Source organism: Streptomyces sp. ADI95-17 (assembly GCF_003846175.1).
GTDB lineage: Bacteria > Actinomycetota > Actinomycetes > Streptomycetales > Streptomycetaceae > Streptomyces > Streptomyces sanglieri.
Genome location: NZ_ML123045.1, coordinates 530,239 through 587,033, shown reverse-complemented (window position 1 = coordinate 587,033; position 56,795 = coordinate 530,239). Strand labels below are relative to the sequence as shown.

General features: G+C 70.8%; 52 protein-coding genes, 1 tRNA gene and 1 pseudogene (1 of these 54 running past the window's edge). 28 read left to right on the top strand and 26 right to left on the bottom strand.

The genetic code is table 11. The features are described 5' to 3' along the window. From EES42_RS10725 to EES42_RS10700, 6 genes are all read left to right on the top strand, one after another. Positions 1 to 479 carry the 3' portion of an SCO2322 family protein gene (locus tag EES42_RS10725; protein WP_124717895.1) on the top strand. The gene continues 229 nt to the left of window position 1, outside the view, so the window shows 479 of its 708 coding nt (coding positions 230-708); the start codon falls outside the window, past its left edge; its stop codon occupies positions 477 to 479. Beyond that, complete coding sequence (locus EES42_RS10720) at positions 476 to 1,732, top strand: energy-coupling factor transporter transmembrane component T (protein WP_241196352.1); 1,257 nt, start codon at positions 476 to 478, stop codon at positions 1,730 to 1,732. The genes EES42_RS10725 and EES42_RS10720 overlap by 4 nt, the downstream gene beginning before the upstream one ends. Beyond that, positions 1,729 to 3,441, top strand: a complete 1,713-nt coding sequence (locus EES42_RS10715; RefSeq protein WP_124717894.1) for an ABC transporter ATP-binding protein — start codon at positions 1,729 to 1,731, stop codon at positions 3,439 to 3,441. The genes EES42_RS10720 and EES42_RS10715 overlap by 4 nt, the downstream gene beginning before the upstream one ends. After that, entirely contained in the window at positions 3,393 to 4,256 is an 864-nt protein-coding gene (locus tag EES42_RS10710) for an ECF transporter S component (protein WP_124717893.1), read from the top strand. The genes EES42_RS10715 and EES42_RS10710 overlap by 49 nt, the downstream gene beginning before the upstream one ends. A gap of 321 nt (positions 4,257 to 4,577) precedes the next feature. Continuing rightward, positions 4,578 to 5,018 carry an aggregation-promoting factor C-terminal-like domain-containing protein gene (locus EES42_RS10705; RefSeq protein WP_124717892.1) on the top strand — a complete coding sequence of 147 codons (441 nt, stop codon included), beginning with the start codon at positions 4,578 to 4,580 and terminating at the stop codon, positions 5,016 to 5,018. 298 nt (positions 5,019 to 5,316) lie between these two features. Further along, positions 5,317 to 6,024, top strand: a complete 708-nt coding sequence (locus EES42_RS10700) for a hypothetical protein (protein WP_124717891.1) — start codon at positions 5,317 to 5,319, stop codon at positions 6,022 to 6,024. Positions 6,025 to 6,104: 80 nt separating this feature from the next. Here the strand turns inward: EES42_RS10700 and EES42_RS10695 are convergent, their stop codons facing one another. Both EES42_RS10695 and EES42_RS10690 read right to left on the bottom strand, forming a co-directional pair. Continuing rightward, positions 6,105 to 7,442, bottom strand: coding sequence for an alpha/beta fold hydrolase (locus tag EES42_RS10695; RefSeq protein WP_124717890.1), 1,338 nt, complete (start codon positions 7,440 to 7,442; stop codon positions 6,105 to 6,107). A 121-nt stretch (positions 7,443 to 7,563) separates the two neighbouring features. Next, positions 7,564 to 8,733, bottom strand: coding sequence for a steroid 3-ketoacyl-CoA thiolase (locus EES42_RS10690; RefSeq protein ID WP_124717889.1), 1,170 nt, complete (start codon positions 8,731 to 8,733; stop codon positions 7,564 to 7,566). A 281-nt stretch (positions 8,734 to 9,014) separates the two neighbouring features. On the opposite strand from EES42_RS10690, the gene EES42_RS10685 reads away from it, so the two are divergent. Together EES42_RS10685 and EES42_RS10680 are read left to right on the top strand one after the other, a co-directional pair. After that, positions 9,015 to 10,310: a cytochrome P450 gene (locus EES42_RS10685; RefSeq protein ID WP_124717888.1), complete on the top strand. Its 1,296-nt coding sequence runs from the start codon at positions 9,015 to 9,017 to the stop codon at positions 10,308 to 10,310. Between the two features lie 106 nt (positions 10,311 to 10,416). Continuing rightward, positions 10,417 to 11,424: an AEC family transporter gene (locus EES42_RS10680; RefSeq protein ID WP_241196351.1), complete on the top strand. Its 1,008-nt coding sequence runs from the start codon at positions 10,417 to 10,419 to the stop codon at positions 11,422 to 11,424. Between the two features lie 163 nt (positions 11,425 to 11,587). On the opposite strand, the gene EES42_RS10675 is transcribed toward EES42_RS10680, so the two are convergent. Beyond that, positions 11,588 to 13,597, bottom strand: a complete 2,010-nt coding sequence (locus EES42_RS10675) for a bifunctional glycosyltransferase 87/phosphatase PAP2 family protein (RefSeq protein WP_124718495.1) — start codon at positions 13,595 to 13,597, stop codon at positions 11,588 to 11,590. Positions 13,598 to 14,026: 429 nt separating this feature from the next. On the opposite strand from EES42_RS10675, the gene EES42_RS10670 reads away from it, so the two are divergent. Both EES42_RS10670 and EES42_RS10665 read left to right on the top strand, forming a co-directional pair. Continuing rightward, entirely contained in the window at positions 14,027 to 15,103 is a 1,077-nt protein-coding gene (locus EES42_RS10670) for a DUF2330 domain-containing protein (protein WP_124718494.1), read from the top strand. Positions 15,104 to 15,230: 127 nt separating this feature from the next. Further along, entirely contained in the window at positions 15,231 to 15,764 is a 534-nt protein-coding gene (locus EES42_RS10665) for a GNAT family N-acetyltransferase (RefSeq protein ID WP_124717886.1), read from the top strand. A gap of 39 nt (positions 15,765 to 15,803) precedes the next feature. Here EES42_RS10665 and EES42_RS10660 read toward each other — a convergent pair whose 3' ends face one another. Beyond that, the gene (locus EES42_RS10660; RefSeq protein ID WP_124717885.1) at positions 15,804 to 17,852 is read right to left on the bottom strand and encodes an MFS transporter; all 2,049 of its coding nucleotides are present in this window, start codon (positions 17,850 to 17,852) and stop codon (positions 15,804 to 15,806) included. Between the two features lie 298 nt (positions 17,853 to 18,150). Here EES42_RS10660 and EES42_RS10655 point away from each other — a divergent pair, with 298 nt between their 5' ends. Both EES42_RS10655 and EES42_RS10650 read left to right on the top strand, forming a co-directional pair. Next, positions 18,151 to 19,137: a peptidoglycan-binding domain-containing protein gene (locus EES42_RS10655; protein ID WP_241196350.1), complete on the top strand. Its 987-nt coding sequence runs from the start codon at positions 18,151 to 18,153 to the stop codon at positions 19,135 to 19,137. A gap of 193 nt (positions 19,138 to 19,330) precedes the next feature. Then, the gene (locus EES42_RS10650) at positions 19,331 to 19,993 is read left to right on the top strand and encodes an HAD-IA family hydrolase (RefSeq protein WP_124717883.1); all 663 of its coding nucleotides are present in this window, start codon (positions 19,331 to 19,333) and stop codon (positions 19,991 to 19,993) included. 81 nt (positions 19,994 to 20,074) lie between these two features. Here the strand turns inward: EES42_RS10650 and EES42_RS10645 are convergent, their stop codons facing one another. Continuing rightward, a complete protein-coding gene (locus EES42_RS10645; RefSeq protein ID WP_124717882.1) occupies positions 20,075 to 20,809 on the bottom strand; it encodes an ABC transporter permease in 735 nt (244 codons plus the stop codon). A 417-nt stretch (positions 20,810 to 21,226) separates the two neighbouring features. Between EES42_RS10645 and EES42_RS10640 the strand changes: the two genes are divergently transcribed. From EES42_RS10640 to EES42_RS10630, 4 genes are all read left to right on the top strand, one after another. Beyond that, the gene (locus tag EES42_RS10640) at positions 21,227 to 21,871 is read left to right on the top strand and encodes an HNH endonuclease family protein (protein ID WP_124717881.1); all 645 of its coding nucleotides are present in this window, start codon (positions 21,227 to 21,229) and stop codon (positions 21,869 to 21,871) included. Positions 21,872 to 22,029: 158 nt separating this feature from the next. Then, entirely contained in the window at positions 22,030 to 22,161 is a 132-nt protein-coding gene (locus EES42_RS47260; RefSeq protein WP_266494085.1) for a hypothetical protein, read from the top strand. A gap of 603 nt (positions 22,162 to 22,764) precedes the next feature. Next, positions 22,765 to 23,217: a DoxX family protein gene (locus EES42_RS10635; protein WP_124717880.1), complete on the top strand. Its 453-nt coding sequence runs from the start codon at positions 22,765 to 22,767 to the stop codon at positions 23,215 to 23,217. A gap of 272 nt (positions 23,218 to 23,489) precedes the next feature. After that, entirely contained in the window at positions 23,490 to 24,161 is a 672-nt protein-coding gene (locus EES42_RS10630; RefSeq protein WP_124717879.1) for a DedA family protein, read from the top strand. Here the strand turns inward: EES42_RS10630 and EES42_RS10625 are convergent. From EES42_RS10625 to EES42_RS10600, 6 genes are all read right to left on the bottom strand, one after another. After that, complete coding sequence (locus EES42_RS10625; RefSeq protein WP_124717878.1) at positions 24,148 to 24,372, bottom strand: DUF2277 domain-containing protein; 225 nt, start codon at positions 24,370 to 24,372, stop codon at positions 24,148 to 24,150. The genes EES42_RS10630 and EES42_RS10625 overlap by 14 nt on opposite strands. 74 nt (positions 24,373 to 24,446) lie before the next feature. Then, positions 24,447 to 25,790, bottom strand: a complete 1,344-nt coding sequence (locus EES42_RS10620; protein ID WP_241196349.1) for a DUF1254 domain-containing protein — start codon at positions 25,788 to 25,790, stop codon at positions 24,447 to 24,449. A gap of 29 nt (positions 25,791 to 25,819) precedes the next feature. Beyond that, the gene (locus tag EES42_RS10615) at positions 25,820 to 26,254 is read right to left on the bottom strand and encodes a DUF7144 family membrane protein (protein WP_124717877.1); all 435 of its coding nucleotides are present in this window, start codon (positions 26,252 to 26,254) and stop codon (positions 25,820 to 25,822) included. Between the two features lie 120 nt (positions 26,255 to 26,374). Beyond that, the gene (locus EES42_RS10610; protein WP_124717876.1) at positions 26,375 to 27,046 is read right to left on the bottom strand and encodes a hypothetical protein; all 672 of its coding nucleotides are present in this window, start codon (positions 27,044 to 27,046) and stop codon (positions 26,375 to 26,377) included. Between the two features lie 368 nt (positions 27,047 to 27,414). After that, complete coding sequence (locus EES42_RS10605; RefSeq protein ID WP_124717875.1) at positions 27,415 to 27,861, bottom strand: hypothetical protein; 447 nt, start codon at positions 27,859 to 27,861, stop codon at positions 27,415 to 27,417. Between the two features lie 498 nt (positions 27,862 to 28,359). Beyond that, positions 28,360 to 28,434 (bottom strand) — tRNA-Val (locus EES42_RS10600). A gap of 250 nt (positions 28,435 to 28,684) precedes the next feature. Between EES42_RS10600 and EES42_RS10595 the strand changes: the two genes are divergently transcribed. The 4 genes from EES42_RS10595 to EES42_RS10580 all read left to right on the top strand — a co-directional run bounded on the left by EES42_RS10595 (position 28,685) and on the right by EES42_RS10580 (position 31,862). Next, on the top strand, positions 28,685 to 29,401 hold the full coding sequence (locus EES42_RS10595) for a DUF4097 family beta strand repeat-containing protein (protein ID WP_124718492.1): 717 nt from the start codon (positions 28,685 to 28,687) through the stop codon (positions 29,399 to 29,401). A 71-nt stretch (positions 29,402 to 29,472) separates the two neighbouring features. Further along, on the top strand, positions 29,473 to 30,840 hold the full coding sequence (locus EES42_RS10590; protein ID WP_124717874.1) for a hypothetical protein: 1,368 nt from the start codon (positions 29,473 to 29,475) through the stop codon (positions 30,838 to 30,840). A 167-nt stretch (positions 30,841 to 31,007) separates the two neighbouring features. Next, positions 31,008 to 31,598 carry a DUF4383 domain-containing protein gene (locus tag EES42_RS10585; RefSeq protein WP_124717873.1) on the top strand — a complete coding sequence of 197 codons (591 nt, stop codon included), beginning with the start codon at positions 31,008 to 31,010 and terminating at the stop codon, positions 31,596 to 31,598. Between the two features lie 27 nt (positions 31,599 to 31,625). After that, positions 31,626 to 31,862, top strand: coding sequence for an FmdB family zinc ribbon protein (locus EES42_RS10580; RefSeq protein WP_124717872.1), 237 nt, complete (start codon positions 31,626 to 31,628; stop codon positions 31,860 to 31,862). A gap of 153 nt (positions 31,863 to 32,015) precedes the next feature. Here EES42_RS10580 and EES42_RS10575 read toward each other — a convergent pair whose 3' ends face one another. From EES42_RS10575 to EES42_RS10560, 4 genes are all read right to left on the bottom strand, one after another. Beyond that, positions 32,016 to 32,675 (bottom strand): O-methyltransferase, encoded by a 660-nt coding sequence (locus EES42_RS10575; RefSeq protein ID WP_124717871.1) that lies wholly within the window; start codon positions 32,673 to 32,675, stop codon positions 32,016 to 32,018. Between the two features lie 55 nt (positions 32,676 to 32,730). Next, positions 32,731 to 33,588, bottom strand: coding sequence for an HAD family hydrolase (locus tag EES42_RS10570; protein WP_124717870.1), 858 nt, complete (start codon positions 33,586 to 33,588; stop codon positions 32,731 to 32,733). Next, positions 33,585 to 36,080 carry a phosphoribosyltransferase gene (locus EES42_RS10565; RefSeq protein WP_241196348.1) on the bottom strand — a complete coding sequence of 832 codons (2,496 nt, stop codon included), beginning with the start codon at positions 36,078 to 36,080 and terminating at the stop codon, positions 33,585 to 33,587. The genes EES42_RS10570 and EES42_RS10565 overlap by 4 nt, the downstream gene beginning before the upstream one ends. A 129-nt stretch (positions 36,081 to 36,209) precedes the next feature. Beyond that, on the bottom strand, positions 36,210 to 37,373 hold the full coding sequence (locus EES42_RS10560; RefSeq protein ID WP_124717869.1) for an HpcH/HpaI aldolase/citrate lyase family protein: 1,164 nt from the start codon (positions 37,371 to 37,373) through the stop codon (positions 36,210 to 36,212). A 220-nt stretch (positions 37,374 to 37,593) separates the two neighbouring features. Here EES42_RS10560 and EES42_RS10555 point away from each other — a divergent pair, with 220 nt between their 5' ends. Next, positions 37,594 to 38,445, top strand: coding sequence for a TerD family protein (locus tag EES42_RS10555; RefSeq protein ID WP_124717868.1), 852 nt, complete (start codon positions 37,594 to 37,596; stop codon positions 38,443 to 38,445). A 78-nt stretch (positions 38,446 to 38,523) separates the two neighbouring features. Here the strand turns inward: EES42_RS10555 and EES42_RS10550 are convergent, their stop codons facing one another. The 6 genes from EES42_RS10550 to EES42_RS10525 all read right to left on the bottom strand — a co-directional run bounded on the left by EES42_RS10550 (position 38,524) and on the right by EES42_RS10525 (position 43,184). After that, entirely contained in the window at positions 38,524 to 39,258 is a 735-nt protein-coding gene (locus EES42_RS10550; RefSeq protein ID WP_124717867.1) for a TerD family protein, read from the bottom strand. A 172-nt stretch (positions 39,259 to 39,430) separates the two neighbouring features. Next, positions 39,431 to 40,573, bottom strand: a complete 1,143-nt coding sequence (locus EES42_RS10545; RefSeq protein ID WP_124717866.1) for a DUF475 domain-containing protein — start codon at positions 40,571 to 40,573, stop codon at positions 39,431 to 39,433. Between the two features lie 70 nt (positions 40,574 to 40,643). Further along, positions 40,644 to 41,219, bottom strand: coding sequence for a TerD family protein (locus EES42_RS10540; protein WP_093542977.1), 576 nt, complete (start codon positions 41,217 to 41,219; stop codon positions 40,644 to 40,646). Between the two features lie 169 nt (positions 41,220 to 41,388). Further along, positions 41,389 to 41,964, bottom strand: a complete 576-nt coding sequence (locus EES42_RS10535) for a TerD family protein (protein WP_037696943.1) — start codon at positions 41,962 to 41,964, stop codon at positions 41,389 to 41,391. Positions 41,965 to 42,110: 146 nt separating this feature from the next. Beyond that, positions 42,111 to 42,569 (bottom strand): peroxiredoxin, encoded by a 459-nt coding sequence (locus EES42_RS10530; RefSeq protein ID WP_124717865.1) that lies wholly within the window; start codon positions 42,567 to 42,569, stop codon positions 42,111 to 42,113. 192 nt (positions 42,570 to 42,761) lie between these two features. Continuing rightward, positions 42,762 to 43,184, bottom strand: coding sequence for a DUF3052 domain-containing protein (locus EES42_RS10525; protein ID WP_124717864.1), 423 nt, complete (start codon positions 43,182 to 43,184; stop codon positions 42,762 to 42,764). Positions 43,185 to 43,655: 471 nt separating this feature from the next. Here EES42_RS10525 and aceE point away from each other — a divergent pair, with 471 nt between their 5' ends. Beyond that, positions 43,656 to 46,397 carry a pyruvate dehydrogenase (acetyl-transferring), homodimeric type gene (aceE, locus tag EES42_RS10520; RefSeq protein ID WP_124717863.1) on the top strand — a complete coding sequence of 914 codons (2,742 nt, stop codon included), beginning with the start codon at positions 43,656 to 43,658 and terminating at the stop codon, positions 46,395 to 46,397. An 84-nt stretch (positions 46,398 to 46,481) separates the two neighbouring features. On the opposite strand, the gene EES42_RS10515 is transcribed toward aceE, so the two are convergent. Continuing rightward, positions 46,482 to 46,859 carry a peptidase inhibitor family I36 protein gene (locus EES42_RS10515; protein ID WP_124717862.1) on the bottom strand — a complete coding sequence of 126 codons (378 nt, stop codon included), beginning with the start codon at positions 46,857 to 46,859 and terminating at the stop codon, positions 46,482 to 46,484. 188 nt (positions 46,860 to 47,047) lie between these two features. Further along, on the bottom strand, positions 47,048 to 48,658 hold the full coding sequence (locus tag EES42_RS10510) for an MFS transporter (protein ID WP_124717861.1): 1,611 nt from the start codon (positions 48,656 to 48,658) through the stop codon (positions 47,048 to 47,050). A 117-nt stretch (positions 48,659 to 48,775) separates the two neighbouring features. On the opposite strand from EES42_RS10510, the gene EES42_RS10505 reads away from it, so the two are divergent. The 5 genes from EES42_RS10505 to EES42_RS10485 all read left to right on the top strand — a co-directional run bounded on the left by EES42_RS10505 (position 48,776) and on the right by EES42_RS10485 (position 54,113). After that, the gene (locus tag EES42_RS10505; protein ID WP_124717860.1) at positions 48,776 to 49,447 is read left to right on the top strand and encodes a TetR family transcriptional regulator; all 672 of its coding nucleotides are present in this window, start codon (positions 48,776 to 48,778) and stop codon (positions 49,445 to 49,447) included. A 251-nt stretch (positions 49,448 to 49,698) separates the two neighbouring features. Beyond that, entirely contained in the window at positions 49,699 to 50,910 is a 1,212-nt protein-coding gene (locus EES42_RS10500) for an alpha/beta hydrolase (protein WP_124717859.1), read from the top strand. 85 nt (positions 50,911 to 50,995) lie between these two features. After that, the gene (locus EES42_RS10495; RefSeq protein ID WP_124717858.1) at positions 50,996 to 51,970 is read left to right on the top strand and encodes a DUF4429 domain-containing protein; all 975 of its coding nucleotides are present in this window, start codon (positions 50,996 to 50,998) and stop codon (positions 51,968 to 51,970) included. A gap of 116 nt (positions 51,971 to 52,086) precedes the next feature. Next, the gene (locus tag EES42_RS10490; RefSeq protein ID WP_124717857.1) at positions 52,087 to 53,433 is read left to right on the top strand and encodes a sensor histidine kinase; all 1,347 of its coding nucleotides are present in this window, start codon (positions 52,087 to 52,089) and stop codon (positions 53,431 to 53,433) included. Further along, a complete protein-coding gene (locus EES42_RS10485; RefSeq protein WP_124717856.1) occupies positions 53,430 to 54,113 on the top strand; it encodes a response regulator in 684 nt (227 codons plus the stop codon). Before EES42_RS10490 ends, EES42_RS10485 begins: the two co-directional genes overlap by 4 nt. Positions 54,114 to 54,131: 18 nt before the next feature. Here the strand turns inward: EES42_RS10485 and EES42_RS10480 are convergent, their stop codons facing one another. The 3 genes and pseudogenes from EES42_RS10480 to EES42_RS10470 all read right to left on the bottom strand — a co-directional run bounded on the left by EES42_RS10480 (position 54,132) and on the right by EES42_RS10470 (position 56,036). Next, a complete protein-coding gene (locus tag EES42_RS10480; RefSeq protein ID WP_241196347.1) occupies positions 54,132 to 54,386 on the bottom strand; it encodes a hypothetical protein in 255 nt (84 codons plus the stop codon). A 173-nt stretch (positions 54,387 to 54,559) separates the two neighbouring features. Beyond that, positions 54,560 to 55,576: an aldo/keto reductase gene (locus tag EES42_RS10475; RefSeq protein WP_124717854.1), complete on the bottom strand. Its 1,017-nt coding sequence runs from the start codon at positions 55,574 to 55,576 to the stop codon at positions 54,560 to 54,562. Beyond that, positions 55,576 to 56,036, bottom strand: a pseudogene (locus EES42_RS10470) (MerR family transcriptional regulator). The gene EES42_RS10475 and the pseudogene EES42_RS10470 overlap by 1 nt, the downstream one beginning before the upstream one ends. 507 nt (positions 56,037 to 56,543) lie before the next feature. Here EES42_RS10470 and EES42_RS45585 point away from each other — a divergent pair. Then, positions 56,544 to 56,795 (top strand): helix-turn-helix domain-containing protein (locus EES42_RS45585; RefSeq protein WP_241196346.1); only part of this gene is annotated, 252 nt, incomplete at its 3' end.

The following is a 56,795-nucleotide window of genomic DNA, read 5'->3' as shown; positions in this document are numbered from 1 at the left end:
AGCCGCGCCGCGCCCCGGAGTTCACGAAGATCTGCGCGGACACCCCGGCCAAGGACGGCACCAAGCGGATCGCGCTCGTCATCGACCCGGGCACGGCGGCGGACGCCCCGGCCGGTGAGACACCGCCCGCGCCGCGCACCGCGTGCGCACGGGTCGGACCGGACGCGAGCGCCGCGGAGGCGCTCGCCTCGGTGGCGAAGCCGCTGCGTTACAGCAGCGACGCGATGCTCTGCGCCATCGCCGGCTACCCGGGCTCGGGCTGCGGCGAACAGGTCTCCGGCGACGGGAGCGGGAGCGGGAACGGCAATGGCACGCCCGGCGCTTCCGCCTCCGTTTCCGCGTCACCGGCCGGGTCCGCGGCCTCCAGCGCCTCGGGCGGTTCCGGCGGCGGCCCGTCCGCCGGGGTGCTCGTCGGGGTCGGCGCCGTGCTCCTCCTCGGCATCGCCGCGGTCGTGCAGGCCCGCCGCCGCCGCGGATGACCGCCTCGACCAGCGCTCCGGCCGGCCGCACGCCCCTGGCTCGCCGCCGTGCGCTGCGCGCGCCCGCGGCGAGCCGGAGCAACGCCCTGCCCGCCGGAGCCTGGTGGCTGTGGGCGCTCGGCCTGGCCACCGCCGCGTCCCGGACCACCAATCCGCTGCTGCTCGGGCTGCTGGTGGGGGTGGCCGGTTACGTCGTGGCCGCGCGCCGTACGGACGCGCCGTGGGCCCGTTCGTACGGGGCGTTCATCCGGATCGGGCTGTTCGTCGTCGCTGTGCGGCTGGTCTTCTCCGTCTTCCTCGGTTCGCCGATCCCCGGTACGCACACGGTGTTCACGCTCCCCGAGGTGCCGCTGCCCGACTGGGCGAAGGGGGTCAGGCTCGGTGGCCGGGTCACCGCCGAGCAGTTGGTCTTCGCGCTGTACGACGGGGCGAAGCTGGCCACCCTGCTGATCTGTATCGGTGCGGCGAACTCGCTCGCCAACCCGGCCCGGCTACTCAAGTCGCTGCCCGGCGCGCTGTACGAGGCGGGCGTCGCGGTCGTCGTCGCGATGACGTTCGCGCCGAACATGGTCGCCGATGTGATGCGGCTGCGCACCGCACGGCGGCTGCGGGGCCGTCCGACCGGTGGCATCAAGGCGGTCCTCCAGATCGGGCTGCCGGTCCTGGAGGGCGCGTTGGAGCGTTCGGTCGCGGTGGCCGCGTCGATGGACGCGCGCGGCTACGGGCGCACCGCCCAGGTCCCGCCCGCGGTCCGCCGCACCACGAACGTCCTCACGCTCGGCGGGCTGCTGGGGGTGTGCGCCGGTACGTACGGGCTGCTGGCCGCGCAGGGCGCGGTGTACGGGGTGCCGGTGCTGATCGCCGGGCTCGTCGCCGCCATGGCCGGGCTGCGGCTCGGCGGGGCCCGCTCGGTCCGTACCCGCTACCGGCCCGACCGGTGGGGTGTGCGGGCCTGGCTGGTGGCGGGTTCGGGCGTCGCGGTGGCGGTGGCGATGATCTGGGCGGGCGGTGCCTACGGGGAGGCGCTGCACCCGGGGGTCGTGCCGCTGACCGCGCCGGTGCTTCCGCTGTGGCCCGCGGCGGCGGTGCTGATCGGGCTGCTGCCCGCGGTGGTGGCGCCGGTGCCGCCGCCGGTGGGTACGCCGGCGAATGCCGCGCCGGTGGGTGCCGCGCCGGTGGGTGCCGCGCCGGTGGGTGCCGCGCCGGTGGGTGCCGCGCCGGTGGGTGCGCCGAATTCCAAGGAGATCCAGTGATCCGGTTCGAGCAGGTCTCGGTGCGTTACGAGGGGGCCGAGCGCCCCACCCTGTCGGGGGTCGATCTGACCGTCCCCGAGGGCGAGTTGGTGCTGCTCGTCGGCCCGTCCGGGGTCGGCAAGTCGACACTGCTGGGTGCCGTTTCCGGTCTGGTGCCGCATTTCACCGGCGGCACGCTGAGCGGCCGGGTCACGGTCGACGGCCGCGACACCCGTACCCACAAGCCGCGCGAACTCGCCGATCTGGTCGGCACGGTGGGCCAGGACCCGCTCTCCCACTTCGTCACCGACACGGTCGAGGACGAGCTGGCGTACGGCATGGAGTCGCTGGGACTGGCCCCCGACGTGATGCGGCGGCGGGTCGAGGAGACCCTGGACCTGCTGGGACTGGCCGAGCTGCGCGACCGGCCGATCGCCACGCTCTCCGGCGGCCAGCAGCAGCGGGTCGCGATCGGTTCCGTCCTCACCCCGCACCCGAAGGTCCTGGTCCTCGACGAGCCGACGTCCGCCCTGGACCCGGCGGCGGCCGAGGACGTCCTCGCCGTGCTGCAACGGCTGGTGCACGACCTGGGTACGACGGTCCTGATGGCGGAGCACCGGCTGGAGCGGGTGGTGCAGTACGCGGACCGGGTCGTCCTGCTGCCGTCGCCGGGCGCCGCCCCGGTCATGGGCGCGCCCGCGGACATCATGGCCGTCTCCCCGGTCCGCCCGCCGGTCGTCGCGCTGGGCCGGCTGGCGGGGTGGGAACCGCTGCCGCTCTCGGTCCGCGATGCCCGGCGCCGGGCGGCGGACCTGCGTGAACGGCTCGCCTCCGTGCAGCCGCCCGCCCCGGAGCCGCTGACCGCTCCCCCGCTCGCACCCGTCGCCCCCTCCCCCGTGCGGCGCGGCGTCCTGGACCGGCTGCTGGGCCGCGGCGCTCGGACCGCCGCCGAGCCCGAACCGGCCGCCGATGCCACGGCCCGGGTCGAGCGGCTCGGCGTACGGCGCGGGCGCGTCGAGGCGCTGCGCCGGGTGACGCTGACCGTCGCCCCGGGCGAGACCGTCGCCCTGATGGGCCGCAACGGCGCGGGCAAGTCCACCCTGCTGGCCACCCTCGTCGGCATGGTCGAGCCCACCTCCGGCACCGTCCTCGTCGGCGGCCGGACCCCGCACCGCACCCAGCCGCGCGAGATGGTGCGCCGGGTCGGGCTCGTACCGCAGGAACCGCGCGATCTGCTGTACGCGGACAGCGTCGCCGCCGAGTGCGCCGCGGCGGACAGCGACGCGGGCGCCGCCCCCGGCAGCTGCCGGGCCCTGGTCTCCGAGCTGCTGCCCGATGTGCCGGACGACACCCATCCGCGCGATCTCTCCGAGGGCCAGCGCCTCGCCCTCGCCCTGGCGGTCGTGCTCACCGCGCGGCCCCCGCTGCTGCTCCTGGACGAGCCGACCCGCGGCCTGGACTACGCGGCGAAGGCCCGGCTGGTCACGGTGCTCGGCGGCCTCGCGGCCCGGGGGCATGCGATCGTCCTGGCCACGCACGATGTGGAACTCGCGGCGGAACTGGCGCACCGGGTGGTGATCCTCGCCGACGGGGAGGTCGTCGCGGACGGCGAGACCCGGCAGGTGGTGGTCTCGTCCCCGGCGTTCGCCCCGCAGACCTCGAAGATCCTCGCCCCGCAGAAATGGCTGACCGTGGCGCAGGTGCGCGCCGCGCTGGGAGACCCGTCGTGAGCGGGCGCCGGGTGCGGGCGGTACGGCTCGGGCCGCGGGCGATCGCCGCGCTCGTCCTCATCAGCGTGATCGGGGTGGCCGCGTTCGGCTGGCCGCTGCTGGCCGGTCCCGGCTCCGGTCTGGCGCACTCCCAGGACGCACCGTGGCTGTTCGCCACGCTGCTGCCGCTGCTGGTCGGGGTGGTCGTGGCGACGATCGCGGACGACGGCCTCGACGCGAAGGCGGTCGCCATGCTGGGGGTGCTGGCCGCGGTCGGTGCCGCGCTGCGGCCGCTGGGGGCGGGTACGGCGGGGCTGGAGCCGATGTTCTTCCTGATGGTGCTGAGCGGCCGGGTGCTCGGGCCCGGCTTCGGCTTCGTGCTCGGCTCGGTGACCATGTTCGCATCCGCACTGCTCACCGGCGGGGTCGGGCCGTGGATGCCGTTCCAGATGCTGTCGATGGGCTGGTTCGCGATGGGCGCGGGCCTGCTGCCGGGCCCTGACCGGCTGCGCGGGCGGGCCGAGTCGCTGATGCTCGCGGGCTACGGGTTCGTGGCGTCGTTCGCGTACGGCACGGTGATGAACCTGTACGGGTGGACGATCGTGCCCCCGGCCGGCTCGGGGGTCTCCTTCCACGCGGGCGATCCGCTGACGGACAACCTGGTCCGCTTCCTCGCCTACTGTCTGGCCACCTCGCTCGGCTGGGACCTGGGCCGGGCGGTGCTCACCGCGGTGCTGACCCTGGCCGTCGGTCCGGCGCTGCTGAAGGCGCTGCGCCGGGCCACCCGCCGCGCCGCCTTCGAGGCCCAGGTCACATTCGACGCTCCTCGCGAGTGAGGGCTCCCACAGGACCTTGGTCCTCCACGACGCGGGATAGTAGCCGCGCTCCCGGGCGTACGGCCCGCTGAGCGGCGCCGCGGAGCTGCGGCGACGCGGCGGGGTCGGCCGGGGCGGTCCGGGTCCTCCGGCTCCGGGTACGAGGCGGGCTCGTACCAGGGGTCGTTGCCATGGCTGAACGCCGCCGCTATCACTGGATGAGTCGCCGAGCACCGCTGGGTCCGCCGAACCGGACCGCGGTCGACGAAGCCCGGTCCACCCGCACGACCGCACCATCCGGACCGGCAGGCGACTCCCCCGTACCCGACGTTAGGTCTGTCTGTGTCGTTCGCCCGTAACATCCTCGCCAAGCCCCGCACCGCCCGCCGCAAGTCCGCCGTCGCCGGCGCCGCCGTGCTCCTCGGCGCCACCGGCCTGGGCCTCGGCGTCACCCCGGCCATGGCCGCACCGGCCGCAGCGCCGACGTCCGTCGCGGGGAGCGCGCAGGCCACGGCGAAGTCGATGATCGGCGACGCCGCGCAGTTCCAGTGCTTCAGCAACATCGTCCAGCACGAGAGCGGCTGGAACCACACCGCGACCAACGCCTCCTCCGGCGCCTACGGTCTCGTGCAGGCCCTGCCCGGCTCGAAGATGGCCTCGGCCGGCGCCGACTGGAAGACCAACCCCTCCACCCAGATCAAGTGGGGCATGGACTACATGAACTCCCGCTACGGCAGCCCGTGCGGCGCCTGGTCCTTCTGGCAGGCCAACCACTGGTACTGAGCCGGCCTCCGGCCCCGAGCCGGCCATCGGCACTGCGCCGAGCGCTCGTACGCAGGATCACGCGAAGGCCCCGGCCACCGGTCGGGGCCTTCGCCGCGCCCGGCCCCGTCACCTCCCCGTGTGAACAGGCACTTGATACGACTTGGCCGGTTCGTTCCCCCGTTAGTCCATCTAGGCGCATTTGGCTCGTCCATCCGTTCCCAGCGGCCACCGGCGCGTTGTCACTTCCGTGGAACCAAGAGAATTCTGGGAGCGGAACACCGTTCTAGCGGAAGCTTTCTGCGCCAGCGACGAACGCATGCGCCGGGCACAGGCGCTGCTGGACGAGACACAGGCGGAGCGAAGCCGAACGCTGGCCGCTTTCGCCGTCACGGTCGGCGACGACGGCTCGATCGCGGATCTGATGGGCCTCAACGAACGCGAGGTGCGATTAGCTCGACGCACCGTCGGCCGCAGTGACGCGCGGTCCCTCGCCGAACAGCTCCTCAACCGGACCCCGCCGGCGGGCGATTCGGCGGGGCCGCCCGCCGCCGCGCCGGAACACCCCCGGCCGCACCCGGCCGACGAGACCCCCGCCCCGCCGCCGGACGCGCCGAAGCCCGTCCCGGCGCAGTCACCGGCCGTGACCGTACCCCCGGCTCCGCCCCAGCCTCCCGCCCTGGCCACGTCCATGACCCTGGCCACAGCCACGACCACGGCCATGATCCCGTCACCGTCCCCGCCGGCCCAGGTGGACAACACCGTCGTCTGGTCGCCGAGCATGGACTCCGTACTGCTGTGGAGCTGGGAATCCGGCCTCGATCTGCAGACGGTGGCCGCCGAACTCGGCCTGGAGGTACGGGCACTGCTGATGCGCGTACAGGAACTCGCCAACGACGGGCTGCTCACGCTCGCGACCCCGGTCGCGGACGTCGGCCGGTCCGGGCGGCACCGCCGCCACCACGAAGAGGGATACGCGGCGCTGTTCAGCCCCACCGCCACCTTCCCCACCCACGTGCCGTACTGAGCACGCACGCACCCCGTCGCTGCGGCGACGCGGCCCCGGCCGGACGACCGGCCGGGGTCCCCCTGCCGTCCGGACTCCGCTCAACGCCGCGCGGCCACTGTGTCGAACCAGCGGACGATCTCCGGACCCGACTTCATGTACGTCGTGTTGTGGTCGGCCGGCCCCTGGTCGACGACAGGGGCGTCGACTCCCCGGCCGGCCAGATCGGCGGCGCAGTGAAGGGCGTTGGCGATCGGCACGTCGGTGTCACCGGACGAGGAGTACAGCCGTACCGGAACGTCCGGTTTCCAGGCGCAGTTGCCGTCCTGGGCGCGCGCCGCGTCCAGCAGACCGCCGCTGAGGTGCTGGAGCCGGCGGTAGTAGTCGTCGGTGAGCAGCTCCTTGAGCGTCGCGGGCAGCGCCGGGATGATCTCCTCCTCGGTGTGTTCGCTGTCGAAGAGGCCGTCGACGATGTCCGCGTACGGCTTCCGGAACGCCTCGGAGGGGTCCTTGTAGAGCGGGTGCAGTCTGCTCTGCGCGGTGAGGTAGTACGACATGTAGAAGACGGCGCTGATGTCGTTGACCCGGCCGTCGAACAGGGCGGGCGTCTCCGCGTGTTCGATGTCGTAGGGGCCCGACACTGGGGCGAGCGCCCGGAGTTCGAAGTGCCGGTCCGCACCGTCGCCGAGTGCCTTGCCCAGGGCCATCGCGACCTGGCCGCCCTGGGAGAAGCCACTGGCGTACACATCGCCGGTGAGCGGCCGGCCCAGGCGCTGCGCGGCGGTACGCGCGGCCCGCAGCATGTCGAGGGAGGCGGTGACGGAGGACTTGGTGTCCATGTACGGGTGGCGCCCGGGCCCCTTGCCGAGGCCCAGGTAGTCGGGCGCGGCGACGGCGCGGCCGGCCGAGGCATGGAGGTAGGGGGCGAAGCGGCCGAAGTCCTCACCGGCGGAGGGTGCGTAGTCGCGGTGGGCCATGGTGCCGTGGGTGTCGGAGACCAGGTCGAGACGGTGCGGGCCGCCCTTGGGCAGGGCGAGGAGGCCGGTCGCGGTGGTGGGTGCACCCTGCGGGGTGACGGTGCGGTAGGTGAGGCGGTAGCCGCACAGTCCGTGGCGGACGGTGGCGGTGTCCATGCCGCCCGAGGCGAGGAACCGGGCGACTTCCGCGCGGTCGAGGTCGGCCACGGGGGTGATGCTCAGCAGGGTTCCTCTGCCGTGCGCGGTGCGCAGGTCCGGCGTCCGGGCGGGCTGTTGTGCCGCCGGCTGCCGGCCGGTGGGCTGTTGGGCGGCAGACTGCCGGGTGGTGGGCTGCTGGGCCACGGCCGGTGCGACGCCGAGGGCGGCGAGGACCATCGCCGCGGCGGCCGCCGTCGTCCGGCGGGCGATGCGCCGCCGCCTGCCCGAAGTCGCGTATCCCGTACGGCTGTTGTCGTTGCTCATGGCCGTGACGCTATGCGGCGGCGCGGCGCCGTGACATCGGCGTGGGCCCCCGGCCCGGGGTGCACCTGGCGACACCCCGGGCCGGGGGCCCGCCCTCCGGAGCCCCGGTGCGACGCCCGTTTCAGAGCCGCTGGATGATCGTCCCGGTCGCCAGCGCACCGCCGGCGCACATCGTGATGAGCGCGAACTCCTTGTCCCGGCGCTCCAGTTCGTGCAGCGCCGTGGTGATCAGCCGGGCCCCGGTGGAGCCCACCGGGTGGCCGAGCGCGATGGCGCCGCCGTTGACGTTGACCTTCTCCAGGTCCTGCTCGAAGACCTGGGCCCAGCTGAGCACCACGGACGCGAAGGCCTCGTTGATCTCGACGATGTCGATGTCCTTGAGCGACATCCCGGCCTTCCCGAGTACCGCGCGGGTCGCGTCGATCGGCCCGTCCAGGTGGAAGTGCGGGTCGGAGCCGACCAGGGCCTGGGCGACGATCCGGGCACGCGGCTTGAGCTTGAGGGCGCGCGCCATCCGCTTGGAGGCCCACATGATCGCGCAGGCGCCGTCGGATATCTGCGAGGAGTTGCCCGCGGTGTGGATGGCGGTGGGCATGACCGGCTTGAGCCGGCCGAGCCCCTCCATGGTGGTGTCGCGCAGCCCTTCGTCCCGGTCGACCAGGCGCCACATGCCCTGCCCGGCCGCCTGCTCCTCCTCGGTGGTCGGCACCTGGACGGCGTACGTCTCCCGTTTGAACCGTTCCTCGGCCCAGGCGACGGCGGCCCGTTCCTGCGAGATCAGCCCGAGCGAGTCGACGTTCTCCCGGGTCAGTCCGCGCTTGCGGGCGATGCGCTCGGCGGCCTCGAACTGGTTGGGCAGGTCCACGTTCCACTCGTCGGGCCAGGGCTTGCCCGGTCCGTGCTTGGAACCGCTGCCCAGCGGCACCCGTGACATGGCCTCGACGCCGCAGCTGATGCCGACGTCGATGACTCCGGCCGCGATCATGTTGGCCACCATGTGGGAGGCCTGCTGCGAGGAACCGCACTGGCAGTCCACGGTGGTGGCGGCGGTCTCGTACGGCAGGCCCACGGCGAGCCAGGCGTTGCGGGCCGGGTTCATGGACTGTTCGCCGGCGTGGGTGACGGTGCCGCCGACGATCTGTTCGACGCAGTCGGCGTGGATGCCGGTGCGGCCGAGGAGTTCTCGGTAGGTCTCGCCCAGCAGGTAGCCGGGATGCAGATTGGCGAGCGCGCCTGAGCGCTTGCCGATGGGGGTGCGTACGGCTTCGACGATGACGGGTTCCGCGGCCATGAGCTCGTCCTCTCCTCGCACATCCGCAGGGGCGTCCCGGCGCCCACGGATGGAACTAGTACGCGTTCTAGTTCTGCAAGCAGTCTTATGAGCCTTACCCCCGGTACGCAAGAGTGCTGCACGCACCTTGCGCCCGCTTCATACCGACCCCACCCACTCTTCACGCAACAGAACGGACCGCCTCTCTTGCCAGTTGTAGAACTCGTTACTACCTTTCCGTCAACTTCTGATGGGTCGTCAGGCAACGTCCGGGCGGCCCTCGGACCGACCTGGAGCTGCCGATGTCCTGCCCCCATCTGCCCGAAGGGTTCGACTTCACCGATCCCGATCTGCTCCAAGCCCGCATTCCACACCCGGAGTTCGCTCGGATGCGGCAGACCGCACCGGTCTGGTGGTGTGCCCAGCCGGCCGGCATCTCCGGTTTCGACGACGAGGGCTACTGGGTCGTCACCCGGCATGCGGACGTCAAGTACGTCTCCACCCACCCCGAACTGTTCTCCTCCAACACCAACACCGCGGTCATCCGCTTCAACGAGTCGATCAGCCGGGACCAGATCGAGGTCCAGAAACTGATCATGCTGAACATGGACCCGCCCGAGCACACCCGGGTCCGCCAGATCGTCCAGCGGGGCTTCACTCCCCGGGCGGTGCGCTCCCTGGAGCAGGCGCTGCGCGGCCGCGCCCGTTCGATCGTCGAGACCGCGCTCGCCTCCGCCGACGAGAACGGATCGTTCGACTTCGTCACCAACATCGCCGTCGAACTGCCGCTCCAGGCCATCGCGGAGCTCATCGGCGTACCGCAGGAGGACCGGTCCAAGCTCTTCGACTGGTCCAACAAGATGGCCGCGTACGACGATCCCGAGTACGCGATCACCGAGGAGGTCGGCACCGAGGCGGCCATGGAGATCGTCTCGTACTCGATGAATCTGGCGGCCGCCCGCAAGGAGTGCCCGGCCCAGGACATCGTCTCCCAGCTGGTCGCCGCGGAGGGCCGGGGGAACCTCAACTCCGACGAGTTCGGCTTCTTCGTGATCCTGCTGGCGGTGGCCGGCAACGAGACCACCCGCAACGCCATCAGTCACGGCATGCACGCCTTCCTCAGCCACCCCGACCAGTGGGAGCTCTACAAGCGCGAGCGCCCGGAGACGACCGCCGAGGAGATCGTCCGCTGGGCGACACCCGTGGTCTCCTTCCAGCGGACCGCCACCCAGGACACCGAACTGGGCGGGCAGCGGATCAGGAAGGGCGACCGGGTCGGGCTGTTCTACTCGTCGGCCAATAACGACCCGGAGGTCTTCGACCGCCCGGAGACCTTCGACATCACCCGCGATCCCAACCCGCACCTGGGATTCGGCGGCGGGGGTCCGCACTTCTGCCTCGGCAAGTCGCTCGCCGTGATGGAGATCAACCTGATCTTCAACGCGATCGCGGACGTGCTGCCCGATCTGCGGCTGGTCGAGGATCCGCGGCGACTGCGTTCGGCGTGGCTCAACGGGATCAAGCAGCTTCAGGTCAGCAGCGCGGGTGCTTCCGGGGCTCCTGGGGCCTCCGGATCCGGGGCCGCTGCCGGGAGCTGACCTTCTGCCGTCCGTGCGCTGACCCGCTGTCGTCCGTGCTCAGCGGCGCGCCTCCCGCCGAACCCCCGCGCGGGAGGCGCACAACGGCGCGAGGATCATGGCGGGCATGCACGCCCTGCTCTCCGCCTTCGCGCCCATCTGGATGCTCACCGCGATCGGATACGTGGTCGGCCGCAGCGGTCTGCTCGGCGCGCAGGCGGAGGCCGTGCTCGGCCGGTTCGTCTTCCATGTGGCCATGCCCGCCGCCCTGTTCACCATGGTCTCCGGGGCGCGGCTGAACACCTTCGCCAACTCCTCGATGGTGGCCTTCGCCGCGGGTACCGCGCTGGTCTGCGGGCTCGGGTTCCTGGTGTCCGGCCGGCTCTTCGGCCGGGGCACGGCGGACCGGGCGATCGGCAGCATGGCGTCGGGCTACGTCAACTCCGCCAATCTCGGCATCCCGGTGGCGGTCCAGGTGCTCGGTGACGCGTCGTTCGTCGCCCAGATCATCCTGTTCCAGGTCCTGTTGGTCTCCCCGGTGATCCTCGCGCTGCTGGACTCGGGGACGGGCACGGGGACCGTGACGGGGGCGGGGGCGGGGACAAAGCCCGTCTCCGGGAGGGCCGTCGTGTTCCGGCGGATGCTGACCATGCCGGTCCGCAATCCCATCATCATGGCCTCGTTGCTCGGGGTGGCTGTCTCCGCGCTCGGACTGCGGCTGCCGCACGCGCTCGCCCACTCCTGCGATCTGCTCGGCGCAGCCGCCGTACCGACGGCGCTGATCACGCTGGGGCTGTCCCTGAACGCCCGCCCGGCCGCCTCCGATTCGCCGGAGCTCCCGCGGAGGACGGCCCGTCCGGTGCGCGCCGAGGTCGTCGTGGCGGTGGCGCTCAAGACGCTGGTCCAGCCCCTGATCGCGCTGGCCGTCGGCGGCCCGCTGCTGCATCTGCCGGAGCACCAACTGCTCGCCGTGGTGCTCTGCTCGGCGCTGCCGACCGCTCAGAATGCCTTCATCTACGCCCAGCAGTACGGCCTGGACACCCGGGTGGCCCGCAATGCGGTGGTGGCCTCGACGGTGGTCTCCATGGCCACGCTCTCCGTTGCCACCTGGGCCCTGGGAACGACCGGCTCCTGAGCCGTTCGAGTGGCGGACCCGGGCCGATGGGCGGATGCTGGTCAGGCGGCGATCCACGCCGAAGGGGTGCCAGGACGATGTGTTCGTCCCGGCACCCCTTCGGCCCCTTCGCGGCCTTCCCGGGCCTTTCGCCGCCTTCCCGGACCTTTCGCGAGCCCGTGGGTCAGTGCCGCTTGCTCCCCACCACGTCGTCCGTCGCGTCGCCCGTGGCTTCGTCCGTCGACCTCGGAACGGGCACCGGAACCGACCGCTCCAGGTCGTCCCGCGGCTTCGCCGCCGCCGGTACGGTCCCCGGCCGCAGCGCCCGCGGCCCCGCCAGCACGTACGCGAGCCCGAAGCCGAGCACGACCACGGCCGCCCCGCCCACCGCGTCCAGCACCCAGTGATTGGCGGTGGCGACGATCGCGGAGACCGTGAACAGCGGGTGCAGCAGCCCCAGCACCTTCATCCACGTCTTCGGGGCCAGCATGACGACGACCACACCGCACCAGAGCGACCAGCCGAAGTGCAGCGAAGGCATCGCCGCGTACTGGTTGGTCATCGCGGTCAGGCTCCCGTAGTCCGGCTTCGCGAAGTCCTGGACGCCGTGGACCGTGTCGATGAAGCCGAGCCCCGGCATCAGACGCGGCGGGGCCAGCGGGTAGAGCCAGAAACCGACCAGCGCGAACAGCGTGGCGAAACCGATGGTGCTGCGGGCCCAGCGGTAGTCGGCGGGGCGTCGTACGTAGAGCACACCGAGGATCGTCAGCGGCACGATGAAGTGGAACGTCGTGTAGTAGTGGTCGAAGAAGCCCCGCAGCCGGCCGACGTTCACGACCGCGTGGTTGGCCCAGTGCTCGATGTCGATGTGCAGCCACTGCTCGATGGAGTGGATCTGGCGGCCGTGCCGCTCGGCGGTGGCGCGGCCGGCCGTCGCCGCCAGCCTGACATGGGCGTACGCGGAGTACACGACCCTGATCAGGAGCAGTTCCAGCAGCAGGTTGGGCCGGCTCAGCACCCGCCGCCAGAACGGCAGCAGCGGGATACGGCTCCAGCGGGCCGGGACCGGGGCGGCGTGGTCCGTGGGGATCGGGTGCTGCCAGTACTCCGAGGTGCGCGGCAGGAACGGCACGGCGCAGGCGGCGGCGAGCGCGACGATCAGCAGCACGTTGTCGCGCACGGGGAAGAGGACCGCCATGTTCGGCAGCAGCATCGTCCCCGGCAGCGTGATGACCAGGACCACGGCCACGGGCCAGACCGGCCGGTCGGAGGCCCGCCTCCCGACCCGGCCGACCACGGCGAGCAGCACCCACAGCAGCTGGTGCTGCCAGGCCGTCGGCGAGACGGCGACGGCGACGCAGCCGGTCACCGCGACGGCGAGGAGCAACTGCCCGTCGGCCGCGTACCGGGCGGCGCGGCGCAGCCCGAGGAAGCAGACGGCGGCCGCCAGCACCACGAACAGCGCGATCTCCAGCGGTCCGGCGAGCCCGGCCCGGAGCAGCGCGCCGTGCAGGGACTGGTTGGCGAGGCTGTCCGCGTTGCCGCCGAGCCCGGTGCCCGCGACATGGTGTACCCAGTACGTCCACGAGTCGCCCGGCATCGCCGCCCAGGCCGACGCCGTGCAGGCGGCGAACGCGGCGCCGCCGGTCAGCGCGGCCCGTCGGCGTCCGGTCAGCCACAGCAGTACGGCGAAGAGCAGCACGGTCGGCTGGAGCGCGGCCGCCAAGCCGATCAGGACACCCGAGGCGCGTTCTCCGCGTGCCGCGAAACAGCCCAGCAGCACCAGCAGGACCGGCAGGATGCTGGTCTGCCCCAGGTGCAGCGCGTTGCGGACCGGCAGCGAGAGCATCAGCAGGCTGATCGCGACGGGCGCGGCCAGCAGCGCGGTGCGGCGGGACACCGGTCCGGGCAGCGCACGGGCGGCGACGATGCCCAGCGCGGCGACGAGCAGCAGCGTGCCGAAGGTCCAGGCGACGCCCAGGCTCTGTTCCGCCATGCGGGTCAGCGGTTTCAGCACCAGCCCGGCGAACGGGGTGCCGGTGAAACGGTCGCTGTCGTACAGCGACCCCGTCACATGCAGGACGCCGTTCTCGCCGATCCAGGTCTCCAGATCGGTGAGCCGTTCCCCCGGCGGCTGCCGCAGCACCACCGCCATCTGCCGTACGGCCAGGGCGGCCACGACCAGCCAGAGCAGGGCACGGGCGGCCCCGGTCCTCGCCCCCGTCGCCGTGTCTCCGCGCACACTGTGTTCCGCGTTCGCCACGCTGCGCCGACCCTCCCGCCGTTCCGGTGCCCGTCCCTCGATCCGGGCATGCTTCTGAAACCATCGCATTACGCAACGAGATAGACCCAATCCACCCCATCGCCGCCCGATCGCCATCCCGCTTTTCATCCGAAAAGATGCTCAGCCGGACATTCGCCTCCCCTGGAGCCCCGGCTACCTGTCCGAACCGTGAACCGGAACCGGATTCACGGGCCGTACGTCCTCACCCGTGTTGTCGATCACGCTGTCGTTCACGGGGGAGTCGGACGAAACATGCGGTGCACAGGGGTGAAGCGGAGTGCGCGGGGAGTCCGGGGCGAGGGGCGCGGGTGGTTGGCGCGCGCCCTGTCGCTGCTGCTGATGCTGGTGTCGCTGCAAGTGGGGTCGCTGATCAGCCCGGCGTACGCCTGCGGCTGCGGGGCGATGGTCCCGAGCAAGGACTCCCAGGTCGCGGTCGGCCGGGAGACCTCGGTGGTGGACTGGGACGGCCGGACCGAGCAGATCGTCATGCGCCTCACGGTGCGCGGGAACGCCCCCGAGGCGGCCTGGATCATGCCGGTGCCGCACCGTGCGAGCGTGGAGCTCGGTGATTCCGGCCTCTTCTCCGAACTGTCCGTCCTCACCGCACCGGAACATGTGACCAGGCATTACTTCTGGCCCCGCTCCCACGACTGGCCGTTCTCCGGCTCCGGCAATGCCGGGGACGGCGCCGCGGCTCCGGCGGCCGGGGCACCGTCCGTCGAGGTGGTCGGCCGGGAGCGGCTCGGCCCCTTCGATGTGGCGCGGCTGGCCGCGACCGACCCCGAGGCGCTCCAGCAGTGGCTGGAGGACAACGGCTTCGACCTGCCCGACCGGCTGGCGACCGCGCTGAAGCCCTACGTCGACCAGAAGTGGGAGTACGTCGCGATCCGCCTCGCCCCGCAGGAGAGCGGCACTCCGCTGACCGGCACCCTCGACCCGCTGCGGCTGCGCTTCGCCAGCGACCGGCTGGTCTACCCGATGCGGCTGTCGAAGCTCGCCTCGACACCGCAGCAGCTCGGCCTGTACGTCCTCGCCCCGCACCGGATGGAGCCGCGCGGCTCGATCGGCGGCGATGCGCCGGAGGTGACGTACGCGGGCAGGATCGATCCCCGGTCGGCGGTGGGCGAGACGAGGGCGCTCCGGGAGCTGACGGGTGAGAAGCCGGTGTTCCTCACCGCGATCGAGCAGTCCTTCCCGCACCCGGAGCGGATCGACGGCGATCACCAGCTGCGCGCGTCCGCCGCCGACACCCCGTACCGGACCAAGGTGTACGAGAACCAGCTGCTGACCCTGGGCGGCATTCCCGTCTGGGTGCTGTCGCTGCTCGCGGCCGTGCTGGTGGCGGCCGCCACGGTGCTGCTGGTCCTGCGGGCCCGGCGACGGGGTGCGCTGCCGCCTCCCGTACCGGTGGGTTGAGCGTCGGGGATCCGAACACTTGCGTACGGGGTGAGGGGCGGCGCCGGCCGGCGCCCGCGCACGGGTGATGGCCGGCGCCCGTCAAACCGTTGGCCCCTTTGATCGTGTCCGGGTCAGAATGACCGGCATGACCTGGATGCTGGCCCCCGAACCGTTCGACTCCCCCGACGCCTCGCGGCTGCGCCGCGACTACTACGACGAGGTCGCCAGCCGCTACTGGGGACGGCCCGCCACCGCCGAGGAGATCGACGAGGGGCTCACCGACGACGGGGCCGACCGGCTCGTCCCGCCCACCGGTGAGTTCGTCGTCGGCCGCTTCGACGGGAAACCCGCGGCCTGCGCCGGACTGCTGGTGGTGGACGCGGACACCGCGGAGGTGACCCGGGTCTTCGTACGTCCCGAACACCGCGGCACGGGCGGCGGCGGACTGCTCCTGGCGGCCGTCGAGAACGCCGCCCGCGCCTTCGGCATACGCACGCTCCGGCTCGACACCCGCAACGACCTGGTCGAGGCGCGGGGGCTGTACGCCAAGCACGGCTACCGGGAGGTCCCGGCGTTCCACCGGCGGCAGTTCGCGGAGCACTGGTTCGCGAAGGAGCTGAGCGCGGAGCCGAGCACGGAGACGAGTGCGGAGACGAGTGCGGAGCCGTACGGCTCGTAGGGGTGTGGGTGCGGGGTTGTGGGTGCGGGGTGCGCGGGCTCAGGCCGCGTGGTCCCGCTTCGGTTCGGGGCTGTGCGGCCGTTCCTTGCTCGACCCGTTCGTCTCCGCGGTCAGCTCCTCCACGAGCCTGACCAGATCGGTCGGACGGTCCGGCCCCCACCAGTCGCCCAGCAGCTCGGCCATGGAAGCCTCGCGGGCCTCCGCGAGCTTCACCACCGCTTCCGAGCCGGCCTCGCTGAGCACCAGTTGCACGCCCTCGCGCCGGACCAGCCCGCGTTCCTCAAGCTGCCGGGCCGCCTCGCTGATCACCCGCAGCGGCACCGGGACGATGTCGGCGAGCCGGCCCGGTTCGACCGTGCCGTGCCGTCTGATCCGCAGCAGCATCCAGCTCGCCGCGGGCAGCAGGTCGTAGCCCGCCCGCTCGGTGATCTTCACGTAGACCTCGCGGCGCCCCGCACGCGTGGCGAGCACCGAGAGTGCGCGGGCGCACTCGTCGTACGAGGACCGTTCCACCGGGTTCGACGCCAGCGTCTCGGTGGGCTCCGGAGCGGTCACCGAGCCACGCAGTTTGTCCTCCTTGAGGAACCAGGCGAAGACGAAGGCGACGAGCACGACGGGAGCCGCGTACAGGAACACGTCCGTGATCGACGTCGCGTACGCGTGCAGCACCGCCGGCCGCAACGCGGGCGGCAGTTGCCCGATGGCGCGCGGGTCGGAGGCCAGCCCGTCCACACCGGCACCGGGGGGCAGCGGGTGGCCGGCGAGTGCGGCGGCCAGCTTGTCGGTGAGCCGGTTGGTGAAGATCGTGCCGAAGACCGCGACGCCGAACGAGGCGCCGATGGAGCGGAAGAAGGTGGCGCCGGAGGTGGCGACGCCGAGATCCTCGTACGTGACGGCGTTCTGCACGACCAGCACCAGGACCTGCATCACCAGGCCGAGCCCCGCGCCGAAGACGAAGAAGTAGCTGCTCATCGCCCAGGTGCTGCTGGTCTCCGTGAGCCGGTGCAGCAGCAGGAGTCCGATCGCGGTGAGGCCGGTGCCGGCGATCGGGAAGACCTTCCAGCGGCCGGTGCGGCTGACGATCTGCCCGGACGCGGTCGAGGTGATGAGCAGGCCCAGCACCATCGGGAGCATGTGCACACCGGACATCGTCGGCGAGATGCCGTGCACCACCTGGAGGAAGGTCGGCAGGTAGGTCATCGCGCCGAACATCGCGAAGCCGACGACGAAGCTGATGACGGCGACGAGGGTGAAGGTCCTGATCCGGAAGAGTTTCAGCGGGATGACGGGTTCGGCGGCCCGGCGCTCCACCTGCACGAAGGCGATCAGCAACAGGACGCTCAGCACGGCGAGACCGATGATCTGTGCCGAGCCCCAGGCCCAGGTGGTGCCGCCGAGCGAGGCGACGAGAACCATGCAGGTGGCGACGGAGGCGATGAGGAAGGTGCCGAGGTAGTCGATGGTGTGCTTGGTGGCGCGGACCGGAATGTGCAGCACGGCGGCGATCACCAGAAGCGCCACGACGCCGATCGGCAGGTTGATGTAGAAGACCCACCGCCAGCTGAGGTGCTCGGTGAACAGCCCGCCGAGCAGCGGCCCGAGGACGCTCGTCGCACCGAAGACCGCACCGAACAGGCCCTGGTACTTGCCTCGTTCGCGCGGCGCGACGATGTCGCCGACGATCGCCATGGAGAGCACCATGAGCCCGCCGCCGCCGAGGCCCTGAAGGGCCCTGAAGCCGATGAGCTGCGGCATGTTCTGGGCGATGCCGCAGAACGCCGAGCCGATGAGGAAGATGACGATGGCGGCCTGGAAGAGCTTCTTGCGGCCGTACTGGTCGCCGAGCTTGCCCCAGAGCGGGGTCGCGGCGGTCGACGCCAGCAGATAGGCCGTGACCACCCAGGAGAGATGCTCCAGTCCGCCGAGGTCGCTGACGATGGTCGGCAGTGCGGTGGAGACGATGGTCTGATCGAGTGCGGCCAGGAGCATGCCGAGAAGCAGTGCGCCGATGGCCACGAGAACCGACCGCGTGGAACGCTCTTCGCCGGGGGCCGGGGTCGGGGCCGGGGGGCTCAGGGGCTGGGCCATGGACATCTCCTCGGGTCCGCTACACCCCTATCCTGGCCTTTTCGTGCCGTTATGGCCTGCTGAGTCACCGTTACGGAAGCGGGGGCCACACCTCCGGTCGGGGGCCGCTCATCGGCATGAGGGGCACCCTTCGACATGGGGGCCGCGCTTCGGTGCGGGGGCCGCGCTTCGGCATGGGAGCCGCCCTTCGGTGCGGCATTCGGTACGGCGTTGGGCATTCCGGCAGCGAGCTGCATAATCGCAGGGCATTCAAGGGGAGGGGCCCACAATGACCGGACATATATGCCCGGAGTGCGGTATGGACAGCAGACCCGGCGCCGGAGGAGGACCCGGAGCCGGGTGCGCGTGTGCGCGCCGGGCGGCCGAGAGGGTGGAGATGGCGGCCGCCGAGGACTTCGATCCGTTGCGGATACGTCCGTACGTGACGCTGGGGGGCGACGCGACCCCGGCCGACACCGACGCCGACGCCGACGGTGCCATGCAGGAACAGGGACCGCACCGCACCCAGGAGGACGCGGCCACGACGATGCCGCTCTTCCTCGGCCCGGCGACGACGGGCCCGCTGCCGGACGCCACCGGTCCCGCCGGTCAGACCCGTCCTGTTGATTCTGTCGCTCCGACCCGTCCCGTTGATTCCATCGGTCCGACCCGCCCCTCCGGGGCACTCGGTGAGGAACCCGACGCGTCCCGCCGTCGCCGCCCCTTCGTGGCAGTCGCCGTGGGAGCGGCCCTGGCCGCCGTGGTGGGCACGGCGGCATTCGCGACCGGACTGCTCGGCGGAGGCGACGACGGGGACACGGGCCGACGACAGGCCCTGCCCGGCACGGCGGTCGACGTGCCCGGGGCGAGCGTGCCCGCGACGAAACCGGCGCCGGTTTCCGTACCGCCCTCGCCCTCCGCGTCGGCCTCCGCGTCACCGTCCGCGTCGGCCCCCGCCTCGCCCTCGGCGAGCGCCTCGCCGTCCGCCTCCGCGTCCACCGCCTCCTCACCGCCGACCTCCGTCACGCCCTCGCACACCACGAGCAGCCCGTCGTCGTCCACACCGCCCGCCTCCCTGGCCGGCCCCGCCCTGCGCCCCGGCGACCAGGGACCCGCGGTGGCCGAGCTGCAACGCCGCCTGGAGGAGATCTGGCTCTACCACGGGCGCGACGACGGCGACTACTCGAACCAGGTCGAGCACGCGGTGAGCGTCTACCAGTCGTACAAGGCCATCGAGGGCGACCCGCCGGGGGTGTACGGCCCCGAAACCCGCCGCGCGCTGGAGGCCGAGACGACGGGCCGGTGACCGGCCCGGCTGCCGAAACCGCAGGAATTGGCTTTCTCGGACAGCTTTTTGTATCGTGATGGAACAAAGTAGCCTCCGCCCGCCACCCCCTGACCGGCGGGCGAGGCTGCTTGTTCTCTCACCCGCGTCTTGTTCTCTTTCCCGCGTCGTCGCTTCCCGGCGCCGTCACTCCCCCGTGTTCTGGAGCCCGCCCATGCCGGCCACCGTCCTCACCGCCCGCGCCCTTCTCTTGGACATGGACGGCACCCTGGTGAACTCCGATGCCGTCGTGGAGCGCTGCTGGCGGCGCTGGGCGCTGCGCGAGGGGCTGGACCCGGAGGCCGCGCTCAAGGTCGTCCATGGACGGCAGGGGTACGCCACCATGGCGGTGCTCCTCCCGGACCGCCCGATGGAGCAGAACTACGCGGACAACCGGGTCATGCTCGCGGAGGAGACCGCCGACACCGAGGGCGTCGTGCCGATCGGCGGCGCGCCCGCCTTCATGGACGCGATCACCGCACTGCCGCACGCCCTGGTCACCTCGGCGGACGAGGCGCTGGCCCGGGCCCGGATGACCGCGTCGGGCCTGCGGATGCCCGCCGTCCGCGTCACCGCCGAGAGCGTCGGCGCCAGCAAGCCGGACCCCGAGGGCTTCCTCAAGGGCGCGGCCGAACTGGGCTTCGACCCGGCGGACTGCATCGTCTTCGAGGACTCGGAGGCGGGCATCGCGGCCGGCCGGGCGGCGGGTATGCGTGTCGTGGGCGTCGGCCCGCGCGCCGGGGCACTCTCCCCCGACGCACACGTCGAGGACCTGACGCAGATCCGCGTGGAAGCGGCCCCGGACGGCTCGATCCGACTGCACATCAGCGCGCGATAGCCCGCACACGGCGGTCCGGTACACGCACAACACCCGCGCAACGCCCGCACCAGGCAGCCCCCCGTCCACCCAGGGCCTGCGTCACACCCGGTGCAGCCGCCCCCGCGCCACCAGTTCGAGCACCGTCGTGACGGCCACCGCCTGCACGGCCATCAGGGCTACCAGTACGAACAACTGCACGGCACCCGCCTGTACCGGTGAGGCGCCGCCCAGCAGCATGCCCACGAAGGCCCCCGGCAGGGTCACGAGCCCCACCGTCCGGGTCTGATCCAGCCCCGGCAGCAACGCGTCCGACGCCGCCGGCCGGGCGATCTCCAGCCGCGCGTCACGGTCGAGCAGCCCGAGCGCCATCCCCGCCTCCACCTCCCCGCGCCGGGTCGTCAGCTCGTCCAGCGCCCGCCTTCCGCCGAGCACGGTCGCGGTCAGCGCACCGCCGATGAGGATGCCGGTCACCGGGATCAGCGCGATGCCCCGGACCGGCACGAGCCCGGTGAGCAGCAACAGGGCGACCACCGGAACGACTCCCGCCGCGATCGGCAACGCCGCCCACCACCAGGTGTGATTGCGGGTGATCCGGCGCCCCGCGGTCCGTACCGCCACGGCGTACATCAGCGCCACGAACCCGAGCAGCGGCGGCAGCGAACGCACCACCCAGCCGATGAGCAGGGAAACCGCGGCGAGTTGGACCGCGGCCCGCAGCCCGGCCAGCAGAATCTCGCGGGCCCGGCCGAGCGAGGCCAGAGCGGCGACCGTGGCCGCCGCGGCGAGCAGCAGGGCGAGTACGACGCCGAGCGTGATGTTGACCGGTAGCAGCACGCCGCAACCCTACGACCGCCCCGTCCCGATCCGAACCGCACCGGACCGTCCCGAACCGCACCGCGCCGCGCCGCACCGACCCGGCCGGACCGCACCGCACCGCACCGCACCGTCCCGGCCGGACCGCACCGGACTGTCCCGATCCGCGCCGCACCGCACCGACCCACGACCCGAACCGCACCACCCACACGAATCGTCCTTCGACGCCGCCGAATTGTCGCCGCGTCAGCCTGTACGCCCGCGCAGATGCGGACGTACGCCCCCATGCTCCAGTCCTGTTGGTCAGAACCCTTGATGTGACGTGACCATGTCGCCACTCTGTTACCTGGTGCCCACCCCACGGAAACCTGGCACCGCCACGATGGCCGGGCCCCACGGGTCACCCGTCCAAGGTCCCCCCACATCAAGGGAGTTCGCATGTCTGGTGTCTACGCGCGTCGCATCGCCGTCGTCGCCGCATCCGCCGCCTTCGCCGCAACCACCGGTCTGCTCACCGCCCCCACCGCGCAGGCAGCCATGCCCACCCCGGTCTCCGCCTCGACCGCCCGCACCTACCTGAGCGAACTGACCGTCTCGGCCGAGGGTTCGTCGGACGGCTACAGCCGCGACAAGTTCCCGCACTGGATCACCCAGTCGGGCGCCTGCAACACCCGCGAGGTCGTGCTGGAGCGTGACGGCACGAACGTGGAGCAGGACTCCAGCTGCGCCGCCGTCAGCGGCAGTTGGTACTCGGAGTACGACGGTGCCACCTGGACCGCCGCCTCCGATCTGGACATCGACCACATGGTCCCGCTCGCCGAGGCCTGGCGGTCGGGCGCCAGCAGCTGGACGACCGCCCAGCGGCAGGCGTACGCCAACGACCTGACGCGTCCGCAGCTCATCGCGGTCACGGACAACGTCAACCAGGCCAAGGGCGACAAGGACCCGGCCAAGTGGATGCCCTCGCGCGCCGCCTACAAGTGCACGTACGCGCGCGCCTGGGTGCACGTGAAGCACTACTACGACCTGACCGTCGACTCGGCCGAGAAGAGCGCGCTGCAGTCCATCCTGAACGGCTGCTGAGCCGGCCGTCCGGACAACTGCCGGGCAAGCCCGACCGTTCCTCCCCGGTCGTTCGTCCCATATGGGTACGGAGCCGTGCAGACCGCACGGCTCCGTACCCATGTGCGCACCCTTTCCGTCCCGCCCGCCCCGGCGCGTTTTCGGCCGAGTACGGCCGAGTGCGACTGATCACGGCCGGCACCCGCACCCCCCGGGAGCCCGCCGGGCAGCGACAGTCGGCGCTCGGCACCCAGCGGGCCTGCCGGACCCACGAGAACCCCCTCACCACCCCGCCCCGCACGGAGCCGTGACACCTCACCGCCCCGGCTCGCGCCACCACTGGTCCACAAATCGCCGACGGAGCGTACGGGGCCGTTTCCCCGCCGGACACTCCGGCGACGGTCCATGTGCTGTCGGGCGATGCGCCCCTTACATACGCGACGGAGCCGCGCGCCCCGCCCCGGCGCCGGACGGCACCCCGGAAATCACATCCGGCAGCTGACCTGCCCCGCCCGCACACAGTTCACCCCCCGGACCACCCGCAGTCGGCCTCCGCCCCGCCCAGAGCCACCCGGAGCCGCGCAGGACGGCGGACCGGCGGACCGCTCGCGCGGCGACGGCCGGACGGACGCGTCACCGGCCAATTGGTACAGGCCAGACGGACCGCGCTCCGGCGACCCACCCACACCTCCGACCCCGCATGGCCGGAAAGCTGCGCCGCCATTGGTTCAGGCCAAGCCGGCGAGGACAGGTTCGCAGTTGGAGGCGGTGCCGAACCGAGGCCTGACCGAGAAGCACGGGGCGACTTTCAGCCAGTCGACATAATGTTGAACTTGCAAGCATTGGTGAGGTTTCCCTAATCTGAGGCACCCGATCGGTTCACGTCCCCACCAGACCGAAGGAGCCCTCCCCCCATGCACGCACGCTTGAACCAGGCTCAGCCCTACGCACTCGGCCTCTTCCGGATCGTCATCGGCCTGTTCTTCACCTGCCACGGCGCCGCCTCGCTCTTCGGTGTCCTCGGCGGCATGAACGGCGGATCCATACCCGCCGGCACCTGGCCCGGCTGGTACGCGGCGGTGATCCAGTTCGTCGGCGGCATCCTGGTGACGGCCGGGCTCGGCACCCGTGTCGCCGCCCTGATCTGCTCCGGCTCCATGGCGTACGCGTACTTCAAGGTCCACCAGCCCGAGGCGCTGTTCCCGCTGCAGAACGGCGGTGAGCCCTCGGCCGTCTTCTGCTGGGCGTTCCTGCTGCTGGTCTTCACCGGACCCGGCGCACTGGCCCTGGACCGGCTGTTCGGCCGGGGCGGCACGGAGCACGACAAGGACCGCGCGTCCGAGCAGGCACCGCCCGTCACGGTCTGATCCGCAGGACCGTTCCTCACGTACATCCGGACGTACTCACGGACGTACATCCGGGGGTACAGCAGGGCGCACATCCGGGGGTACATCCGGGGGTGCATCGGGCCTGCGCCCGGAACCGAAGCTTCCCATTTCCGGGTGTACGTGAGGTTCCCAACATCGTCCGTATTTGTCGATCACCGGATGAACGTCAGGCGTACGCTGTACAGCTGACCCTGCCGCTCCTGCCGCTCCCCTGCGACGTCGCGGCGTTGTTCCGAATCGGGGAGTAGTAGGTGCTTGAGAGTGTGGGCGCACTGACCGGCAGCCCATGGATCTACGTCGTGGTCGCGCTTTCGGTGCTCCTGGACGTCTTTCTGCCTCTGCTGCCCAGCGGGGTCCTGGTGATCACCGCCGCCACGGCCGCCGCCGCCGGTTCGACGACCGTCGCGGGCGCGGGCGCCGCCCAGCAGGTGACCGAGGTCCCCTCGCTCCTCGCCCTGATGCTCTGTGCGGCCACCGCCTCGGTGCTCGGCGACCTTGTCGCGTACCGGCTGGCCTGGCGGGGCGGGGAGCGCCTGGACCGGGCCATCGCCCGCTCCCGCCGCCTCACCTCAGCGCAGGAGCGCCTCGGCGCCGCCCTCGCCCGGGGCGGCGGCATCCTCGTCATAATCGCCCGCTTCGCCCCGGCCGGACGCTCGGTGGTCTCCCTGGGCGCGGGCGCCGCGCACCGCAAGGTCAAGGAATTCCTGCCCTGGTCGGCCCTGGCGGGCGTGGCATGGGCCGGTTACAGCGTGGGCCTCGGCTACTTCGGCGGCCAGTGGCTCGGCGCGACATGGGTGGGCACGGCGGTCTCGGTCCTCGCCCTGTTCGTGGCGGGCGCCCTGGCCGCCTGTCTGATGCGCCGCCCGGCGGCGGAAGCGGCCGCCGCGGCAGCGGCGACCGCCACGGCCACTACGGCGTCCTGACCGCACCCCGGACCTCCAGACCGTCCAGCAGTCTGACGGTCGCCTCGGTGATCTCGTCGACGGCCCGGTCGAAGACCTCCTGATTGTGCGCGGCCGGAGCGCGGAAGCCGGACACCTTGCGTACGAACTGCAGGGCGGCGGCCCGGATCTCCTCCTCGGTGGCCTCTTCGGGGATGGCTGGCGGGCGAAGGGTCTTGATGCTGCGGCACATGACTCAAGTGTGAACCGCACCACTGACAATCGCCCTCCCCTCCCCTCCTCTCCCCTCCCCGGCCTACGCTCCCCTCACCGGACCCGTTCGACGGCCGGGAGTCCGTACGTACCGTCGAGGATCCCTGCCCCCGGCGCGCAGAGCCGGAGCACGAGCCGGAAGTCCCCGTCGGGCGCGGGCAGCCAGTTCACCGCCGCCACCGGGTCGTCCGGCCGCTCCCGCTGAACCCGGACCGTCAGCGAACCGTCCTCCGCGTACGCCGGGACGCGCCCCGCCAGGCTCTCGCCGATCCGCGAACCGGCCACGTCGTACCCGGCCCCGTCGTACGCAGCCCCGTCGTACGCAGCCATGTCGTACGCGGCCAGGGACCAGCCCGCTTCGGCCGGCGGCCGGCCCTCGAAACGCAGCACGTAGGAGTGGGCCCCGTTCAACCGCCCGCCCCCGGCGTCACACAGTGCGCGGGCGTACACCGCCTCGTAACCGTGGACACCCCACAACGCGCTCCGCGCCGCCACCGCCCTGGTCAGGTAGGACGCCTCCCGGTCGGCGATCCGCCACTCCGGGGAGTCGATGGTCCCGACGCCGTGGTGGTCGAGGTTGTAGTCGAAGAGATGCGGCTGCATCACCCACCCCGCGCGCACCGCATCGGCCCGGTCCGCCTCCTCCACCCGTGCCCCGCCCCGCGCCGCCCCTTCGGTCAGTGCGCGCACAAGAACGGGATCGGCACGGACGTAGGGCGATGCCCCTTCCTCCAGCAGCCCCAGCGGCTGGAACCGGTCCTGGTACGCCCGGTCGGGCGCGGACGGCGGGAAGTCGGCCATCCACACCCTGAGCTGCTCGAAGAACCGCAGCGGCTCCGGTACGTCGGGGTCCGGCGCGGGCAGCCCCGTGCGGTGCGTACCCGGTTCGACGTACGTGACGGTCAACTGCTCCTGGAACGCACGGACCCGCTCCGCCCCGCCGTCGCAGTCACTGCGCCCGACGACGGTGACGACGGAGGTGGGCGCGTCGATGACCCCGAGCACCCCGTCGGGCACGCGGCCCGCCCAGCCCGGAGGCACGACGAGCCAGTCACCGGCCCGAGTACTGGTGGGGCAGTGGCGGCCGACGTACGCGAAGTTGTCGGTCCAGACATCGACGAACTGCAGCACGCGATACGCACTGTCCTGGCCGGGGACGTGGAGCAGGACCGGTCCACCGGAGAGGTCGAGATGAGCGACGGACCGGACGGTGTCGTCGCCGACGGACACGAAGGGTGTGTCGGGAGGCACCGGCCGGTCCGCGTGCGCGAAGTGGTTGAACGGGGTGGGCGGCAGCGGACCGTAGCCCGTGTACATGGCGCCCTCGACCACCGAAAGGTCACGGACCAGCGGATATCCGTAGACATACGCCTCGGCGGCAAGAGCGACGAGATCCACCGCTGCCTCCTCCCGGCCTCGCGCCTCCCTCAGATGACCGCCTTCGAGCGCTCCGTGCACAGGGCCCAGATCACGAACACGTCGATGGCGATGGAGATGACCGCCCAGATCGGCTGGTACGGCAGCCAGGTGAAGTTGACGATCACGTTGATGGCGGCCAGCACCACACCCGCGGCACGAGCCCATTCGATCCCCTTGAGGATGCCCCAGCCGACGACGGCGAGCACGATGCCGAGAACGAGGTGGATCCACCCCCAGGAGGTCACGTCGAACATGAACGTGTAGTTCCTGACGTGCGCGTAGACATCGTCGGAGGCGATGCCGGAGATGCCCTTGATCACTCCGAGAACACCGTCGACGAGCAGCAGAACACCGGCAAAAATGATTCCGCTGGCCGCCCAGGGATTGAGATCCCCCTGGCCGGCGGAACCGGCGGTACCGGGCGTGGGCGCTGTGTGAGCCATCGGAACTCCTTGGCCGGATCGGGACTGTGGGACAGAACCGACCCTGCGCGCCGCCCACCCACGGAACCACTCGGACGCGCCCATCCGGGTGAACCCGCTACGGACCGCGCCCGTCCGTCCCTACGACGAAGGAAGCCGCGTCACCTTGGAGACCTTGCACGTCATCTTGCCCGGGACCTTGCCGAGCCCCTGGGCCTTCTGCACCGACTTCTGCCCCGCCGCCAGATCGGTCGCCGTCGCCAGCCCCGAAGCCCGGCGCGTGCCCTCCCCGTCCACGAACTCCACGGACACGATGTAGGACGCCTGGGCGTCGCCGTGGTTCACGATCTCCACATCCGCATCCGGCCACTCGGTCAACGAGTCCACCGCGCACCGGGTGATCCGCACATCGCCCTCACCGTCCGTGCCCTCCAGGGCCGGCAACTCCGTGGGCGCATCCGAGGCATCCCCCGGCGCGGGCGCACCACTCGCGGCAGGTGCCCCGCTCTCCGTGCCCTCCACCGCCGACGGCTTCGACTTGGCCGAGGGCGAGTCCCCACCACCGGCCACGGCGATCAGCACGCCGAGCACCAGCAACACGGCCACCCCGCCGAGCACCGACAACGTGACGATCAACCCGGTACGGGACTTCTTGACCGGCTGCGGATAGCCATACGCCCCGGGCCCCGGCGCCTGCGGCCACTGCGCATAGGGCGACGGCGCCTGCTGGGGTGGCTGGGGCGGCTGAGGCATCTGGCCGGAACCGGGCTGAGGCTCCTGACCGGGCTGGGGCGGCGGATAGCCGTACGACATGTGTATCCCCCCTGGGACATAACTGACGTGACCAGGACACATTACGACGCCCCCGGACTTGTCCCTCCTCAGGGGAGCCCCGAGAGCCAGAGCCATGAACAACCCTGCCGCCGAACACCGCCCGCCCGCTCCGCTGATGCGCCCCGGACACCCCGAACCTAAACTGACGAAGCCACGAAACCCCCAGGTGAGGGAGGCATCCCATGGCCAAGCGAGGCAACAAGCGCCGCGCCCGCAAGAAGAAGAACGCCAACCACGGCAAGCGCCCCAACGCCTGAACCACACCCACCGATCAAAGCCGCCGTGCCTCCCGGCCGTTCACAGCCGGGAGGCACGGCCGAGGCACTCAAGCTGGACCGAGCCGATAATCAGTCATCTTCGACGTACTCGGGAGCTGGTGACCAGGTTTCGGGCAGTTCATCACCGGGCTCGCCCGAGACGAGGCGCGGATAGCGGTCATGCCACCACTTGCCGCGGCGATGGCCGAGGGCAGTCTCCTGCTTCCGCATCGGAGCCGTAGCCGCAGCGAATCGCTCATCCAAGCCGTCCAAAAGGGACTGGCGGAGTGCACGCACTCGGGCGGTCAGGAGAGGCCACGCTTCGTACAGCCAATCCCGACAGAACAGTTCGTTGTGGTACCCCCAGGCCCATTGGGTATCGACACCCTCCTCGATGTCCTCCACAACCAGGCGCCACTGGTCCAGCGCCTCGTTCAGAGTCCAACCGCTCCGGTACCTGCTCGACAGCATCCGCATGGCTACGAGGACGGACTCGTAATCCTCTGCGGTCAGCGCGACATCCTCACGGTCATCCACGTGGGCACCATACGTCGACGCCAATGGACGGAACGAGCAATACCCAGGCCTTGTAAGTTCGGTCGGGCGCCCGACGTGGCCCCGGTGTCCCGCCGCCATGACGACCGGACAGAGGTGCCCATGTACGCCCCTGTCCGGCGTCGTTGATGTCAGCGGTGGATGCGAAAGACCCCTGTGTCTCGCTGTGGGATGCTGCCGCGCCGGACACGTTGCGGACACGCTCAGCCGTCGGCTTCTTGATCCTTTTGACTTCGAGGAAGGGTTAGCGAGATCGACCACATAGCCGCGAACCAGCCGAAGCCGAAAGGCAGGCCATCCCATGGCTGCGGCAACGCGTGTTGGAGAACGGTCGTCCCCACGCAGATGGACAGGAGCCCGGGAAACCCTCTGGCACATAAGTGGCACAACGCCCGTGCCCGCCACAATCACGGAGCAACGAGCAAGGCCCAGGCTCCCGGGTTCACTACCGGCGGCCTGGGCCTTTGTCCTGCTTCCTGCTGGTGGGCGCGGACGGTTTCGAACCGCCGACATCTGCTTTGTAAGAGCAGCGCTCTACCCCTGAGCTACGCACCCGTGGATGAGGCAACAGCGTACATGGACTACGGCCTGTGGTCACAAACGATTCCCGGCGGCGAGGGGACGACGGGCCCGTGCGGGGGATATCCCCACCCCGCACACGGTGGCCGTCCGGATTCTGGCGGGCGGGGGATGGTACGTACGGTGAAGTCCGCACCGTCGGGTGCACGCGCCGTTCGACCATGGGGGAAAGATCATCGTGGCCATTCGCACCCGTACTCTCGTCGCGTCCGGTGGCGCCGTACTCATGGCGCTCGTGCTCAGCGGTTGTGGCAGTACGGACGTGAGCGACGCGCCTGCCGAGCACAAGTCGTTCGCGCTGAGCGGGAAGACGCTGACCATCCGTTCCGGGCAGTCGTCCGTGGAGCTCGTGCCGGCCGATGTGCAGAAGGTCGAGGTGACCCGTCGGGTCGACGGTTGGGTGATGTTCGGGGACGGGCCCGATCCCCGGTGGGAGATGCGGGACGACACCCTCACGCTCGGGGTGAAGTGCGATGCGCTGATCAGCGACTGTGCCGCGGAGCATCAGGTGAAGGTGCCGCGAGGGGTGGCGGTGGTCGTGGAGGGGAACAACGGGAAGATCGTCGCCTCCGGGTTCCGTACGCCGCTCACGCTCACCGCCGACAACGGCAAGGTGACCGTCCGGGACTCCACCGGGCCGCTCAAGCTGGCCAGCGACAACGGGGCCATCGCCGCCGAGGGGGTCTCGGCCCGGTCCGTGTCCGCGCGGTCCGACAACGGCAGCATCCGGCTGGGGTTCACCGCCGTGCCGGATCTCGTGGACGCCGTGAGCGACAACGGGGCGATCACCATCGGTCTTCCGGGCGGCTCCGTGAAGTACGCGGTGGACGCCGCCGCCGACAACGGGCGTACCTCGGTGGACGTGCCGCGCGGCGACGGCAGCGGTCATGTGGTGAAGGCCCGGAGCGACAACGGTGAAGTCACCGTCCGAAGCGTGAACTAACCGGCCCGTGTGTTCGTCCTTACCTGGTGGGACAATGTACCGGGCAGGGCGAAACGGCACGGGAGAGGGATGTGACGGCGACACACGCGCAGCCGCGGGCGAGAGCGGGTGGCAGTTCCGCCGTCAGGGACGTCTTCGTGCTGATGCTGTTGCCGGTGCCGCTGCTCGCGGCCTCGCTGCCCGCCGCCTTCGCCGGTGGCGGTACGAGGCGCTGGTTCGGCGGGCGCGGGGAGAGTCAGCGCGCCGAGGCGCAGGCCGCGAAGGATGCCGCCGCGTCGGCCTTCTACGAGCTGGACACTGCCCAGCGCGATCTGCGGATCTCCATCGAGACGATCACCGCGGTGGACAGTTCGCCCGCCGCGCGCAAGGCCGTGGACGACTTCGCCGCTCTCGGGCGGCGGATCGACGAGGTCAGCCATACGTACATCACGGCAGTCGACGCGCACGACCTGGACCGGGACGATCTGGAGCACTCGGTCGCCTCCCGTGCGCGGGCCGAGCTGACCACGGCCAAGGACGAGCTGGTACGGGTCAAGGCCGAGCTGGACCGGTTCGCGCAGGGGCTCGGTCCGCTGCTGGGCAGTGCGGAGACGCAGCTCGCACGGCTCGCGCCCGCCGTGGAGCGGGCCCGGCAGGCTCTGCTGGGCGCGAGCAACGCTCTCGACGCGGTGCGCGCGTCCGGGCTGCGGGCGGATGATCTCGCGGCCCGGCTGGCGGCTCTCGCCCCCGAGCTGACCAAGCTCAACCAGGGCGCCGGGCGGCACGGTGTCGCTGAGACCCTGCAGCGCGCCGATCGGGTGCTGCGCGATGCCGAGGCGGTACGGGCCGAAGCGGACAAGCTGCCCGAGCGCGCCGCCGAGATCGACCACCGGCTGGTGTCGCTGCGTACGCGCGCCCAGGCGCTGACCACCCGGGCGGGCTCGGTGGAGCCGGTGCTGAGCGAGCTGCGGCGGCGGTTCTCCGCGGCGTGCTGGCAAGATCTCCAGCCCGTGCCCGAGCAGGCGGCCGTCAATGTGCGGCAGGCCGAGGAGAAGCTGAAGGAAGCCGCCCAGGCGCGGGATGAGCAGCGGTGGGCCGATGCGACGTCCCGGCTGAGGACGGTCCGCGCCCTGCTGAACGCCACGGACGAGGCGGTGTCCGCGGCCGGTGACCGGCTGTACCGGCTGGATGGAGTGGCCAAGGATCCGCAGGCGGAGATCCAGCGGACCCGGTTCGCGGTCCGTGACGCCCAGCGCCTGGCCATGGACGGCCGCAGCACACCCGATCCGCGCCATGCCCGTCCACTGGACGATGCCGTGGCCCGGCTCGATCGCGCCGTCGTCGCGCTCGACGGGCGGCACCCCGACTACTGGCACTTCCTGACCGAGACCGAGGCGGTACGGCAGACAGCCGCGCGGGTGGTCTCCGAGATCCGCGAGGAGCGCGGGGCGGGCACCTGAGCCGTGCCGGACGAGCCGCACCGGGGGAACCATCGCGGGTGAGCCGTGCCGGACGAGCCGTGGCGGATGAGCCGTGCCGGCTGCCCGCCGCCACGTCAGGGGGCTCTGGTGTGCGGTGGCAGGGCCTTGGGCGGATCCTGGTAGTACGCCCGAAGGAGACGACCGCCATGGCCACCCATGTGCTGCATTCCACGGGGCGACGGGCCCCCCGCCGCCGCAAGGCCACCCGGCTCGACAAGCATTTGCCGGTCGATCACCGGCTCAGCCGCGTCTATCGGGTCGGGGCGGGGCTGATGGGGCTGGTGCTGCTCGCCTTCGGTGTCCTGGGGCTGATCGACAAGATCGGTTTCTTCAACACCGGCGGAGCCACCGTCGCGGGCCTCAACACCAACGGCGCCCTGAGCGTCCTGTCCATCTGCGTCGGCCTGCTCCTGTTCATCGGGATGGTGATCGGCGGCAACTTCGCCTCGACACTCAACATGATTCTGGGCATCGCCTTCATCCTCAGCGGCTTCGTCAATCTCGCGCTGCTGGAGACCGACTACAACTTCCTCGCCTTCCGCATCCAGAACGTGCTGTTCAGCTTCGTGGTCGGCCTGATGCTGATGGTCTTCGGGATGTACGGACGGGTCAGCGGCGGCCTCCCGCACGACAACCCGTACTGGCGGGCGCGCCACCCCGAGGAGGCCGAGCGGGAGATGCGGCTGAGCCGGAGGGCGAGCACGCCGCCGATGCCGGTCGTCCGGCATGACCTCTGAGGCCGGGGTCGCGGTTAGCCTGGGGCCATGCCTCGTTACGAATTCCGCTGCCGCTCCTGCGGAGACACGTTCGAAATCAGCCGTCCGATGGCTCAGTCGTCCGACCCGGCCTCCTGCCCCGCCGGACACGCCGACACCGTGAAGCTGCTCTCCACCGTGGCCGTCGGCGGGTCGTCCGCCAAGTCCGCTCCCGCCGCCCCGTCGGCCGGTGCCGGCGGTGGCGGGGGCGGGGGCGGTTGCTGCGGTGGGGGCTGCTGCGGCTGAGTGCAGGGCCCCGGACCCGGTCCGGTAGCGGGTATCCCCGGGCCTGGTCCGAGAGCCGGTGCCCCGGGCCTGCTCCGATGGCCGGTGCCCCGGGCCCGGCTCCAACGCCTGCGGGAGAGGTTCAGGTCCAACGCCTGCGGGAGAGAGTCAGGTCTAACGCCTGCGGGAGAGAGTCAGGCCGTCGGACACGGTGAGCAGCACGCTGTCCATCCGCGAGTCGGCGGCCACATGCTCGTTGAACTCCTTGATCGCCGCCGCTCCACCGGTCGCGTGCGGGTCGGTCACCCCGCCGTGGAAGAGCACGTTGTCCGTGACGATCAGGCCGCCCTGCCGCATCCGGGGCACCAGCTCCTCCCAGTACGGGATGTAGTTGCCCTTGTCCGCGTCGAGGTAGGCGAGATCGATGTGCGGCTCGGCCGGCATCGCCCGCAGTGTGTCCAGCGCGGGGGCGATGCGGAGCTCGATCCGGTCCGCGACGCCCGCCTTCTCCCAGGCCTCCCGGCCGTAGGCGGTCCACTCCTCCGAGATGTCGCAGGCGATCAGCCGGCCGTCGGCGGGCAGTGCCTGTGCCATCGACAGGGCGGAGAATCCGGTGAACGTGCCGACCTCCACGATGTGCCGGGCCCCGGTCAGCCGGACGAGGAAGGCGAGCAACGGGCCCTGCTCCTCGGCCGACTGCATGCCGGCCTGCTCGGGCAGGCGGGCGTACGTGGTCTCGACGAGCTCGCGCTGCACCGGGTCGAGCGGTGGGTTGTGCGCCAGCATGTACGCGTACAGCTCGTCGGTGATCTTGGTTTCGTTGCCCTTGGTCATCCTGTGCGCTCCTCGTCCGCCGATCGGCCGGTGACCTCTCCGTCTCCGTCCGCTGTCAGGACGATCTTGCCTCGCCGGCGGCCCGGAGGAAGTGCCGGAGGATCTCCTCGCCGGCCGCCACGCCACGCTCGGCCGTCACTTCGGCGTGCGGGGCGCTCCAGCCGGTGTCGGCCAGTTCGCCGTGGGCCGGGCGCCAGGCGCGGTCGGCGGCGAGGAGCAGATCGGCGTCCAGGAGGCTGTCACCGGCGGCGAGGGTGAGCGCGGCACCGGTGCGCCGGGCCACCTCGTTCATGGCGGCGCTCTTGGTGAGCGGGCCCGGGACGGCGTAGATCTTGCGGCCCTGGAGGGAGACCGTCCAGCCCCGCGTCAGGGCCCACTCCCCCAGTTCCTTGACCCAGTCCTCGGGCAGCAGCGGGCGTTCCACCACGAGGTAGGCGAAGAGGTCCTCGGCCACCCGTTCCTTGAGCAGCCAGGCGGGGTCGGCGGCGGCCAGGAGGTGGGCGCGGACCTCGGCGAGGGAGGCGCATTCCTCGGCGAGCCTGCGGGCCACCTGCCGCTGCCAGACACGGTCGGACTCGCCGTCCACGAGCAGGTGTCCGCCGTTGGCGCAGATCGCGAACCGCGGTGCGGGACCGGGCAGGTGAATGCGTCCGTACTGCTCACGGGTGCGGGTGGTCGTCGGGACGAAGACCGTGGTGCGGGCCAGCTCGTCCAGGAGCGCCGCGGCCGTCTCCGTCAGGTAGGAGAGCGGCTTGTGGTCGTAGACCTCCACGCAGAGCAGCCGGGGCGCCTCGGCGTCCGGCATGGCCAGCTGGAGTGCGGCCGAGGAGTAGATCAGGGTGCGGTCGAGGTCGCTCGCGACGAGCGTCACGGGGGTGGCCGCCGTATCGGCCGGGGGTGCCGGGGTGGTCACTTGGACTCCACCGCCCTGCCGTCCGCGCCCGTCGCGCCCCGGGTGTACTTCGGGTGGATCAGACCCACGCAGGTGTACGGGAGTCCGTCGACCTCCTCCACCGGTACGCCCCGCTGCTCGGCCAGCAGACGGATGTGTTCGAGGTCCGCGCCCGCCCCCCGCTTGGCGAGGATCTTCCACGGGACGCGCCGCAGCAGTACGCGGGTCGTCTCGCCGACGCCCGGCTTGACCAGGTTCACGTCGTGGATGCCGTACTCCTCGCTGATGCGCTCCACCGCGGCCCAGCCCTCCCAGGTGGGCGCGCGGTCGGCCGCGAGCAGCTCCTTGACCTCGGCGTCCACCGCGTCGGCGACCTCGTCGAAGTGCGCGGCGACGGTGTCGAGGAAGTGGCCGGACACATCGGTGTCCGCGAGCTCCCGGTAGAACTTCGCGCCGTGGAAGTCCTCGGGGCCCACCAGGTCGGCGCGCAGGACGGTCCGCGAGATCAGCCCGGAGACCGTGGAGTTGAGGCAGGCGGACGGGATGAGGAAGTCCTCGCGGGTGCCGTAGGTGCGGACGCAGCCGCCCGGGTCGGCCAGCACCGCGATCTCCGGGTCGAACCCGTCGAACTCGGCGAGCGCCGCGGAGAGTTCGCGGGTGATCGCGCCCTTGCCGGTCCAGCCGTCGACGAAGACGACGTCCGCCGGGTCGTGGTGGGCGGCCAGCCAGCGCAGCGCGTTGGCGTCGATGCCCCGGCCGCGCACGATGGAGACGGCGTAGTGCGGCAGGTCGATTCCGTGCCGGTGCCGGGCCCAGCGGCGCATCAGTACGCCGACGGGCGTACCGGCCCTGGCGAGCGAGACCAGGACCGGGCGGGGAGTGCGCTCGGCGAGGACGGTCTCGGTGACGGTGCCCACGGCGCGGGCGACTCGGGCGGCCGACAGCTCCAGTGCCGCCTTGAACAGCTCCTGGTACTGGTCGGACGGCTGGTACTCGACGGGCAGCGACTCGGCGTAGTGCGCGCCACCGCTCTGTATCGCCTCCTCGCGCTCCTCGGTGGGCGCCTCCAGCTCGGTGTCCGAGAGGTCCTGGAGCAGCCAGCCGACCTCGTCCGGCGCGTAGGAGGAGAAGGCGGGGCCGCGGAGGGGCTCGGGCAGCATGGGGGGTTCCTGCCGTTCGGAGGCGTACGGGTCGGGGGCCGACCGGGCGTACGGGGGTGTGTACGAGGGGACGACCGCGAGCAGGACACGGTCGGTGTGCGCGGCGAGCTGCGCCAACAGGCCGTCCGGGGCGTGGAGTTCGGGAGTGTCGGCGGCGGAGTCGACGGCGAGCACCACGGCGTCGAAACCGGCGCCGGCGACGTTGTACGCGTACCGGTCACCGGGCCCGTCGGCCGGGTCGTCGTGGGCCGGGAAGACCAGCCGGGTCCGTATCGCGTAGCCCGGGTCGTCCACGGCGAGGACGGGGGAACGGGTGGTGGTGGAGTAGCGCACCTCGGCGTCGGTGTGGTCCTCCAGGGCCGTGCCCAGACGCAGGGGGGCGTACATCAGCTCCTCGAAGCCGAGGACCAGTACGCGGCGGGCGTCGCCCAGGGCTCCGGCTATCCGGGCGGCCATGGCGGGGAGCGCGGGTTCCAGGGCGGCCCGGTGGGCGGGGGTGAAGCCGTGCCGTCCGCCGTCCGGCACACCGGCGGGCCAGCGGAGGTCCACCCGGGTGCAGGGCCTGTGTCCCTGATCGACGACGGCTCCGGGGCCGGCCTGCGACTCGTGTGCGGCGACCAGTGCCTGGCCCTTCTCCAGGACGCCCGCCGGGAGGGTGACCGTGCCCGAGCCGCGCGCCACCAGGTCGACCCGGGCTCCGATCTCCGCGGCGAACTCGGTCAGCCGCCCCCGGTCGGCCGGGGACCTCATGTCCACCAGGGCGACGATGACGTAACGGCTCCGCGGGTACCGCTCGTGCAGTGCGCGGATGGTGTTGAGCACGGTGTTGCCCGTGGAGAACTCGTCGTCCACCAGCACCAGCGGCGCGTCGGAGACGGCGCCCGGCGAGGGTGCCGGACCGAGGTCGCCCGCCAGCAGATCCGGGTCCTCCGGGAGCAGCAGATGCGAGGTGGCGTGCGAGTGGGACTCCTCGAAGCCGCCCGCCCGCGCCACACCCTCGACGGGGCGACGGGTCGAGTGGAGGTACGGTGCCACGCCCAGCCCGTCGGCGACCGCGTGGCCGAGGCCGGTGGCCGTCTCCGCGTAACCGAGCACGACAGCCCGGCGTGCCTCGGCTTCACCGAGGAGTTCGCGCACCCGCCGGCCGAGCTCGAATCCGGTGCCGTACACCACGGAGGGCTTCTGCGGCACATGCTTGCCGAGCACGTTCGACACGAGGAGGTGGGCCCGCTTGGGGTTGCGGCGCAGGGCGAGTCCCAGCAGGTCCTTCAGCTCCCTGTCGCCGTCCGGCTTCCCGTCACCGACGAGCTCGACGCCCAGTCGCTCCGCCACCCAGCTGCCCGACCACACCACGTCCGCCGTCTCCTTCTCTGCCGTTGCCGTTCGCCCGGCTCTGCCGTTCGTCCAGCCGTTGCCGTTCGTCCGGCTCCGCCGTTCATCCCGCGTCCACTCGGCGGGACACGCTCGTGCCCCGCCCCGCGCTCACTCCGCGAGGCCCGCGGCCAGCAGCTCCACGAAGCCGGCGTCCTGCCTCGCCACGCCGAAGACCTCGGCCCGTAGCAGGGTCCGCTCGGCCCAGGCGCGGTGCGGCTTCACTTCGTTCATCTTGTTCGTGTACGCGGAGCGCATGACGCCACCGCCGCCGCGCTCCGGCCGCAGGATGTCCTGGGCGTCGCTGTACTCCTCGTGGCTGACCACGGACAGCGCGTGCACGGGCGCGACGTGCGACGGGTGGATGCAGGTCTTGCCGAGCAGACCGTTGGCCCGGTCGAGCTCGATCTCGCGCAGCAGGCCGTCCAGGTCGTGCTCAATCAGTGCCGTGCGCAGCTCCTCGGCCCGGCCCTCCAGGAACGGGCTGCGGCGCAGCTGGGGCTTGAACATGCGCTCCTGGAGCCGGAAGTACTCCCACACGGGCCCGGTGATCGTGAAGCCGGTGCCGTCCGCACGGCCCAGCACATTGACCACGTCGGCGATGACGGCGCCGACGATCTGCACGTCGTACGCCGTCATGTCGGGCGCCCTGCGCAGTCCGTACGCCGAGCAGAAATCGGTGACACCGAGGCGCAGCGCGAGCACCCGGTCGCGGTACTTGTCGACGGTGCGGGCTATTCCCTGGAGCGTTTCGCCCCGGGTCTCCAGATACAGCAGCTCCGGCGATTCGAGAACGGGCATCGCGAACAGACGCCGCCCGCATGCCTTCTCCGCGTTGGTGAGCGCTTCCATGAAGGGCACGCCACGCTCTTCGGTGAACTTCGGAAGTACAAAACCAGACAACATCCGGACGGTGTCGCCGAGGCGGTGCACCAGATCGGCTATCTGGTCCGGCTCCCGGACCCGGATGAAGAGCAGGGGCACCTCGACGCCACGTGCGTCGAGGTCGGCGAACTGCCTGACCAGGTTCTCCTCGGCACCGGCGACCTCGGAGTCGTCGATCGAATCCTCCAGGCACAGCACCATCGAGACAACGCCGCGTCCGGCCTGCTTGATGACGTCGTCAGCAAGTCTGGGCCGGGTGGCGGGGCTGTACAGGGTCGCTCCCAGGGCGGCCGACAGCACGCGGGCCGATGAATCCGAACCGAACTCGCACGGCTCCTGGAAGAACAGACCCTTCCTCGCAGCGGGCGCAATATGCCCGAAATGACGCATGTAACTCCCCCGAACTGCCTGACCGGCCGGACAACGCATGGCCGGTAATAGTACGTACGGACGGGTGTCAAGAGTTCCCCACGTGCATGAATTCCGGGTAACTCGTCCATTTCCCGATGGGTGGGTATGCCCCGGCCCCTGTTCTTCCGGCGTATCCGCGACACATCCGGTGTGCCCCCCGCGTTGTCCGCGCGGGCAGCCAACAGGCAGGATGACGGGCATGACGCACGCGATGGTGAAAGGCTCGAACGTCCCTCTGGACGCCATGGCCGTACGGGCCGTTCTGCGCTGGACCCCGGGCGCCGGAATTCCGGATGTGGACGCCTCGGCCCTGCTGCTCGGAGCCGGCGGCCGCGTGCGCTCGGACGAGGACTTCGTCTTCTACAACCAGCCCCGCCACCCCTCCGGCCTGGTACGACGACTGCCGAAGCGCAGTGTCGCCGAGGGGCTCACGGACACCATCGAGGCCGATCTGGGCGGGCTGGACGCCTCGGTCGAGCAGGTGGTCGTCGCCGCGTCCTCCGACGGCGCCGCATTCGCTCAGGTGCGCGATCTGCGCATCCTGCTGTACGACTCGGCGTCGGCCGACGGGGAGCCGCTCGCGGTCTTCGACGTGCGGCCGGAGACCGGCGAGGAGACGGCGATCATCTGCGGCGAGCTCTACCGGCGCGGCGATGGCTGGAAATTCCGGGCCGTGGGGCAGGGATATCCGACCGGGCTGGTCGGCCTGGCGACCGCCTTCGGCATCTCGGTCGACGAGACCGCGGCGGCGGAGCCCGACCCGGCCCCGTCGTCCGCGGCGGCTGCCGCGCCCGTGCCCGGGTTCCCGCCCGCGCCCCAATTCCCTCCGGCGGCGCCCGGCCCCGACGAACAGGCCACGGTCCAGCACCAGCAGCCCGCGTACGGCTATCCGCAGCCCGCTGCCCAGCCGGCCCCCCAGCCCGCGTACGGGTACCCCCAGCCCGCCGCACAGCCGGCCCACGCCTACCCGCAACCCGCCGCCGCCGCGGCACCCGCCCCGGACCCGAATTTCGTGCTGCCGCCGCAGGGGCCGCAGTTCGTGCGGTCCTGAGACGGACGCGGAGGCGCCGCCGGGCGGAGGCGGCACCGGCACGACCCGAAGCGCCCACGCCCACACAGGCCGGGGCGCTCAGGTCCGGGACTTGTAGCCGCGCCCCCACTGCATGCCGAAGCCGTACAGCCGGTCCAGCTCCGACTGGAACCCGTAGACGAACTTCACCTCGCGCCGCACGATCAGCTCGTCCTTGGTGTTGTCCACCGTGAACACGGCGCAGGAGCGGGCCTCCGGGGCGTGTTCGTCGAGTTCGATCTCGATCCGCGGGCCGTTGCCCGGGTAGAGCGTCACCTTGGCGTGGGTACGGTCGAAGGCCGGTGTCTGGTCGTAGATGTAGACGAAGAACAGCAGCCGTTTGATCTGGTCGCGCTGGTCGAGATTGACGTAGACCGTCTCACCCGACGGCGCCCCGAAGCGGTCGTCCCCGCTGAGCCGGATGTACGGCGGCGCGTTCAGGTCGCCGAGGAGGTTGCCCAGCGGCTGGACGACGCCCCTGGTGCCGTCCTTCAGTTCGTACATGCAGCCCAGGTCCAGGTCGACGTTGACCATGCCCTGGGTGTGGGCCTGGACCGGTTCGGGCTGGAAGAGCTTCAGCGGCCGCAGCAGCCGGCCGCTCTGCCGCGACCGGCCCATGATGTCCGACGTACGCATCTGCCAGGAGAGGTTGACCCGCAGATTGCCGGTCAGCGCACCCTGTTTGGTGAGCGAGACCGTGGCGTGCCGCCGGGTGAGCACGATGGAGTTGGTCGCCGCGCTGCCCGACTCGAACTGTGCCTCCCGCCGCGGCCACAGGCCGTCCCAGAACGCCATCCCCAACCCCCATGCATCTCAGTGGAAAAGTGCCCCGTCCCACGGCCGGCCCGCGCCTCGGCGGGGGCGCCCGCATCACTGCGGGGCGGCCGCGGGGCCGGGTCCGGATGTCTCCGGAGAACCGTTGCCTCACGGACCGCCCCGCTGAGAGCGTTCCTCAATCCCTACCGGGTCACACCCCGGACGGGACTTCCGCCTTGGAACCCTCGTCGTTGCCGCCTTCGGCTTCCATCGCCTTGTTGCGCCGGACCGAGGACCAGAAGGACCAGGCGATCAGCACGACACCGGTCAGGCCGGTGATGAGCTCGTTGATCTGGTACTGGATGGTGACGAGCAGGAGCACCGCCAGCGCACCGATGGCGTAGTGGGCGCCGTGCTCCAGGTAGACGTAGTCGTCGAGCGTGCCCTGGCGGACCAGGTAGACCGTGAGCGAACGGACGTACATGGCGCCGATACCGAGGCCGAGGGCCATCAGCACGATCTCGTTGGTGACGGCGAAGGCGCCGATGACACCGTCGAACGAGAAGGACGCGTCGAGCACTTCCAGGTAGAGGAACATGAAGAACGCGGCCTTGCCGGCGAGCACGACGGAGGAAACCTTCTTGCCGCTCCGCTTGGCCTCTTCCTCGGCCTCGTTCTCGCGCTCTTCCTCCTCCTCCAGCTTGTTCTCGAAGAAGCCGGAGAGACCGCCGACGATGAGGTACGTGATCAGACCGGCGACACCGGCGAGCAGGACCGTCTCCGCCTTGTCCGCGTGACCGCCACCGTGCTGGTGTGCGTTGGTCGCGACGGTCATGGCCGCGACCAGCAGCACGATCAGCGAGATGCAGACCGACAGCATGTCGACCTTGCCGAGCTTGGCGAGCGGGCGCTCGATCCAGCGCAGCCACTGGATGTCACGGTCCTCGAAAATGAAGTCGAGGAAGATCATCAGCAGGAACATGCCACCGAACGCGGCGATCGCCGGGTGGGCGTCGGTGACGAGTTCCTGATAGCGCTCGGGCTGGTTGAAGGAGAGATCGACCGCCTCGATCGGACCGATCTTGGCGGTGATGGCCACGATCACGACGGGGAACACCAGCCGCATACCGAAGACCGCGATGAGCACGCCGACCGTCAGGAAGATCTTCTGCCAGAAGGCATTCATCTTCTTCAGGATTCCGGCGTTGACCACCGCATTGTCGAAGGACAGCGAGATCTCCAGGACGGAAAGAATCGCGACGACACCGAAGGCTTCCCACCCCCCGTAGATCCAAGCTGCGGCAAGGCCGAGCGCGGTAACCGCGAACGACCAGCCGAAGGTTTTCAGAAGCACTGGCTACCCCATCGTGTATGTAACGGGTCTCCCCCGAGATGTACGGGGCTCCCCCGCGCCGTGCGCGGCTTTACGAAACGTTGACCCCGAAGTCTAGAGCGATACCTCGCAGCCCGGACGCGTACCCCTGTCCCACTGCACGGAACTTCCACTCGCCGTTGTACCGGTAGAGCTCGCCGAAGATCATCGCGGTTTCCGTCGAGGCGTCCTCGCTGAGGTCGTAACGCGCGAGTTCCTGACCGTCCGCCTGGTTCACCACGCGGATGAACGCATTGCTGACCTGGCCGAAGGTCTGGCCCCGGTTGTCGGCGTCATGGATCGACACCGGAAAAACGATCTTGTCGCAATGCGCCGGCACCTGGGTGAGATTCACGATGACCGATTCGTCGTCGCCCTCGCCCTCACCCGTGAGGTTGTCACCGGTGTGCTCCACGGAGCCGTCGGGGCTCGTGAGGTTGTTGTAGAACACGAACCATTCGTCGCCGAGCACCCGGCCCGACTGGCACAGCAGCGCGCTGGCGTCGAGGTCGAAGTCGGCACCCGTGGTGGATCGTGCGTCCCAGCCGAGCCCGACCAGCACCTGGGTGAGGTTGGGTGCGGCCTTGGAGAGGGAGACGTTGCCTCCCTTGGCGAGCGTGACGCCCATGGTGTGTGTCCTCCCCGAGTCGATGAACCGTCTGCCGGGCCCACCGGGCGTTCGAGCCCGCGAGCCGTCTGTCTAGCGCGTCCGGCGCCGCACAGGGGTGCGGCGCCGGACGGGGTACTGCCGGCGTGACCCGGGCCTCACCTCGACGGCACTGCCCGGTCGCGCCTTCTCAGACGTTGACGCCGAAGTCCTGCGCGATGCCGCGCAGCCCCGAGGCGTACCCCTGACCGATGGCACGGAACTTCCACTCCGCCCCGTTGCGGTACAGCTCGCCGAAGACCATGGCGGTCTCCGTCGAGGCGTCCTCGCTGAGGTCGTAGCGGGCCAGCTCGCTGTTGTCGGCCTGGTTGACCACGCGGATGTACGCGTTGCGCACCTGGCCGAAGCTCTGCTGGCGGGTCTCGGCCTCGTAGATCGAGACCGGGAAGACGATCTTGTCGACATCGGCCGGGACACCGGCCAGGTTCACCTTGATGACCTCGTCGTCGCCCTCGCCCTCACCGGTGAGGTTGTCACCGGTGTGCTCGACGGAACCGTCGGGGCTCTTGAGGTTGTTGAAGAAGACGAAGTTCCCGTCGCTGCCGACCTTGCCCTCGGCGTTCGTCAGCAGTGCGCTGGCGTCGAGGTCGAAGTCACCACCGGTGGTGGTGCGAGCGTCCCAGCCGAGCCCGACGACGACCGCCGTCAGGTTGGGCGCGGCCTTGGTCAGCGAGACGTTGCCGCCCTTGCTGAGGCTGACTCCCACGAGTCCTCCCATTGGTTTCCTTGGGGGCCGGCAGGCGCCGGCGCCTCCACGTTGCGTTGGCATCCGATCAACGACTGGATCCTAGTGACCGGTTCCCGGCGAAGCAGGCTTTTCACCGGGTCGCATGCGGATCCGCCGGTGCCGGATCAGAGCGCGTCGAGCGCCTTGATGTACTCGTTGAGGTCGCGTGCGTCGGGCAGACCGTTGACGACGGTCCAGCGCACCACGCCCTCCTTGTCGATGATGAAGGTGCCGCGCACCGCGCAGCCCTTCTCCTCGTCGAAGACGCCGTAGGCCCGCGAGGTCTCGCCGTGCGGCCAGAAGTCCGAGACCAGCGGGTATTCGAGGCCCTCCTGCTCGGCGAAGACGCGCAGGGTGTGGATGGAGTCGTTGGACACGGCGAGCAGCTGCGTGTCGTCGTTCTCGAACTTCGGCAGCTCGTCGCGGAGCGCGCAGAGCTCACCCGTGCAGACGCCCGTGAAGGCGAACGGGTAGAACAGCAGGACGACGTTCTTCTCGCCGCGGAAGTCGGAGAGCTTCACGGTCCGGCCGTGGTTGTCCTTCAGCTCGAAATCCGGGGCCTTGGTGCCGACCTCGATCGCCATGAAAAGCGTCCCTTCGCTACGTTCACCGGGCTGGGCTGTCCGGGTGACTCCCACCCTACGCAGAGCCCGCGGCGAGCCACGCGGCGCCCGCACGGGGACACCCGGCGGCCCCGGCCGCCCCGCGGTTGTACGAAGGCCCCCGGCGGCTCGGTGCCGTCGGGGGCCTTCAGGGCGAAATGCGTGGAGCGTGGTTCAGCGCTTGGGTGCGACCAGGCGGCTGCCCGTCCAGTCCTTGCCGGCGCTGATGCTCCTGGTCTGGGAGAGACCGGCTGTCTGAGCGGCCTCGTTGATGTCGCTCGGTTCGACGTATCCATCACGGCCGGTCTTCGGCGTCAGCAGCCAGACCGTACCGCCGTCCTCGAGCAGACCAATGGCATCCACCAGCGCGTCCGTAAGGTCGCCGTCCTCGTCGCGGAACCACAGCAGGACGACGTCTGCGACGTCGTCGTAGTCCTCATCGACGAGATCCTGGCCGATCGTGGCCTCAATGCCCTCACGGAGCTCCTGCTCGACGTCGTCGTCGTAGCCGATCTCCTGGACCACCTGTCCGGGCTCGAACCCCAGGCGTGCTGCCGGGTTGGTCCGCTCCTCCGCGTGGTCCGCGGTCGCGCTCACGGGTTGCCTCCTGATCATGTTTCGGAAAATGCTTGAGCCACGCGCGTGCGCGGGGCGTTGGCCGTAGTCCACACGGGAGCGGCGGATCGCGCAAGTACCCGGCGTCCGAGACCGCCTAAACGGTGACGTTCCCTGACACGTCGCCGCACTGTCGGCAGATCCCCTCCGGGGGCCCGGCGCTACCGTCCACACCCTTTACGTCCTTCCACAGCTTATGCCGTTTCGGTCCGTCATTCGGAGTCGAACATCCTTTGGGAACGCTTGGACGGGTTGGGCGTATGGTTGCGGTTTGGCCCGACCCATCCCCGCGTTCCGGCCGCGATGTCTCGCAACACGGCGGTTACCCCTCGGTAGAGATGACGTTTGCGCCCTCGCGGTACACGATGGTGATGGCGCACTTGCATACATCCCGGGGGCATGTTCTCCCTCGATCAGGCCCTGTAGAGCACCACCGAACAGCGAAGGAACAGCGTGGCTTCCGGATCCGATCGCAACCCGATCATCATTGGCGGCCTGCCGAGCCAGGTCCCGGACTTCGATCCCGAAGAGACCCAGGAATGGCTCGACTCGCTCGACGCCGCAGTCGACGAGCGAGGCCGCGAGCGGGCCCGTTACCTGATGCTCCGGCTCATCGAGCGTGCGCGCGAGAAGCGCGTCGCCGTGCCGGAGATGCGCAGTACGGACTACGTGAACACGATCGCCACGAAGGACGAGCCGTTCTTCCCCGGCGACGAGGAGATCGAGCGCAAGGTCCTCAACGCGACCCGCTGGAACGCGGCCGTGATGGTGTCGCGCGCCCAGCGCCCGGGGATCGGTGTCGGCGGTCACATCGCCACCTTCGCCTCCTCGGCCTCGCTGTACGACGTGGGCTTCAACCACTTCTTCCGGGGCAAGGACGACGGCCTGGGCGGCGACCAGATCTTCTTCCAGGGGCACGCGTCCCCGGGCATCTACGCCCGCGCCTTCCTGCTCGACCGGCTGAGCGAGGCGCAGCTCGACGCCTTCCGCCAGGAGAAGTCGAAGGCGCCCAACGGCCTGTCCAGCTATCCGCACCCGCGGCTGATGCCGGACTTCTGGGAGTTCCCGACCGTTTCGATGGGCCTCGGCCCGCTCGGCGCGATCTACCAGGCCCGGATGAACCGCTACATGGAGGCGCGCGGCATCGCCGACACCTCCAAGTCGCATGTCTGGGCGTATCTGGGCGACGGCGAGATGGACGAGCCCGAGTCGCTCGGCCAGCTCTCCATCGCCGCCCGTGAGGGCCTGGACAACCTCACCTTCGTGGTCAACTGCAACCTGCAGCGGCTCGACGGCCCGGTGCGCGGCAACGGCAAGATCATCCAGGAGCTGGAGTCGCAGTTCCGCGGCGCCGGGTGGAACGTCATCAAGCTGGTCTGGGACCGCTCCTGGGACCCACTGCTCGCGCAGGACCGCACGGGCATCCTGGTCAACAAGCTGAACACCACGCCGGACGGCCAGTTCCAGACGTACGCCACCGAGTCGGGCGCGTACATCCGTGACCACTTCTTCGGGGACGACCCGCGGCTGCGCGACATGGTCAAGGACATGACCGACGACCAGATCCTGCACCTGGGCCGCGGCGGTCACGACCACAAGAAGGTCTACGCGGCCTACGCGGCGGCCAAGGCCCACAAGGGCCAGCCGACGGTGATCCTGGCGCAGACGGTCAAGGGCTGGACCCTGGGGCCGAACTTCGAGGGCCGCAACGCGACCCACCAGATGAAGAAGCTCACGGTCGAGGACCTCAAGCGGTTCCGCGACCGGCTGCACATCCCGATCACGGACAAGGAGCTGGAGGACGGCCTTCCGCCGTACTACCACCCGGGCCGCGACTCGGAGGAGATCCAGTACATGCACGACCGCCGCAAGGGCCTGGGCGGTTACGTCCCGACCCGTGTGGTGCGTGCGAAGCCGCTGGTCCTGCCCGAGGACAAGACGTACGCGACCGCGAAGAAGGGTTCGGGTCAGCAGTCGATCGCCACCACCATGGCGTTCGTCCGGATCCTGAAGGACCTCATGCGGGACAAGGAGATCGGCAAGCGTTTCGTGCTGATCGCGCCCGACGAGTACCGCACCTTCGGTATGGACGCCTTCTTCCCGAGTGCGAAGATCTACAACCCGCTGGGCCAGCAGTACGAGGCGGTGGACCGTGATCTGCTGCTCGCGTACAAGGAGTCGCCGACCGGTCAGATGCTGCACGACGGCATCTCGGAGGCAGGCTGCACGGCGTCGCTGATCGCCGCCGGTTCGGCGTACGCCACGCACGGCGAGCCGCTGATCCCGGTGTACGTCTTCTACTCGATGTTCGGTTTCCAGCGCACCGGTGACCAGTTCTGGCAGATGGCCGACCAGCTCGCGCGTGGCTTCGTGCTGGGCGCGACCGCCGGCCGTACGACGCTGACCGGTGAGGGGCTCCAGCACGCGGACGGCCACTCGCAGCTGCTCGCCTCGACCAACCCGGGCTGTGTCGCGTACGACCCGGCGTTCGGCTACGAGATCGCGCACATCGTCAAGGACGGTCTGCGCAGGATGTACGGCGGGACCCCCGAGGAGAACGAGGACGTCTTCTACTACCTCACGGTCTACAACGAGCCGATCCAGCATCCGGCCGAGCCGGAGAACGTGGACGTCGAGGGCATCCTCAAGGGCGTGTACCGCTTCAAGGCGGCCGACCGGGGCGAGATCCCGGCCCAGATCATGGCGTCCGGCGTGGCGGTCCCGTGGGCGGTCGAGGCGCAGCGGATCCTCGCCGACGAGTGGAACGTCCGGGCGGACGTCTGGTCGGCGACCTCCTGGAACGAGCTGCGCCGCGAGGCCGTGGAGGTGGAGCGGCACAACCTGCTGCACCCGGAGGAGGAGCAGCGCGTCCCGTACGTCACGCGGAAGCTCTCCGGCTCCGAGGGCCCGTTCGTGGCGGTCTCGGACTGGATGCGTTCGGTGCCGGACCAGATCGCGCGCTGGGTGCCCGGTGCGTACCAGTCGCTGGGTGCGGACGGCTTCGGCTTCGCCGACACCCGTGGCGCGGCCCGCCGGTTCTTCCACATCGACGCGCAGTCGATCGTCCTCGCGGTGCTCACCGAGCTCGCGAAGGAGAACCGGATCGACCGTTCGCTGCTGAAGAAGGCGATCGACCGGTACGACCTGCTGGACGTCACCGCGGCCGACCCGGGCGCGGCCGGCGGCGACGCGTAACAACGACGCACGGCGTACGGAGGGCGGCGGGACCTGCTGGTCCCGCCGCCCTCCGGCGTACCCGGCCGGGTCCCCGTCCTCCGGTCAGTTCTCCCAGACCTTGAAGGCCCTGACCTGGTACGGGGACCGGGGCACCCAGGTGCCGCCGCCCGGGTAGGTGTCGAACTCACCGGTCTCGGCGCATTCCGCCGACTGGTACGTGGTGACGGGGCGGCCGGTGCGGTTGGCGAGCGACTGGACGCTGCTGCCCTTCGGCAGCGGGACACAGCTCTCGATGTCGATCGTGGACAGCTCGTGGGTCCGGCGGGTGCCGGTGAACTCCGGCTCGTCCCAGAGGCAGAGCTGGCCGGCGCCGCAGGGTCCGGGCCGGGCGGGCGCGGAGTGGGCGGCGCTCTCCGGGATCAGGGCGATGGCCGCCAGCGAGGCGGCGGCCAGGGTGGTGGCGAGAACGGTCGTGCGCATGGAAATCGACCCCCGTGGTGGTGCGAATCAGTTGCACGCACCCTGACCTGCGGGGCAACGCCCGGGGAAGGGGCCTCAGGGCACACCACCCTGATAGGCGACAGCCCCGCCGGAACGGTCCGGCGGGGCTGTCGTACGTACTGTGTTGACGCGTGGGCGCGAGCCCCGGGCGTCTCGGCGACGACCGGTCAGATGTGTCCGGCGCCCGCGCCCGCCTCGGCGTTCGCACCGCGCTTGGTGAGCGTGGCGACCAGCGCCGCGACGACCGCGACGATGCCGGCGACCATGAACGCCGTGCTCATCCCTGACACGAAGGTGTCATGGGCGACGCCCGCGATCTTCCCCGCGACCTCCGGCGGGACGTTGCCGCCCACCGGCGGGATGCCGACCTCGACGGCCGAGGACGCCTGGTCCAGCTGCTGCGGGCTCAGCGGCGGGAGCTGTGCCGCCTTCCAGTTGTCGGCCAGCTTGGAGTCGACCTGGGAGGCCATGACGGCGCCGAGCACCGCCGTGCCGAGGCTGCCGCCGACCTGCATGGCGGCCTGCTGCAGACCGCCCGCGACGCCGGAGAGCTCCATCGGGGCGTTCCCGACGATGACCTCGGTGGCGCCGACCATCACCGGGGCGAGGCCGAGGCCGAGCAGACCGAACCAGATCGACATGGTCAGGGTGCCGGTGCCGATCTCCAGCTGGGACATGCCGAACATGGCGACCGCCGTGCACACCATGCCGCCGACCAGCGGGACGCGCGGGCCGAACCTGGTGATCATGGCGCCGGCCAGCGGCGAGGCGACGATCATCATGCCGGTCAGCGGCAGCAGGTGCAGACCGCTGTCGACCGGGCTCAGACCGTGCACGTTCTGGAGGTAGAAGGTGACGAAGAACAGCCCGCCCATGAACGCGAAGGCCATCAGCACCATCAGGACCGCACCCGCGGACAGCGGAATGGAGCGGAACATGGCGAGCGGGATCAGCGGTTCCCTGACGTTCTTCTGGGAGAGCGCGAAGACCACGAACAGGGCCACGGCGGCACCCAGGAAGCCGAGCGTCTTGTAGTCGCCCCAGCCCCACTCGGAGCCCTTGATGAGCGCCCAGATCAGGCAGAACATCGCCTGCGACAGCAGCACGATGCCGCCGATGTCGAAGGAGCGCGGTGCGTTCTCGGCGCGGTGGTCCTTGAGGATCACCAGGCCCAGCAGCAGCGCGATCACACCGACCGGCACGTTGATGAAGAAGACGGACTGCCAGCTGACGTGCTCGACGAGCACGCCGCCGAGGATCGGACCACCGGCGGTCGAGGCGCCGATCACCATGCCCCAGATGCCGATCGCCATGTTCAGCTTCTCGGCCGGGAAGGTGGCGCGCAGCAGGCCGAGCGCGGCGGGCATCAGCAGGGCGCCGAAGAGGCCCTGGAGCACCCGGAACACGATCACCAGGGCGACGCTGTCGGACAGGCCGATGGCCCCGGATGCCGCGGCGAAGCCGATGACGCCTATGAGGAAGGTCTGGCGGTGGCCGAACCGGTCACCGAGTTTGCCCGCGGTGATCAGGGAGACCGCGAGGGCGAGCATGTAGCCGTTGGTGATCCACTGGACGTCTGCGAGCGAGGCGTTCAGATCCTGCTGGATGGCGGGGTTGGCGATCGCGACGATCGTGCCGTCGAGCGCGACCATCATCACGCCGATGGCCACGGAGAAGAGCGTCAGCCAAGGGTGGCCGCGCAGCCCCTTGGCCGGTGCGGGAGCGACGGTTTCCTGCGGCTCCCGCGACGCCTTGTCGACGGTGGTCTGACTAGTCATGCCGGGGACACTAGTGTCAGCCTCTGACAGTTGACAAACCATTTCACAAGACAGTAACTGTCATGTAGCTCACAGGTACGCTGAGCTGGACAAAGCAGGAGAAAGAAGGCCGGTTAAGTGACCGATGAGCAGCGGGCCGCGTATCCGACCGGACTGCGTGAACGGAAGAAGCGACGCACCCGGGACGCCCTGCTGCACGCCGCCCTCGATCTTTTCACCACACAGGGGTACGAGGAGACCACCGTCGACGAGATCGTCGAAGCGGTGGAGGTCTCCCAGCGCACCTTCTTCCGCTACTTCGCCAGCAAGGAGGAGGCCGCCTTCGCCATCCAGGAGATGGTGGAGTCGAGTTTCCTCTCGGAGCTGCGCCGGCGCCCCGCCGAGGAGGCCCCGTTCGACGCGCTGCGCGGCGCGGTCCTGTGCGCCTGGAACAGCATCGGCGAGACGATCGAGGAACTCGTCACGGTCGAACTCCACATGCGTACGTACCGGATGATCGAATCGACGCCCTCACTGCTCGCCGCCCATCTGCGGCGGTGCGCGGACCTGGAGAACCAGATCGCGCTGCTGATCGCCCGCCGCGAGGGGCTCGACGTGGACGAGGACCCGCGGCCGAGGGTCGCCGTGGCGGCGTTCTGCGGGGTGATGCGGGTGACCGGTCAGCTCTGGGGGCGCGGCCGGGAATCCGGCGTGGACTCGCTGCGCGCCCTGACCGAGGCGTACCTGGACCAGCTCGGACCGGCACTGGCCGGCAACTGGCGTACGGAATCCGGCGCGACGGCCGGGTAGCGGCGCGGAGCCGGGCAACACCCGTGACTTCCCCGCCCGGTGTGCCGTACGCCTCAGCGGCGCGGCATGACCGACTTCACAACAGCCGTTCCCCGGTGGCCGGATGCGACCTCCGAGAGGCGCTCCGCGCGCCTGAGCGTGCGCGGGACAGCCACGCAGCGTGAAAAGCGCGATGCCGAATTCCCCGCAGCCGAGTGATGTGCGTCACCCTCTTCACGGCTGTGGTCGCGCGTCTCCTAATGTGGGCCGCAGTGACTTCCTTCGACTCCTCCCCCACTCTCACCGCATGGCGCGCGCTGCTCGCCGTCGCGGTCGTGTTCGTGATGCTGGCGACCACTGGCTGGACCGCCGTACGTCACCAACGCTCCGACGAGCCACGCACCATCGCCCTCGCCGCCTGGGCTCGGGGCCGGGTGGCGGGTCATGCGCTGCCGGACGCCGACGCGCCGCCGTACCGGCTGGCCCACTTCTTCGCCACGCTCACGGCCGCGCAGCGCGCCGGGCTGGCCGACAAGTACCCCTTGGTCGTGGGCAATCTGAACGGCGCACCGGTGACTCTGCGCTACCGCGCCAATCGGCGGGCCGTGGGGCAGGCGCAGAAGGTCGAGCAGCGGCGCATGCACGATGAGCGGCTCTCGCCCGAGGGCCGCGCCGAGGCGGTCCGCCGGATGCACCGCTTCGGCTCGATGCTCGCCCGCGGCCGCCACTTCCTGGCCTTCGACCCGTCCGGGAAGGGCCGCGCCGCGGAGGTGTTCGGCAGTCTCGACCGGGCCGAACGGATCTCCGTGATCGTCCCCGGCGTCGACACCAATCTGCTGACGCTGGAACGGCCCGAGCCCAAGGTGAACGCCGCCCCGGTCGGCATGGCGAAGTCGCTGTACGCGGCGGAGCGCGCCGCGCGCCCCGGCACCCGTACCGCCGTCATCGCCTGGGCCGACTACACCACGCCCGCCGGGATCGGCATGGACGCGGCCCTGGGCAACCTCGCCGAGCGCGGGGCGGTACGGCTGAACGCCCTGGTGGAGGCGCTGCCCGGCACCGCCCCCGTCTCGTTGTTCTGCCACAGCTACGGCTCGGTGCTGTGCGGGGTCGCCGCACATGAACTGCCCGCCAGGGTCGGCGACATCGCGGTGGCCGGCAGCCCCGGCATGCGGGTGGAGAACGCCGCGCAGCTGCGGACCGGGGCCAGGGTGTGGGCGATGCGCGATCGCGACGACTGGATCGAGGACGTACCGAACCTGGAGTTCGGCGGCCTGGGTCACGGGGCGGACCCGGTCGACCCCGGCTTCGGCGCGCGGATCGTCTCGGCGGGCGACGCGCTCGGGCACAGTGGCTACTTCGAGCCGGGGACCGAGAGCCTCGGCAACTTCGCCGCCATCGGCACGGGCTCCTACGAATCGGTGAGCTGCGCGCCCGCCGATGGCTCCTGCCGTGAACGAATCACCGGAAGCCGGGCCGCCTGACGGGTGCAGGGGCCCGGGCGGGCCATCGATCGCAGCGTGCGCCGAGGGGGGACGTGTGGGGCAAGTGCCGCATACGATGAGGCACATGGGTGATGTGCTGGCCGGAATTCATGCCACCTGGGAGTTCGACACCGACTCCGTGCTCATCCGCTTCGAACGGGGGATCCGCACGCCGAAGCTCTTCCAGAGCCTGCGGGAACGACGCGTCCCGCACGCGGCGCTGTCGTCGGTGACGCTGACCCCGGGCAAGCGGGGCACGGTGGTCCTGCGTGCCGTGCCGAGACCGGGTGCCGATCCGCTGGTCGAGGCCGCCGCCGGGCAGCTGAAGGACGGCTGCGATCCGTACCGGCTGGTGCTCCCCGCCGAGCGCGAGACGCTGGCCGAGTACTACGCGGACGAGCTGCGCGCCCGGCTCGGCCCCGACGCGGCGGAGCCCGCCGACCGGTTCCTGGTCGCGGCGCCCGAGGCACCGATGCAGTTCAAGGCGTACGACGGCCGGGCCGCCTTCGACGGGCACCGGGTCTCCTTCCGCTGGTTCTGGACGGGCGCCTCCACGGCGAAGTGGAAGGCCGGCGACCAGACGTTCCCGGTGACGGAGCTGAGCGGTGTCGAGTGGCGCTCGCCGGAGGCCTTCGAGGGCTATCTGCGGCTGGTGCCGAGGGGCCTGGAGACCGCGGTCCCGGGACCGGGCGCGGGCGCGGGCGAGGTGCCTGCCCGGAGCAGTGGTCCGGGCCTGGTCGCGGAGCCGGGCGCGGCGCACGGCCCGCAGCCGGTCGCGGGCCGCCCCGCCAGGGCCGATCAGGACCCGGCCGCGGTGATCTTCGGCCTCGGCTACGGGCCGGTCCACGAGTCGCTGCCGTTCGCCGCGGCCGTGCTGGAATCGGTGCGCAGGAACCATTCAGCTCCTGCCGTGCCCGCCGCCGTCCTGGCGGGCGCCGGACGGCGCGACCCGGCGGACATCGCGGAGCGGATCCGGCACCTCGGGGAGCTGCACCGGGCCGGTCTGGTGACGGACGACGAGTTCAGCAGCAAGAAGGCCCAGCTGCTCGCCGAGCTGTGAGACCCGTGGCGGCCGCGGCGACCGGCGGGTAGTACCCCCGTACGAGAATCCCGGCGGCGGACCGGAACCCTGGTATGACGCCACCGGGCCGGTCCGCTGCTTAGGCTGCTGCGGCCATGACGACCACCCCGCCGTACGTTCCGCCCGAGGCGCCGCCGCGCCCGCCGCCCGCCGCCGACGGGCTGGTGAGCGCCGCCCGCCGCAATCTGCGCGAGATCGCCCACGGTCTCGCCCACCCGTCCCATCCCCCGGTCCCGCCGCTCGCGAACGCGTCCAAACGGTGGCGGAGGCTGCTGCCGTACATCGCCGTCCTCGTCCTCGCGGCGATCTTCGTTCCGGTCACGCTCAATGTGCTGACCAACGAATACGACATGGCCGAGGGGCTGGCGGGCCTGCTGGCCGTCGCCCAGACGGCGCCGCTGCTGATGCTGGCGCACCGCCCGTTGCAGGCGTGGTGGATCATCTTCCCCGCCGACATCGTGGGGGCGCTGGTACTGCTGCGGTACCCGGAACCGCTGATGGCCGTCTGGCCGTGGCCGCCACCGACACTGATCGCCTACCTCTTCGTGATGCTGGCGGTGGCCCTGCGCGAGACCCGCCGGACCGTGATCTCCGTCTGGGCGCTGACCGCCGTGGCGAGCCTGGTCCTGCACCTGGGCGGCACGGACCGCAGCAACGGCACCGCGGGACTGCTTCCGGCGTTCGGCGCGGTGTTCATGGTGATCGGCGCGGTGATACGTGAACGGGGCGACGCACAGCGCCGGCTCGCCGAGCAGGAGACCATCAGCGAGGCCGAGCGGGCGCAGCGCACACTGCTGGAGGAGCGCACCAGGATCGCCCGCGAGCTGCACGACGTGGTCGCGCACCACATGTCCGTGATCACGGTCCAGGCCGACTCCGCGCCCTACCGGATCAGCGGCCTGCCCGAGCAGGCGCACGAGGAGTTCGCCGCGATCGCGGCGAGCGCCCGGGAGTCGCTGACGGAGATGCGGCGGCTGCTGACGCTGCTGCGCAGCGACGGCACGGAGGGCGAACGGGCACCGCAGCCGGGGCTCGACCGGGTGCAGCAGCTGGTGGAGGCGACGGTGCGGGCGGGGCTGCCGGCCGAGCTGTCGCTGTCGGCCCGGCTGCCGGACGTGCCGCAGGCGGTGGATGTGTCGGCGTACCGGATCGTGCAGGAGGCGCTGGCCAACGTGATCCGCCACGCCCCCGGGGCGCGGACCCGGATATCGGTCACCTCCGACGGCACGCATCTGACCGTCCTGGTGGTCAACGACCGTGCGCGGCAGCCCGATTCGCCGCTGGAGGCGTCCGGCACGGGGCACGGCCTGGTCGGGATGCGGGAGCGCGTACGGTTGACCGGCGGCACGCTCGACACCGGACCGCTGCCCGACGGCGGCTTCCGGGTGGCGGCGCGGCTGCCCCTCGATCCTGCTACGCCCCCGGCCCCGGAGGACTCTTGACCATTCGCGTGATCATCGTCGACGACCAGGCCATGGTGCGGGCGGGGTTCGCGGCGCTGCTGTCGGCGCAGAGCGACATCGATGTGGTCGGTGAGGCACCGGACGGGCGCCGGGGCGTCGAGGTCGGCCGCAGCACCCGTCCGGACGTGGTGCTGATGGACGTCCGGATGCCGGAGATGGACGGCCTGGCGGCGGCCCGTGAGCTGCTGAACCCGCCGGTGGGGGTGGTGCACCGGCCGAAGGTCCTGATGCTCACCACGTTCGATGTGGACGACTACGTGTACGAGGCGCTGCGCGCCGGGGCGTCCGGCTTCCTGCTGAAGGACGCGCCGCCGGCCGACCTGATCTCGGCGGTGCGGGTGGTCGCGGCGGGCGAGGCGCTGCTCGCGCCGTCCGTGACGCGCCGTCTGATCGCGGACTTCGCCCGGCAGGGCCCGACCGGGGCCACCCGGAGCGGCCAGTCGCTGCGGCTGAACGGGCTGACTCCACGCGAGACGGAGGTGCTGGAGCTGATCGCGCGGGGCCTGTCCAACCAGGAGATCGCGGGGAAGCTGGTACTGGCCGAGCAGACCGTGAAGACGCATATCGGCCGGGTCCTGGCCAAGCTGGACCTGCGGGACCGGGCACAGGCGGTGATCTTCGCGTACGAGGCGGGGGTGGTGGTGCCGGGCGAGGGGTGACGCCGTTCTCGACTCGCTCTACTTGTCGAAGACGAAGCGGATGTTGTTGTCGTCCAGGTACTTGATGTCGATCTCGCAGCCCTTTTGCAGCCTCGACGAGTAGAAGGCGGAAACCGTGTCCCTGCCTTCCACCTCCTTGGTCACACCGTCCTCGGTCCAGGAGAGCCGGTACTTGATGTTGGAGGATCCGCCGTCGTTCGAACCGAGGTATCGCACGTCCTCGACCACGGCCAGGATGTCCCGGCCCTCCCACCGGATCTTGTGGTCGCGCATGAAGAGACGAACGATGTAGGAAATAGAACCCCCGATTATCACAATGGAAATAATTGCAACAAACAGCATGGGCGCACCCCTCGTATAAACGTGCCGTACCGCAGGTCGATGCCATCATCCACCACGGCACCGGAACCCGGGGCCACGGGGTGCGGTGGCCCCGGGCGGCCGGACTACTCGCGCGCCGCGGACGTCGAGCTCATGTCCGGGTAGCGGTCTCCCGCCACCAGCCCCGCGATCGGCTCCAGCCGCGCCAGCTCCTCGTCGGTCAGGACGAGCCGGGTGGCGGCCACGTTCTCCAGCAGGCGGCTGCTCTTGCGGGTGCCCGGGATCGGCACCACGGTCAGCCCGTGCACCTGGGCCCGCTGCTGCACCCAGGCGAGCGCCACCTGCGCGGCCGACGCCCCGTGCACCGCCGCGATCTTGTGGACGGGCTCCAGCAGCGCGGCGTTCGTCTTCGCGTTGTCACCGGTGAAGCGCGGCTGGTACTGACGGAAGTCGCCCTGCGACAGCTCCTTGGCCGCGTCAGTGAACGCCCCGGTCAGGAACCCCCGGCCGAGCGGCGAGTACGGCACGAGGGTCACCCCGAGCTCGACGGCGGCCGGTACGGCGCTGCGCTCGACGTCACGGCTGAAGAGCGACCACTCCGACTGAAGGGCCGCGATGGGGTGCACCGCGTGCGCCTCGCGCAGCTCCGCGCCGGTCACCTCGCTCAGCCCGAGCTGCTTGACCTTGCCCTGCTGGACCAGCTCGGCCATCGCGCCGACGGACTCGGCCAGCGGGACGGCCGGGTCGCGGCGGTGCATGTAGTAGAGGTCGATGACGTCGGTGTCCAGCCGGCGCAGGCTGTCCTCGACGGCCTTGCGGATGTACGCGGGGTCGTTGCGCACACCCCGGTAGTGCGGGTCGTCGTCCTTGCGCTCGATGGCGAACTTCGTGGCGAGGGTGATCTCGTCCCGGTGCGCCCCGACGAACGGGGCGAGGAAGGTCTCATTGGCGCCGAGGCCGTACACATCCGCGGTGTCGAAGAGGGTGACGCCGGCCGCCAGGGCCGTCTCCAGCGTCTCGCGGGCGGAGAGCTCGTCGGTGTCGCCGTAGAACTCGCTCATGCCCATGCAGCCGAGCCCCTGCACGCCGACCTGCGGGCCGCCGTCGCCGAGCTCCACGGTGGTGATCTTGTCGTCAGTCATCAGGCACTGGGCCTTTCCGGCGCCCGTCGGGCGCTCGCATAGAAGTCGATCTTGTGGTCGAGCACGGCGAGCGTGTCCTGGAGCTCCGCGATCCGCGTGATCACATCGCGGCGGGTCGCCTCCAGCAGCTCCTGCCGCTCCTCGAAGGTGTGCTCGCCCTCGCGCAGCAGCTCCGCGTACCGCACCATGTCGGCCACCGGCATCCCGGTCAGCCGCAGTTTGCCGACGAAGGCCAGCCAGTCCAGATCGCGGTTGGTGAAGCGGCGCTGGCCGGTGTGGGACCGGCCGACGTGCGGCATCAGCCCGATCCGCTCGTACCAGCGCAGGGTGTGCGCGGTGAGCCGGTCAGGGCCGCGACCTCACTGATGGTGTACCCGTCCCGGCCCTCGGCGCGCGGATGCGCCTGCGGAGCCGTGGCACAGGCGTCCGCCTTCACGGAAGTGCTCTCCATCACCGTCATGACCTCCACGCTAGAACCTTGGAGTGCACTCGAAGCAAGCGCGAACGGGGATGGGTTCCGGCGGCGACGAACTCGACCCGGAGCACCGGGTGCCTACGGGGTCAGGAGGCGACGGACCGTGATGCCCTCCCCTTCGGCAACGATGATTCTTATCCCTGAAGCGCCGACCGATCGATAGTGGAGCACCACAAGCCCGCCTCGCCAGCTCGGCTCCGTCTTCGCGAAGGCTGCCTCGGGAACGACGACCGGGCCGCGAAAACGCCGCTTGAACGCAACGCCGGAGCACGAGGCGGCCAGCTTCCCGTAGACCATGCTCTTTCTGCCAGTGACCTCTGCCCACGCAACCCGGCAAGGTATCTCGAAGGAATCTCCGGCTTCGGCCCCGGCCGCGCGACGCACTGCCCGGCGCCGCACAACCCCTCTCGCTGTGGAACTCGCCGCAGCGCCAACCAATACCAAGGCCGTTATTGATCCGAAACGCATTGTGTTCATGCTCGTTGACGATGTGTGAGCGATCGCGTGGGGGATGCGCGGGCGTGGTCGCCGGGCGCGCAGGAGGCCGTGCGGTTGCTGGCGGAGGGCCGGGACCGGGCGGAGGTCGCTTCCTTGTTCAAGGTGTTGGCCAGGGCCGTGGACAACTGGTGGGCGAAGTGGCAGGCCGACGGACGCGGCGCACTGCTCGCCGCACAGGCGAACACCAGGCCCTGTCCGAGACCGAGGCAGGCCGCCGTCCTTGAGCACATCCCCTGTGATCTGGGG

Excerpts from the sequence above, each read along its gene's own strand:
- EES42_RS10615 (WP_124717877.1), bottom strand. The coding sequence starts at position 26,254 with ATGGCTCACACAGCGCCCACGCCCGGTACCGCCGGTTCCGCCGGCCAG.
- EES42_RS10685 (WP_124717888.1), top strand. The coding sequence starts at position 9,015 with ATGTCCTGCCCCCATCTGCCCGAAGGGTTCGACTTCACCGATCCCGAT.
- EES42_RS10680 (WP_241196351.1), top strand. The coding sequence starts at position 10,417 with ATGCACGCCCTGCTCTCCGCCTTCGCGCCCATCTGGATGCTCACCGCG.
- EES42_RS10515 (WP_124717862.1), bottom strand. The coding sequence starts at position 46,859 with ATGCGCACGACCGTTCTCGCCACCACCCTGGCCGCCGCCTCGCTGGCG.
- EES42_RS10560 (WP_124717869.1), bottom strand. The coding sequence starts at position 37,373 with ATGCGTCATTTCGGGCATATTGCGCCCGCTGCGAGGAAGGGTCTGTTC.
- EES42_RS10585 (WP_124717873.1), top strand. The coding sequence starts at position 31,008 with ATGGCCACCCATGTGCTGCATTCCACGGGGCGACGGGCCCCCCGCCGC.
- EES42_RS10495 (WP_124717858.1), top strand. The coding sequence starts at position 50,996 with ATGGGTGATGTGCTGGCCGGAATTCATGCCACCTGGGAGTTCGACACC.
- EES42_RS10595 (WP_124718492.1), top strand. The coding sequence starts at position 28,685 with ATGGCGCTCGTGCTCAGCGGTTGTGGCAGTACGGACGTGAGCGACGCG.
- EES42_RS10580 (WP_124717872.1), top strand. The coding sequence starts at position 31,626 with ATGCCTCGTTACGAATTCCGCTGCCGCTCCTGCGGAGACACGTTCGAA.
- EES42_RS10575 (WP_124717871.1), bottom strand. The coding sequence starts at position 32,675 with ATGACCAAGGGCAACGAAACCAAGATCACCGACGAGCTGTACGCGTAC.
- EES42_RS10530 (WP_124717865.1), bottom strand. The coding sequence starts at position 42,569 with ATGGCGATCGAGGTCGGCACCAAGGCCCCGGATTTCGAGCTGAAGGAC.
- EES42_RS10710 (WP_124717893.1), top strand. The coding sequence starts at position 3,393 with ATGGCTGACCGTGGCGCAGGTGCGCGCCGCGCTGGGAGACCCGTCGTG.
- EES42_RS10625 (WP_124717878.1), bottom strand. The coding sequence starts at position 24,372 with ATGTGCCGCAGCATCAAGACCCTTCGCCCGCCAGCCATCCCCGAAGAG.
- EES42_RS10670 (WP_124718494.1), top strand. The coding sequence starts at position 14,027 with ATGCTGGTGTCGCTGCAAGTGGGGTCGCTGATCAGCCCGGCGTACGCC.
- EES42_RS10490 (WP_124717857.1), top strand. The coding sequence starts at position 52,087 with ATGACGACCACCCCGCCGTACGTTCCGCCCGAGGCGCCGCCGCGCCCG.
- EES42_RS10640 (WP_124717881.1), top strand. The coding sequence starts at position 21,227 with ATGTCTGGTGTCTACGCGCGTCGCATCGCCGTCGTCGCCGCATCCGCC.
- EES42_RS10720 (WP_241196352.1), top strand. The coding sequence starts at position 476 with ATGACCGCCTCGACCAGCGCTCCGGCCGGCCGCACGCCCCTGGCTCGC.
- EES42_RS10610 (WP_124717876.1), bottom strand. The coding sequence starts at position 27,046 with ATGTCGTACGGCTATCCGCCGCCCCAGCCCGGTCAGGAGCCTCAGCCC.
- EES42_RS10695 (WP_124717890.1), bottom strand. The coding sequence starts at position 7,442 with ATGAGCAACGACAACAGCCGTACGGGATACGCGACTTCGGGCAGGCGG.
- EES42_RS10660 (WP_124717885.1), bottom strand. The coding sequence starts at position 17,852 with ATGGCCCAGCCCCTGAGCCCCCCGGCCCCGACCCCGGCCCCCGGCGAA.
- EES42_RS10540 (WP_093542977.1), bottom strand. The coding sequence starts at position 41,219 with ATGGGCGTCACGCTCGCCAAGGGAGGCAACGTCTCCCTCTCCAAGGCC.
- EES42_RS10690 (WP_124717889.1), bottom strand. The coding sequence starts at position 8,733 with ATGGCCGCGGAACCCGTCATCGTCGAAGCCGTACGCACCCCCATCGGC.
- EES42_RS10555 (WP_124717868.1), top strand. The coding sequence starts at position 37,594 with ATGACGCACGCGATGGTGAAAGGCTCGAACGTCCCTCTGGACGCCATG.
- EES42_RS10665 (WP_124717886.1), top strand. The coding sequence starts at position 15,231 with ATGACCTGGATGCTGGCCCCCGAACCGTTCGACTCCCCCGACGCCTCG.
- EES42_RS10480 (WP_241196347.1), bottom strand. The coding sequence starts at position 54,386 with ATGCGCGACCACAAGATCCGGTGGGAGGGCCGGGACATCCTGGCCGTG.
- EES42_RS10655 (WP_241196350.1), top strand. The coding sequence starts at position 18,151 with ATGGACAGCAGACCCGGCGCCGGAGGAGGACCCGGAGCCGGGTGCGCG.
- EES42_RS10510 (WP_124717861.1), bottom strand. The coding sequence starts at position 48,658 with ATGACTAGTCAGACCACCGTCGACAAGGCGTCGCGGGAGCCGCAGGAA.
- EES42_RS10650 (WP_124717883.1), top strand. The coding sequence starts at position 19,331 with ATGCCGGCCACCGTCCTCACCGCCCGCGCCCTTCTCTTGGACATGGAC.
- EES42_RS10550 (WP_124717867.1), bottom strand. The coding sequence starts at position 39,258 with ATGGCGTTCTGGGACGGCCTGTGGCCGCGGCGGGAGGCACAGTTCGAG.
- EES42_RS10475 (WP_124717854.1), bottom strand. The coding sequence starts at position 55,576 with ATGACTGACGACAAGATCACCACCGTGGAGCTCGGCGACGGCGGCCCG.
- EES42_RS10635 (WP_124717880.1), top strand. The coding sequence starts at position 22,765 with ATGCACGCACGCTTGAACCAGGCTCAGCCCTACGCACTCGGCCTCTTC.
- EES42_RS10700 (WP_124717891.1), top strand. The coding sequence starts at position 5,317 with ATGCGCCGGGCACAGGCGCTGCTGGACGAGACACAGGCGGAGCGAAGC.